The organism is Lysobacter sp. TAB13 (assembly GCF_052113885.1).
Classification (GTDB): Bacteria; Pseudomonadota; Gammaproteobacteria; order Xanthomonadales; family Xanthomonadaceae; genus Lysobacter; species Lysobacter gummosus.
Genome location: NZ_JBFRDR010000004.1, coordinates 169,452 through 227,122, shown reverse-complemented (window position 1 = coordinate 227,122; position 57,671 = coordinate 169,452). Strand labels below are relative to the sequence as shown.

Below are 57,671 nucleotides of genomic sequence, written 5' to 3'. Positions count from 1 at the left end.
AAGCGAGCATTTCAGCGTGCAAAGCGGCAAGGCCAGTTGGAAGAACGACAGCGAACACGGCGAGAAAACCCTGAGCGCGCCGGCGTTCTTCCTGCCGCTCAACGCGACGCCGGAAATGCAGGCCGTGCTGGCGCGCGCTCTGCTCAAGGCGCCGGGCCGCAAGCTGGCGCTGTTGCCGGCCGGCGAAGCGCGGCTGGAAGAAGCCGGCACGTTCGACATCGCAAGCAAGAACGGGCCGCAGCGCTTGTCGCTGTACCGCATCGCCGGCATGAACTACACGCCCGATTCGGTGTGGCTGGACGCGAACGGCGATACCGCGGCGGTGATCTTCTCCTCCGGCTGGGTGTCGGTGATCGCACCGGAGTTGGCCGATTCGCTACCCAAGCTGATCGAATTGCAGGACAACGCCGGCGCGCAGTGGTCGCTGCGCATGGCGCGCGAACTCACCCACGCGCCCAAGGGCCCGCTGCTGATCCGCAACGCGCGCCTGTACGATCCGCGCGACCTCACGGTGACGCCCAACACCAGCGTGCTGGTCGAAGGCGAACGCGTCATCCGCGTCGCCCCGGACGCGGCGATGAAAGCGCCCGCGAACGCGGAAATCTTCGACGCCGGCAACCGTTTCCTGATGCCGGGCCTGTGGGACGTGCACAAGCACTACTCCGATTCCGACGGCGCCATGGACATCGCCAACGGCATCACCAGCAGCCGCGATCTGGCCAACAACACCGACGCGTTCCTGGACAAGATCAAGCGCTTCGACGCCGGCACCGAGATCGGCCCGCGCGTGCTCGCCGCCGGTTTCATCGACGGCCCCGGCCCGTATGCGGGGCCGACCAAGATGCTGGTCGCCACGCCGGAAGAAGCGATCAAGGCGGTGGACTGGTACGCCGACCACGGCTACATGCAGATCAAGAGTTACTCATCGCTAAAACCCGAGCTGGTGCCGGTGATCGCCGACCGCGCCCACGCCCGCGGCCTGCGCTACAGCGGCCACGTGCCGGCGTTCATGTCGGCCAAGCAGTTCATCGAAGGCGGCGCCGACGAGTTGCAGCACATGCTGTTCGTCGAACTCAACTTCATGTACCCGCGCGTGCAGGACACCCACACCATGGCGCGGCTGACCGAAGTCGGCGCGCACGCGTTCGAGTTCCCGCCGGACAAGCCGGAAGTGCGCGAGTTCATCGAGTTCCTCAAGCGCCACCACACCGTGATCGACCCGACCATGGGCATCGAAGAGGACTTGTTCGCCGGCAATCCGCAGGACAAGACGCCGCCGGGCCTGAAGACCGTGGCCTCGCGTTTGCCGCCGCAGGCGCAGCGCAATCTGAGCTGGGGCGCGCTGAAAGCGCCGAAGGGCGAGGAAGAGGCCTACGCGAAATCGTTCCCGGCGATGATGCGCCTGCTCAAGGCGCTGTACGACGCCGGCGTGACCATCATGCCCGGCACCGACGCGCTGGCCGGCTACATGCTGCATTCGGAACTGGTGTCGTATTCGCGCGCCGGCATTCCCAACGCCGAGGTGCTGCGGCTGGCGACCTTGACGCCGTCGCAGGTGCTGGGTGTGGATAAGGATCGCGGCGTGATCGCGCCGGGCAAGTTCGCCGACCTGGTACTGATCGACGGCGACCCGATCAAGAACATGGAAGACATCCGCAAGGTCGAAGCGGTGTTCAAGGGCGGCAAGCGCTTTGATCCGGCGCAGATCGAGAAGGCCCTGGGGATCGTGCCGCGCAAGGCGGTGGCGGTCGGACAGTAACGCCACGCCGCGATGCCTGAAACCAGAACGGCCCGCATATGCGGGCCGTTCTGGTCTTCGCCGATCGCAGGCCGATCAACTCTTGCGGAACACCAGATGCCCCGCCTCGGCCTCGACGCCGATGGTGTCGCCGCTGACGAACTCGCCGCCGAGAATCTTCTGCGCGAGCGGATTCTCCAACTGCTGCTGCACCGCGCGCTTGAGCGGACGCGCACCGTAAACCGGGTCGAAACCGACGTTGCCGATCAGGGTCAGCGCCGCATCCGACAGCGCGAGCTTCAGGCCGCGTTCGCCCAGGCGCTTTTCCAGGCCGTGCAGCTGGATCTTGGCGATCTCGCGGATCTGGCTCTTGTCGAGCGGATGGAACACGACGATATCGTCCAGGCGATTGATGAATTCCGGACGGAAGTGCGCCTGCACCACGCCCATCACCGCCGCCTTCATCTGGGTGTAGCTTTCCGGCGTGTCGTCGTTGTTGAGTTCCTGGATCATCTGCGAGCCCAGGTTCGAGGTCATCACGATCACGGTGTTGCGGAAATCCACCGTACGGCCCTGGCCGTCGGTCAGGCGGCCGTCGTCGAGCACTTGCAGCAGGATGTTGAACACGTCCGGATGCGCCTTCTCGACTTCATCGAGCAAGATCACGCTGTACGGACGGCGGCGCACGGCCTCGGTCAGATAGCCGCCTTCTTCGTAACCGACATAGCCAGGAGGCGCGCCGACCAGGCGGCTGACCGCGTGCTTCTCCATGAACTCGCTCATGTCGATGCGGATCATCGCGTCGGGCGAATCGAACAGGAATTCGGCCAGCGCCTTGCACAGTTCGGTCTTGCCCACGCCGGTCGGGCCCAGGAACAGGAACGAACCGCTGGGGCGATTGGGATCGGACAGGCCCGCGCGCGAACGGCGCACCGCGTCGGACACCACCCGCACCGCTTCGTCCTGACCGACCACGCGCGCGTGCAGCGCCTGCTCCATCTTCAGCAGCTTGTCGCGCTCGCCTTCGAGCATCTTCGACACAGGGATACCGGTCCAGCGCGCGACCACTTCCGCGATTTCCTCCGCGGTGACCTTGTCCTGCAGCAGCGTGAAGCCCTTGGTCTCGACTTCCTGCGCGGCCTTGAGCTGCTTTTCCAGTTCCGGCAGACGGCCGTACTGGATTTCGCTCATGCGGCCGAAGTCCTGCGTGCGCTGCGCCGCTTCGAGTTCGAGCTTGGCCTGCTCGATCTGCTCCTTGATCTTGGTCGCGCCCTGCAAGGTGGCTTTTTCCGCCTTCCAGATTTCTTCCAGGTCGTTGAACTGACGCTCCAGGGTGCCGATCTCGGCTTCCAGGTCGGCCAGGCGCTGCTTGGATTCGGCGTCCTTCTCCTTCTTCAGCGCCTCGCGCTGGATCTTGAGCTGGATCAGCCGGCGCTCCTTGCGATCGAGTTCTTCCGGCTTGGAATCGATCTCCATGCGGATGCGCGAGGCCGCTTCGTCCATCAGGTCGATGGCCTTGTCGGGCAGCTGGCGGTCGGCGATGTAGCGATGCGACAAAGTGGCCGCGGCGACGATCGCCGGATCGGTGATCTCCACGCCGTGGTGCACCGCGTAGCGCTCCTTCAGGCCGCGCAGGATCGCGATGGTGTCCTCGACCGAAGGTTCGCCGACGAACACTTTCTGGAAGCGGCGTTCCAGCGCGGCGTCCTTCTCGACGTACTTGCGGTATTCGTCCAGCGTGGTCGCGCCGATGCAATGCAGCTCGCCGCGCGCCAGCGCCGGCTTGAGCATGTTGCCGGCGTCCATGGAACCTTCGGCCTTGCCCGCGCCGACCATGGTGTGCAGTTCGTCGATGAACAAGATCACCTGGCCTTCGTTCTTGGACAGATCGCTCAGCACCGCTTTCAGGCGCTCTTCGAACTCGCCGCGGAACTTGGCGCCGGCGATCAGCGCGCCCATGTCGAGCGAGAGCACGCGCTTGCCGCGCAGACCTTCGGGCACCTCGTTATTGATGATGCGCTGGGCCAGGCCTTCGACGATGGCGGTCTTGCCCACGCCGGGTTCGCCGATCAGCACCGGGTTGTTCTTGGTGCGGCGTTGCAGCACCTGGATGGTGCGACGGATTTCCTCGTCGCGTCCGACCACCGGATCGAGCTTGCCCGACTCGGCGCGCGCGGTCAGGTCGATGCAGTATTTTTCCAGCGCCTGCCGTTGTTCCTCGGCGTTTTCCGACTGCACGCTTTCGCCGCCGCGCAGCTTGTCGATGGCCGGTTCCAGCTTGGCCTTGGTGGCGCCGGCGGCCTTGAGCGCGCGGCCGACATCGCCGCCGTCGTCGAGCGCGGCGAGCAGGAACAGCTCGCTGGCGATGAAGGCATCGCCGCGTTGCTGGGCCAGCTTGTCGGTGACGTTGAGCAGCCGCGCCAGATCGTTGCCGACCGAGACGTTGCCGGCCTGCCCCGAGACCTTGGGCAGCTTCTCCAGCGCTTCGCCCAGGCGCTCGCGCAGCAGCGGCACGTTGACCCCGGCCTGCGCCAGCAGCGGCTTGGTGCTGCCGCCGCTCTGGTCCAGCAGCGCGGTCAGCAGATGCGCCGGTTCGATGACGCTGTGGTCGCGCCCGACCGCTAGCGACTGCGCATCCGACAGGGACTGCTGGAAGCGCGAGGTGAGCTTGTCCATTCGCATGGAGGTTTCTCCGAAAGGTGTGGCGGCCGGGCGCGAGTGTGGCGCGGGGGCCGCGAATGACCTGTTAATGCGGGTCGGGGCGCTATCTTTCAAGCGAGCGCGGGGGATTGGGGGCGGGTTGCGGTTATGTGGCTTTTGAAGCGACGGCAAAAGCAAATCCCCCCTAGCCCCCCTTTTTCAAAGGGGGGAACGGCGGCGCGGCGGCTTGGAGCACCCGCGCGCGCTAACCGTCGCCCACTTTGAAAAAGGGGGCGAGCGCCCGGCGTGGGTTTGAGGTTTGATCGACTCGATAGCGCGGGGGATTTGCTTTTGAGCGCAAAAGCAAAAGCGAATCCCCCTACCCCCCTTTTTCAAAGGGGGGAACGCTGGCGCAGCGGCGAGGAACACCCGGGCGCGCTAACCATTGCCCACTTTGAAAAAGGGGGCGAGCGCCCGGCGTGGGTTCGAGGTCTGATCGACTCGATAGCGCGGGGGATTTGCTTTTGAGCGAAGAAGCAAAAGCGAATCCCCCCTAGCCCCCCTTTTTCAAAGGGGGGAACGGCGGCGCAGCGGCTTGGAGCACCCGGGCGCGCTGACTGGCGCCCACTTTGAAAAAGGGGGCGAGCGCCCGGCGTGGGTTCGAGGTCTGATCGACTCGTTAGCGCGGGGGATTTGCTTTTGAGCGTAAAGGCAAAAGCGAATCCCCCTCTTTTTCAAAGGGGGAACTGCTGGCAGGGTGAATCAAGCCAGATCGGTTGGCTGCAAAATCTCGACCCAATACCCATCCGGGTCCTTGATGAAAGCGATGTGCTTCATGCGCCCATCGCTGAGCTTCTTCTGAAACTCAACCCCCAACTGCTCGAAACGCGCGCAAGCCGCCTGCACATCCGGCACCGACACGCAGATATGCCCGAAGCCGCGCGGCTCGCTGTTGCCATGGTGATACGCGAACGCCGCATCGCCCTCAGTGCCATGGTTATGCGTAAGTTCCAGCACCCCGCGCTGGCTCAACAACCATTCGCCGCGCGCCGGTTCCTCCGCGGGAATCTGCGCGGGATCGTTCACCAACACCAGGAAGTACAGACTGAACTGGGCCTCGGGAAAATCGCGCTTGCGCACCAGGGTGAAGCCGAGCACGCGGGTGTAGAAATCCAGCGACTTACTCGGATCCTTGACCCGCAGCATGGTGTGGTTGAACACGAAGTCGCGCGTGGCGGCTTCCGGTTGCGCGGTCACGCCGGGCACGGCGTTGAGTTCGTTCTGCAAGGACATGGCGTGGGGCCGTTCGAAAAGGGAACGAAGGATTTGAGGCCGCGGCGGCGAAGTCTCAAGCCTGCGGCGGCGAAGGCACCGGGTCGCGCTGGAAAGACAGCAGAACCAGCAAGACGGCCAGGCCGATGTACGCGCCTATGAACTGCCAGGCTATGGTGCGCGACAACCCTTCCAGCGCCCACGGCAGGTACACGCCGCCGCGCGGATCGACCGAGTGGATGATGCCGAACAAGGCCAATCCCGCGCCCGCGAGCAGGAACGCCGCGGCGCGGCGCAGGCGGCCATCGACCATCGCCGCCACCGCCGAGGTCCAGATCATCGAAGTCATGATGAAACCGTTGCCCAGGGTCACGATCACCGCCAGTTCCGGCAGGCCGTGGCCGTCGAGCGCGCTCATCAGCTGGGCGTGGTGATCCGGCGCGATCCAGCCCGGGTTGCCGGTCTTGATCGCGAGCATGTACGCCACCGACGGCAGGAAGCCGAACACCATCGCGGTGGCGTGCTTGCCCGGCGTGGCCTGGAACGCCTGAGTGGTGATGTCGAGCGCGACGTAGACGATGATCGGCGCCAGCACCGCCAACGGCAGCCACTGCACCAGACCCGAGACGATGCCGAGCATGCCGCCCAGGCCGATGAACAAACCCGTCAGCAGCGTGTAGCCACTGCGCGCGCCCATGTGCTTGTACGCGGGCTGGCCGATGTAGGGCGTGGTCTGAGCAACGCCACCGACCAGACCGGCGACCAAGGTCGAAAACGCCTCGGCCAGCAAGATATCGCGCGTGCGGTAATCGTCGCCGGCCGCGCGCGCGCTCTCGCTGACGTTGATGCCGCCGACCACCATCAGCAGGCCGAACGGCAGCAGCAGCGGCAGATACGGCACGGTGTACGGCAGGCCGTCGATGAAGCCCAGCGTCGGCAGCGGCAGAACGAAGTTCAGCGGCTGCGGCGTGGGGAAGGTGAAGCCGGGCGCGCCAAGGCCCAGCGCGCCGAAGCCGTAGAACAACACGGTGCCGAACACGAAGGCGACGAATACGCCGGGTAATTTGATCGGCAAGCGCCCCTTGGCGATCAACACATACAGCAACAGCCCGAGCGTCATGAACCCGACCATCGGCGAGCGCAGGGTTTCGATCAGCGGCAGAAAGCCCATCAGCACCAGCGCCACGCCGGCGATCGAGCCCAGCAGGCCGGCGCGCGGAATCAGCCGCGTCACCGCGTCGCCGAAGAACGACAGCACGAACTTGAGCAAACCCATCACGATCAGCGAGGCCATGCCGAGCTGCCAGGTCGCGGTGGCGGCGGCGGTTTCGTCCATGCCCGCCTGCTTGAAACCGACGAAGGCCGGGCCGAGCACCAGCAAGGCCATGCCGATGCTGGTCGGCGCGTCCAGGCCCAGCGGCATCGCGGTGACATCGTCGCGGCCGGTCTTGGCGGCCAGGCGCCGCGCCATCCAGGTGTAGATCAGATTGCCCACCAGCACGCCGAAGGCGGTGCCGGGGAACATGCGGGTGTAGATGACTTCGGCCGGAAACCCGAAGATGCCGATCAGCGCGGCCGAGATGAAGCCCAGGATCGACAGGTTATCGACGACCAGGCCGAAGAAGCCGTTGAGGTCGCCGGCGACGAACCACGAGCGCTGTTTGGTTGCGGTCCCGACGTTCACCAGCTGCGTCCCCCGTCCATAGCGCCGCCCGCCGGCTCAGCCTGACGAAGAAACACACGAACCGACAGCGGCGCGGCCGCGAAGTCGGAACACGGCGCTGAGGGAAACGAACTCACGACACTCATGGGCAGCACTCGGAATGCGGGAAGGGCGCCTCCTTGCGGATGGAACCCGCGATCCTTGTGCGGGGACGTGCCGGACGAACGGGAATTCGGGTGTCAGTCGAACGAGATTCGCGACCGTGTGGAATTCGCGGTGGCCACCCAAGTCGCCAAGCCGCCGCGCCCCGGATGAAATCCCCGAAAATCTGCCGATTTCGCCGTTCCCGACACCGTCGCCACGCAGCATAGAACGTCGCGCGCCCGCCGCGCACCCGCGAGGCGGAAACGCTGCGGCCCAAAACCCGCGCCCGAACGCGGGTCCGCCCCGCAGCGCTCAGCCCTCGACGTCCAGCCAGCCCTGGTAATGCACCAGCAGCCCGATGCCCGGCAGCGCCGCGCGCACGTCGAAGCGGTAACGGCCGTCGCGCTCGAACTCGCGCGCACGCACGCCGCCGAACCAGCCCAGCGGCAAGGGCAGGCCGAGCGCGCGTACGCGCACCAGCCGCCAGGTCAGGCCGGGCTCGTTCGCGCCGTCGTCGGCGCCTTCGCTCATCGACAACGGGCCCATGCCGCCCGACATCGGCGAGTGGTTCAGGGCGGACGACACCGTCACCGCCGCGCCGGTCTGCAACGACAGCACGCCCGAGGCCGCCGCTTCCGGCAACTCGCCGCTGAGTTCGAGCGCGAACGCGAAGCGCATCGGCCCCAGGCGTTCGAACACCAGGCCATCGCGTTCGAGCAGGCGCGAGCGCATCGCCGATTTGCCGAAACGCCGCGTCCAGGTTTCGCCGCGCGGGCCGGCGTCGATCTCCACTTCGATCGGCCCCACGTGCGCCTTCGGCAATCCGGCGATACGCGCGAACAAGCGCGAGCACAGGCCCGGGCCGCGTTCGACCTCGGCTTCGCCGCGATAGCGCTGGCGCCCGCCGCGCCCGTGCAACAGGCGCAGGGTTCGCGGCAGCAATACGAAACGCACGCCCAGCACGCGCGGGTACAGTCCTTCGCGCGTTTTCAGCCGCTCCGGCGCGTTCTTCATGATCCGTGCTCCAAAACTTACAGGCCGCGCAGGTCGGCCGGCACCTTGTATTCGCGGCCATCGAAGGCCAAACGCGCGACGCGCTGGCGATTGGATACCGGCAGCTCGGTGCAGTCCTCGCCCTTGGCCACGCTGCGCCGCGCTTCTTCGACGCTGGTGACGCGCAAACCGGCATAGCCGCGATCGCGCTTGGCGTCGATGGCGACGGTGCGCTCGACGGTCTCGAACTCGCCGGCGCAGTTGGTGTCCCATTCGCCGCGATCCAGCGCCACTTCCAGCTTGCGCAACACCGGCCGCAGCGAGTCGCCGTCGGCGACGTACAGGTTCAGCTGGGTGCTGCCGTAAGGATTGGCGCGCGAAGAACCGTTGTAGTCGATGCGCACGCCGAAGGCGGTGGTGGTCTCGTTGAGGCGGTACCGCGCGGTGTCGAGCGCGATCGAACCGATCCGGATCGCGTCGGACTGCAACGCGTCGTCCTCGCGGTAGCGCTGCGCGATGCGCGGCTGCGCCGAGTCGGCGATCAACACTTCCAGGTCGGCGGATTCCACTTCGAGGCCGCTGGCGGCCTGATGGCGCAGGCGCACCGCGAGCAAGGTCTTGTCCGGCGACGCCGGCCATACCTTGCACGCCACTTCGTCGATTTGAATCCAGCGCGGCTGCGCGCCGGCAGTGCGCAACAGGCCTTCTTCGTCGCCGCTGCCCTCGCGTGCGCCGGGATAGGCCGCCTGCAGCAGTTCGGGCAGGCGCGAAGCGCAGTCCGCCGCGACGGCGTCGGCGCTAGTTAGTGCAGCGAGGGATAACGTCAGGGACAGGACCGTCCGATGGGCCGTGGTGCGCATCAATCCATCCATATGAGCGTCGCCATGCGCCCGGTGCGGCGGTCGCGGCGGTGGGAATAAAAGCGGTCGGGTTCGGCGATCGTGCACAGGCCGCCGCCGTGCATATGATCGGCGCGCAGCCCGGCCTGCGCCAGCCGCAATCGCGCCAACGCGTACAAATCCACCAACCAATGCCCTGGCCGCGTCGCGGCGAAGGCCGCATCGGCGCCCGGATCGCGGGCGAGGAAGGCATCGCGTACTTCGGCGCCGATCTCGTAATGCAGTGGCCCCGCCGCCGGCCCGAGCCAGGCGTGCAGGCGCTGCGGCGAGGTGCGCATCGCCGCGACCGTGGCTTCGAGCACGCCGTCGGCCAGACCGCGCCAACCGGCGTGGGCGGCGCCGATCTCGCTGCCGTCTTCGTCCGCGAACAGCACCGGCAGGCAATCGGCGGTAAGGATGGCGAGCACGACGCCGGGCACCGAGGTCGCCGATGCATCGGCTTCGGGTTCGTGCAGCTGCGGCTGGCGGTCGGCGACGCTGTCGTCGAAACGCAGCACGCCGGCGCCATGCACCTGATGCAGCCAGCGCGGCGCCGACGGCAACCCCGCGCGTTGCGCCAGCAATTCGCGATTGCGCATCACCGCGGCCGGATCGTCGCGATCGTTGCCGTAGCGCGTGCCGAGGTTGAAGCTGTCGAACGGCGGCTGCGATACGCCCAGGCCGCCGCGCACGGTGGTGAAGCCGTGCACGCGGGCCGGCAGCGGCCAGTCCGCGGCCAGCCACGGCGCCTGCCCGGCCGCCGCGCTCATCGGCCGGCTTCCACCGCCGCGCGCGTGTCGGCGCGCAGTTCGGCGAGCAGATGCAGCATGTCGGCCGGCACCGCGGCGCTGCAACGCACCGGTTCGCCGCTGACCGGATGCACGAACTCCAGGGTTTCCGCGTGCAGGGCCTGGCGCTTGAACCCGCGCAGCGCCTCGACCAGGCCGTCGGTCGCGCCCTTGGGCAGCTTGAGCGGGCCGCCGTACAGCGGGTCGCCGATGATCGGGTGCTTGAGGTGCTGCATATGCACGCGAATCTGATGGGTGCGCCCGGTTTCCAGCCTGCATTCCAGCAAGGTGTGGGCGCGGAAGCGTTCGCGCAGGCGGTAGTGGGTGACCGCGTCCTTGCCGTCGTCGCGCACGCCCATGCGCAGGCGGTCGCGCGGGTGGCGGTCGATCGGGGCGTTGGCGGTGCCGCCGGAGACCAGCGCGCCGACCACCACCGCCAGGTACTGGCGATGGACTTCGCGTTCGGACAGCTGATCGACCAGCGAGGTGTGCGCCGGCAGGGTGCGGGCCACGACCATGACGCCGGAGGTGTCCTTGTCCAGGCGGTGGACGATGCCGGCGCGCGGCAGCGAGGCCAGCGAGGGGTCGTGGTGCAGCAGCGCATTGACCAGGGTCCCGGCCGGGTTGCCGGCGCCGGGGTGCACGACCAGCCCGGCCGGCTTGTCGATGACGATGACCTCGGCGTCCTCGTAGAGGATGTTCAGGGCGATGTCCTCGGCCTCGGCGTAGGTCTGGGTGTCCAGGACCACGTTCAATTCGACGCTCTCCCCGCCCCGGACCGGGTCGCGCGGGCGGACCTCCTGGCCGTTCAGGCGGGCATCGCCGCTTTTGATCCAGGCCGCGAGCCGCGAGCGCGAATAATCGGGGAACAGCTCGGCGAGCACGGCGTCGAAGCGGCGGCCGGCCGCGCTGTCGGGCACGGTCGCGGTCAGGGTCTGGCGGGGTTCGCTCATCGGGTCGGGTCTACGGAATCTATGAAAAAGGGGCCGCGGCCAGGAGCCGCGGTGGGCCGGTCGGCGCGGGGGCGGCCGGCGAGGAGGTACGGGATCGGTTAAGGGGCTCGACCCGCGGACTGCTATTATCGGCTCTTCGTGCCTCCGGCGCCCGTCGATGCCTGCCATGACTGTACGTTCTGCCCCGTCCCGCATTGTTCGCCTGTTTTGCCTGCTGTTGCTTGTCGCCGTCGCCGCCACCGGCTGCAAGAGCGTCGGCAAGATGTTCAAGAAGGACAAGGACGCGGATGAAGGCCAGCCGGTCGAGGCCATCTACGAGAAGGCCCACAAGTCGATGACCAACGGTAACTGGGCTTCGGCCGAGGTCAGCTTCAAGCGCCTGGTCGCCCAGTACCCGTACGGTCCCTACACCGAGCAGGCGCTGATCGAGACCGCCTACGCCCAGTACAAGTCGGGCAAGCACGACGACGCGATCAGCAGCATCGACCGCTTCATCCGCACCTACCCGACCCATCGCAACATCGCGTATCTGTACTTCCTGCGCGGCCTGGTCAACTCCAGCCGCGACACGGTGTTCCTGCAGAAGGTCTGGCGCCTGGACGTCAGCCGCCGCGACTTGGCCACGCCGATGCAGGCCTACAACGACTTCCTGATCGTGGTCGAGCGCTACCCGAACAGCCGTTACGCCGAGGATTCGCGCAAGCGCATGATGGCGTTGCGCGACACCTTCTCGCGCCATGAGCTGGACGTGTCGCTGTATTACCTGCGTCGTACCGCCTACGTGGCCGCGGCCGATCGCGCCAAGTACCTGCTGGAAACCTACCCGCAGAGCCGTTACCAGAACGACGCGGTGGCGGTGCTGGTGAAGTCCTACGAGGGCCTGGGCAACGACAAGCTCGCCGCCGACGCCAAGCGCGTGCTGCAGCAGAACGACGCCGGCCACCCGGCGCTGTCGGGCGACTGGCCGGACTACCCGAGCAACCTGCGCAAGCTCAACCCGTTCGCGGGCGAGAAGTCGGCAGTGGATAACCGCGACAAGGAAGAAGCCAAGCGCAAGAACTGAGCGCCTGGGTTCGACCCGCCGGATTGAAAACGCCGCCTTCGGGCGGCGTTTTTGTTTGGGGAGGGGGCGTGGAATTAGCAGCGACGATCCAACGCCCGCCCTTCCCCGAACAAGCACGTCAATTCGCCCCCTTTGAAAAAGGGGGCCGGCGCCCGGCGTTTGCACGAAGGCGGGATCGCCCTGCGCTGCGCGGGGGATTTGCTTTGCTCGGGGTACGTGGCGATTGGACGGCAAGAGCAAATCCCCCTAGCCCCCTTTTTCAAAGGGGGAACAGTTGCGTGGGGCCGGAAAGTTGCGCGGGTTGCTGGCGCGTGACGGGCGAAACGAACGATGTTCGCCGCCAGCCCACTAGCGACCGGGCGCGTCAATTCGCCCCCTTTGAAAAAGGGGGCCAGCGCCCGGCGTTTGCATGAAGACGGGATCGACCTGCGCTGCGCGGGGGATTTGCTTTGCTCGGGGTACGTGGTGATTGGACGGCAAAAGCAAATCCCCCCTAGCCCCCTTTTTCAGAGGGGGGAACAGTTACGTAGGGTGCGGGAAGTTGCGCGGGTTGCTTGGGCCTATAGCGGCATCCAGGCGACAGATATTCGCCCGACGCCCCCCCCCTCAGGCCGAGTAACCGTTAGTGATCGGATACCGCCGCTCACGCCCGAATGCGCGGTGCGAAACCTTCGGCCCCGGCGCGGCCTGATGCCGCTTCCATTCGCTGATCCGCACCAGACGCAGCACCCGGTCCACCGTCGCCGGCTCGAAACCGGCGGCGACGATCTCGTCGCGCGACTGCTCCTGATCGACATGACGCAGCAAGATCGCGTCGAGCACGTCGTAGGGCGGCAGCGAATCCTGGTCTTTCTGGTTCTCGCGCAATTCGGCCGAGGGCGGACGGTCGATCACCGCCCACGGGATGATCGGCGCCCCGGCGATCGCGTTGCGCCAGCGCGCGAGCGCGAACACTTCGGTCTTGTACAAGTCCTTGATCGGCGCGTAACCACCGCACATATCGCCGTAGATGGTGGCGTAGCCGACCGCGTATTCGCTCTTGTTGCCGGTGGTCAGCAGCAGGCCGCCGAATTTGTTGCTCATCGCCATCAGCAAGGCGCCGCGGGTGCGCGATTGCAGGTTCTCCTCGGTCACGTCCACCGCCTTGCCGGCGAAGGTTTCCGCCAAGGTGTCCAGATAACCCTGGAACGGTTTTTCGATCGGTAGCGCGAGCAGGCGCACGCCCTGGGTCTGGCATTGCTCGGCGGCCAGATCGTTGGACATGTCGGCGGTGTAGCGCGAAGGCATGCGCACCGCGATCACGTTCTCGGCGCCGAGCGCATCGACCGCGATGGCCATGACCAAGGACGAGTCGATGCCGCCCGACAACCCCAGCCAGACTTTTTCGAAACCGTTCTTGCGGCAGTAATCGCGGGTGCCGCGCACCACGGCCCGCCACGCCAGCGCATCCCGGCCTTCGTCGGCTTCGTTCGGCCACGACACCGGGGTGAAACTGCGGGTTTCATCAAAGTAGTCGGCGATGAGCCAATGATCTTCGAACGCGGTCGCGGCCGGATGCACGGTGCCGTCGCCGTCGGCCAGCACCGAGGCGCCGTCGAATACCAGCGCGTCCTGGCCGCCGACCACGTTGAGATAGGCCAGCGCCACGCCGGTCTCCTGCACGCGCGTTTCCAGCAAGGCGTCGCGCTGGGCGTGCTTGTCGCGCTCGAACGGCGAGGCGTTGGGGACCAGCACCAGACTGGCGCCGGCCTTCGCCGTCGCCGCCAGCGGCTCGGCGAACCACAGGTCTTCGCAGATCACCACGCCGACCTGCACGCTGGCCTGCGACTGGCGGCCCCGGACCTCGAACACGCAGGCCTCGCCGTCGGGATCGACGTCGAAGTAGCGGCGCTCGTCGAACACCGCATAGTTGGGCAGTTCGCGCTTGCGATAGGTGGCTTCGACCTGCCCATCGCGCAGCACGCTGGCGGCGTTGTAGACGACCGCGCCGGCCGCCTGCGGCCAGCCGACCACCGCGACGATGCCGCGCGCCGCGCCGGCGATGCGCAGCAACGCGGCTTCACAATCGGCGAGGAAGCTCGGCCGCAGCAGCAGGTCTTCCGGCGGATAGCCGCTGACCGCCAGCTCCGGGAACAGCACCACGTCGGCACCGTGCTCGTCGCGCGCCTGCACGATCATCGCCGCGATGCGCTCGGCGTTTTTTTCGACCGCACCGACGGGGAAGTCGAATTGGGCCAGGGCGATGCGGAGTGATGCGGACATGCGGCGGTTACTCGTTGAGTGGCGCGGAAAAGGATGGGGCGCGAACGAAGTTTAGGAGCGAACGGTTTCGAAATCAGATGGCGATACGAAAATGCAGCCGAATGGACTAAAGCCGTGTATAGCCGGCTTCCTTCTGAGCGCGGATCGCCAGCACGAACACCGTATCGATCGCTTCGGCATAGCGGTACAGCGCCACATAGCCCTGCGTGTCGCGACCTATGATCAGTTCGCGCAAGTCCGACACCGCGGGCCGGCCGATCAACGGATTGTCGGCGAGCGCATCGAAGGCATTGACGATGCCCTCGATGCGCGCCCCGGCCTGCGCGACCTCGTGCGCGGCCAGATGCTCGATGATCCGGTCGATATCTTCGAGCACTTCCGGGGCGAACTCGACCTTCGCCATCTCAACGACCCGGCTTTCCCGGCTTCGGCGCGGGCGCGGGCCGTCCCGCGGCGCGGGCCTGTAGATAGCTGCGCATGTCGGGCCAGGCGATGACCTGGCCGCTGGCGAGAATCTGCGCATAACGCTGCTCGGCCAGATCGCGCATCTCGTCGCGACGTTCCTGCGCTTCGGTCTTCTCGGCGATGGCTTCGAGTATGAAACCGTGCGGCGTGGTTCCGGCGCGCTCGGCGGCGCGGGCGATGCGGACCTTGAGTTCTTCGGTCAGCCGGATGGTGGTGGTGGACATGGCGTCCTCGGCTATCGGTGCGTTGCCGCGCAATGTAGCACGCCTGTGCTACATGAATGCATGCCGCCGCACAGCGGCGGCGGCAACGAAAAAGCCGCCCGAGGGCGGCTTCTTCGTCAGCTCAATCCAGCGGATCGATCCGTTGGAGGCCTTACTTAGCCAACCGCTTGGCGATCGCCGCGCCCAGATCGCCCGGCGACTTCACCGTGGTGACGCCGGCCTTCTCCATCGCCGCGAACTTGCCTTCGGCCGTGCCCGAGCCGCCCGAGGCGATCGCGCCGGCGTGGCCCATGCGCTTGCCCTTCGGCGCCGAGGCGCCGGCGATGAAGCCGACCACCGGCTTGGTCACGTACTGGCTGATGAACTCGGCCGCTTCTTCCTCGGCCGAACCGCCGATCTCGCCGACCATGATGATGCCTTCGGTCTGCGGGTCGTCCTGGAACCACTTCAGCGCGTCGATGAAGTTGGTGCCGTTGATCGGATCGCCGCCGATGCCGATGCAGGTCGATTGGCCCAGGCCCACGTCGGTGGTCTGCTTGACCGCTTCATAGGTCAGCGTGCCCGAACGCGAGACGATGCCGATCTTGCCCGGCTTATGGATGTGGCCCGGCATGATGCCGATCTTGCACTCGCCCGGGGTGATGACGCCGGGGCAGTTCGGACCGACCAGGACAACATCGTCGTAACCGTTGAGGGTGTTCTTCACGCGCAGCATGTCCAGCACCGGAATGCCTTCGGTGATGCACACGATGACCTTGATGCCGGCAGCGGCGGCTTCCAGGATCGCGTCGGCCGCGAACGGCGGCGGCACGTAGATCACCGACGCGTCGGCGCCGGTTTCATCGACCGCGTCGCGCACGGTGTTGAAGACCGGCAGGCCCAGGTGCTGGGTGCCGCCCTTGCCCGGGGTCACGCCGCCGACGACCTTGGTGCCGTACTCGAGCATCTGTTCGGCGTGGAAGGTGCCCTGCGAGCCGGTGAAGCCCTGCACGATCACCTTGGTGTTCTTATTGATCAAAACGGACATGTCATCAGCCCCTTACTTGCCAGCGACGGCAGCAACCGCCTTCTTAGCGCCGTCGTTGATGTTGTCGGCCGGGGTAATGGCCAGACCCGAATTCTTCAGCAGTTCCTTGCCGGCTTCCACGTTGGTGCCTTCCAGGCGCACGATCACCGGCACCTTGACGTCCACTTCCTTGACCGCGGCGATGATGCCCTCGGCGATCATGTCGCAGCGGACGATGCCGCCGAAGATGTTGACGAAGATCGCCTTGACCTTGTCCGAGCTCAGGATGAGCTTGAACGCCTCGGTCACGCGCTCCTTGGTGGCGCCGCCGCCGACGTCGAGGAAGTTGGCCGGCGAGCCGCCTTCCAGCTGGATGACGTCCATGGTCGCCATCGCCAGGCCGGCGCCGTTGACCATGCAGCCGATGTTGCCGTCCATGGTGACGTAGTTGAGGTCGTGCTGGCTGGCCAGCACCTCGGTCTCGTCTTCCTGGCGGATGTCGCGCATCGCGGCCAGGTCCTTGTGACGGAACGTGGCGTTGTCGTCGCTGTTGACCTTGCCGTCGAGCACGGCCAGGTTGCCGTTGGTGAGGATCGCCAGCGGGTTGAGTTCGACCAGCGCCAGGTCCTTCTCGTTGAACAGCTTGTACAGGCCCAGCATGATCGTGGTCAGCTGGCCGGCCTGCTTGGCGTTGAGGCCCAGGTCGAAAGCGAGCTCGCGGCACTGGTAGGCCTGCAGGCCCTGCACGTAGTTGACGTGCACGGTCTTGATCGCGTCCGGAGTTTCCTCGGCGACCTTCTCGATGTCCACGCCGCCTTCGGCCGAAGCGATGAAGGTGACCGACTGGGTCGAGCGATCGACCAGGATCGACAAGTACAGTTCCTTGTCGATGTCGGTGCCTTCGGAGATCAGCACCGAGTCGATCGGCAGAGCCACGCCGGCCGACTGATAGGTTTCCATCTTGGTGCCGAGCATGGCCTTGGCGTACTGCTTCACTTCGTCGAAGTTCTTCGCCAGCTTGACGCCGCCGGCCTTGCCGCGGCCACCGGCGTGGATCTGGGCCTTGACCACCCAAAGATCGCCCGGAATGGCCTTGGCGGCCGCGACCGCTTCATCGGGAGTGCGCGCAACGCGCCCGGCCGGCACTGCGATGCCGTAGTCGGCAAACAGCTGCTTTGCCTGATATTCGTGGAAATTCATGCGTCACCGAGGGGAGTGAAAGACGTCCCGCGCGTGTACCCGGCCAAGGGCCGGCGGACGCGCGAGGGGGCCGCATTGTCGCCGATCGCGGCGGGCCGAGCAAAACCCGATTGCAGCCGGCCCGGCCGCCGGACCCAGCCTGGACCGGCTTTGTGACCAACCGATGCCAGCGCCGGCCCCTCCGGCCCGGGTCCGGGCGCGCCGCCGCGGCCCGCGGCGACCGTCTGCCGACAGGCCGCGGATGGCCTCAGGCCCGATCCGGCAAGCTCGCGCCGGCCCCTCGGGACGGCCCGGAACCGCGCCGACGCGCCTCGCCCATGCCTCCGGGCACCGGTCACACCGGTTCGCGGCGGTCAGCCGCCCTATACTGATCGATACTCCGCCCGCGCATGGAAACCCGTTTGCCGCCAGGTCTCGCTCCCGTCAGTCCAGCCGATGCGGACCTCGCGCTGCGCCGCGAACTGTATTTCTTCACCCTCTACCGCCTGCTCGAAGCCGCGCTGCTGGTGCTGTTCCTGTTCGGGCCGATCGACAACATGATCGCCGCGCCGCGCCACGACCTGTTCGCGCGCTCGCTGTCGCTGTCTTATCTGTTCATCGCCACCTTATTGTTCGTGTTCGGCCGCCGCGGCGAACTGCGCAGCCAGGTCCTGGCCGGCATCGCCTGCGACCTGTTCTTCGGCATCCTGGCCATCCACGCCCTGCCCGGCGCCGGCACCGGCATCGCGCTGATGCTGATGTTCAACGTCGGCGCCGCGGCCTTGCTGCTGCGCGCGCGCTACGGCATCGGCGCGGCCATCGTGGCCTGCCTGGGGCTGATCGGCGAATGGCTGTGGACCGAGCTGGGCAACGAAAGCACCGGCCGCACCATCGCCGAGCCGATCATGTTCGCGCTGGGCTATCTGTCGATCGCGCTGCTGACCAACATGCTCGGCCGGCAGATGCGCGAGAGCCAGGAGCTGGCCGAACGCCGCGGCGCCGAGGCCGCCAACTACGCCGAAATCAACGAACTGATCATCCGCCGCATGCGCACCGGCGTGCTGCTGGTCGATGGCGAAGGCCGCCTGCGCCTGGCCAACGAGGCGGCGATGCTGCTGCTCGGCGACAGCGGCGAGTACGACGGCACCCGCCACGGCCACCGCATCCTCGCCATCGCCTCGCCCGAGCTCGCGCGCCGCCTGAGCCGCTGGCGGGTCGAAGGCCGCCCCGACGAAAGCCCGCTGCAACTCGCGCCGGACCTGCCCGAAGTGGTGCCGCGCTTCACCCGCCTGCTCGCCGGCAGCGACCAGACCCTGATCTTCCTCGACGACACCTCGCTGGTCTCGCGCCGCGCCGAATCGATCACCCTGGCCGCGCTCGGCCGCTTTTCCGCCAGCCTCGCCCACGAGATCCGCAATCCGCTCGCGGCGATCAACTACGCGGTGCAGTTGCTGGAAGAGTCGCGCGACATCGCCATCTCCGACCGGCGCCTGCTGGAAATCGTGCGCCAGCAGGGCTCGCGCATGAACGGCATCGTCGAGAACGTGCTCGGCATGGCTCGGCGCGAGCCGGCCAAGCCCGAGCACGTGGAACTGATGGGCTTCGTGCGCCAGTTCGTGGACGAATACCGCGTCAGCCACCCGATCGAACAAGACACGCTGCGCTCGACCGGCTCGCACAGCCAGGCCTCGGCGCTGGTCGATCCGCGCCAACTGCACCAGGCCCTGACCGTGCTGGTGCACAACGCGCTGACCTACGGCCGCATCCCCGGCGAGCCGGCGCGCGTGACCGTGCACGTGTACTTCGACGAAGTCGGCCTGCCGGCGATCGATGTGCTCGATCGCGGCCCGGGCATTCCCGACTCCGTCGCCGAACGCCTGTTCCGCCCGTTCTTCACCACCTCCAGCCACGGCACCGGCCTGGGTCTGTATATCGCGCGCGAGCTGTGCCGGGCCAATCAGGCCGCGCTGGATTACGTGCCGGTCCCCGGCGGCGGCGGCTGTTTCCGCATCCGTCTGGCCGGCGCAAGCGCGTTGTCCTCGCCCTGAACGACGGCATCGCAATCGACGTCATAAGCAGAATCTGTGCCACAAGCGTCTTGGCCGCGACAGGTTCGTTAAGCTATCGTGGGCGGTGGAGGGCGTAATGGCTGAAACCCGTAGTGCATTGGTAGTCGATGACGAGCGCGATATTCGCGAGCTGCTGGTCATGACCTTGGGCCGGATGGGCCTGCGTTGCGACACCGCGTCGGGCCTCGGCGAGGCTCGCAGCCAGCTGCTGCGCAACAGTTACGACTTGTGCCTGACCGACATGCGCCTGCCGGACGGCTCGGGCATGGACCTGGTCGCCGAGATCAGCCAGAAGTACCCGAACACCCCGGTGGCGATGATCACCGCCTTCGGCAACGTCGAAGCCGCGGTCGATGCGCTCAAGGCCGGCGCCTTCGATTTCGTCGCCAAGCCGGTCGATCTGGCGGTGTTGCGCGATCTGGTGCGGCACGCGCTGGAACTCAACGACACCCGCCGCAGCGCCAGCGAGGCCGTGGGCTCGCGCCTGTACGGCGAATCGCCGGCGATGATCAAACTGCGCCAGACCATCGGCAAGGTCGCGCGCAGCCAGGCGCCGGTGTACATCGCCGGCGAGTCCGGCGTGGGCAAGGAACTGGTCGCGCGCACCATCCACTCCGAAGGCGGCCGCGCCGACGGCCCGTTCGTGCCGGTCAACTGCGGCGCGATTCCGGCCGAGCTGATGGAAAGCGAATTCTTCGGCCATAAGAAAGGCAGCTTCACCGGCGCCCATGCCGACAAGCCCGGCCTGTTCCAGGCCGCCGACGGCGGCACCTTGTTCCTCGACGAAGTCGCCGAGCTGCCGTTGCCGATGCAGGTCAAGCTGCTGCGCGCGATCCAGGAAAAATCGATCCGCCCGGTCGGCGCGCAAGCCGAACTGGTGGTCGACGTGCGCATTCTGTCGGCGACCCACAAGGACCTGGCCGCGCTGGTGGCCGACGGCCGCTTCCGCCAGGACCTCTATTACCGCATCAACGTCATCGAGCTGCGCGTGCCGCCGCTGCGCGAGCGCCTCGACGACCTGCCCGGCCTGGCCGGCAAGATCCTGCACCGCCTCGCCGGCAACCAGGGCCGCCCGGTCCCGCGCCTGGGCGACGACGCCCTCGACGCGCTGCGCGCGTACGGCTTCCCCGGCAACGTGCGTGAGCTGGAAAATATCCTGGAACGCGCCCTGGCCCTGGCCGAAGGCGAAGTGCTCAGCGCCACCGACCTGCGCCTGCCGCGCCTGTCCACGCAGCCACCGCCGCTGCCGGCCAACGTCGCCCAGAACGGCAACAACACCCCGCAGCAATCCGGCGCCGTCGATCCGCGCACGCTCAACCCGCGCGACACCGCGACCAGCGCCCTGCCCTCGTACATCGAGGAAATCGAGCGCGCCGCGATCCAGCAGGCGCTGCAGGAGAATCGCTACAACAAGACCCGCACCGCGGCGGCGCTGGGGATTACGTTTCGTGCGCTGCGATATAAGCTCAAGAAGCTTGGGATTGATTGATCGCGGCGGCTGCCTCACCCTACTGACTGATTGATAACGACGCCGGCTCGCCAGAGCCGGCGTTTTCGTTTACGCGGGAGGAAACGCAAAACCTCCCCGCACAACCGCGTCGTAACCGACCTTGGCGGTAAGCGCGCATCACATTGACGCCGACTGCCGCGCGTTCTGGCGGTCCGGGTCGCTCGCCTACCGAACTCTGCCGGAGCGACTCAGTCGCGATGGTCAACACCGCACCGGACACCGTCCGCGCTTAGGTACGAGGTAAGCGGTGCTTAGTCATCACCGTCGAATGCGATTTATCGCCGCATCGTTTCGTGGCGGGTCGCAACGATGACTCTTCAAATGTTTCATGGATCCGCATTTGCCTGAGCGGCTATAGCGCAGGACAAGGCGGGCGAGCGCTTTCGGGCAGAAATTCGATGCAGACACCGTATCGCACTAAAAAGTTACTTTATGTGCGCCTTTACACCAGAATTTAAACGCCACCAATCAGTATTTTTGGCACGCATCTTTCCTGAACCAACCCAAGAACAGGCCCGCCATAATCGCCAACACATTTAATACTCACATATTCAATTATTTTTCCACGCAAAAACCACCGATTATCATATTGGCACGGGTCATGCGTGATTCCGGGAGCGTCTGCGACTCGCACGCTCGCCGAACGTTTCGGCGATCGCTGCCTGCCAGCGCGCGAAACAATCGACTCTCCTAGGGGAACACCATGAAAAAGCAGCAAGGCTTCACCCTCATCGAACTAATGATCGTCATCGCGATCCTGGGCATCTTGATCGCCATCGCTCTGCCGGCGTATCAGGACTACACCATCCGCACCAAGAACGCCGAGTGCCTGAATGTCGCCGCTGCCGCCAAGCTGGCCGTGTCTGAAACGGCGCAGGATCGTGGCAGCCTGGGGGCGATCAAAACGAAGACGGATGCTGGTTACGACTTTGTGCAAAGCGATTACTGCTTGAAAATCGATATCGGCCTGAAAGGTGTGATTACTACCGAATCGCGGCAAACCGGCGCTACCAAGCCCGCCAAGTTCAAGCTTGAACCGACCGCTGAGGAAGGTCGCATCGAGTGGGTTTGCACCGAAACCAATGGCGCCAAGAAGTCGCAATTGCCGGCCGAATGCCGCGGTTAACAGATCGTCGTCGGGGCTAGCTTCGCTCCTAGCACCTGATTGAGCCCGCTCGCCTAAACTGGCTCGGGCGATCAAGTTAAATGAAAACGCCGGCTCGCGAGAGCCGGCGTTTTCATTTTTAGATTTAGGTAAACAACCGCGCTTCCGGCCTGCTGACCCCAGGATAATTCCGTCGCCCGGCCCCGAGTGCCTTCTCTCGAAGATAGCCTTCTCGTGCGAACAGTACAGCAGAGCGCAAACTCGAGGCGATCAGCGCACGCGCGACATAGCACCGCTCACCTGTGAGCCGGCACAAGGCGACATAAGCGGCTTGCAACCAGTGTTCAGCCATCAACTCCCGAAGGCACGCACGGTCGAGCTGCGCGCACTGAAGCCTCAAGACTATCGATAAGCAGGCACCGACTTCCGCCATGCACCAAGCAAGGCACGGAGTTGTCCTGCTGACTGCGCAGCCTTCGCAACCCGCAGCATCTTCGTAACCAGTCCATCTTCAACGGCAACTATCACTGCCTGCGACCCACTGACACTGGCCGATCGATCGTCGGCGCGCCCAGCCGCCAAGTTCAGGCAATCCCATCGTGACAAGCATCGCGAAAGCGCCTCGCAGGCGTTTTCCGGTCGAATCTCACAGTTTCTAGCCGGCCCCATCCAACCTGACATTTTTTGTCACTACCACGGCCCGGGGACTGCCCTTCAGCGTCACTCCGCCAAGCCCCCAGAGCCCCCGATGCGTGACTGGATTGGCAGTTTCGCTCTACGCTCCTGCGCGGCGCGGACTTGGCACGTGTTATGCGTACTCGTTACATGCACGTGCAGCTCGCACGGCATGCCGAAGGATCGAATTCCGATGCCTGTTGGCACGTGAAGCAACTCAATCACTCCTAGGGGATACATCATGAAGAAGCAGCAAGGTTTTACCCTCATCGAACTGATGATCGTCATCGCGATCCTGGGCATCCTGATCGCCATCGCTCTGCCGGCTTACCAGGACTACACGATCCGCACCAAGAACGTTGAGTGCCTCAACGTCGCCGCCGCCGCCAAGCTGGCCGTGTCGGAAACCGCTCAGGACCGCGGCACTTTGTCCGTTGTCACCCAGACGCTCGCCGGATACAGCTTCGCTGCCAGCAGCTACTGCGCCAATGTTGAAATTGCCAATGGTGGCACGATCACCGCCACCACCCAGCGCACTGGCGCCGCCACCCCGGCCGTGTTCACTCTGACCCCGGCCTCGGGTAATGGTCGTCTCGATTGGACGTGCCGTGGCACCGGCAAGGCTTCTCAGCTGCCGGCCGAATGCCGCACCCCGTAATGCTTTAGCAGTATCAGATGCGCAAAAAACCCCGGCATATTGCCGGGGTTTTTTTTGAGCAAGTTCATCAGCTCCGCATCTCCTACCAGCAATGCCTAAGCGCTTGAGTACCGCTCCAGAAAAAGACTGCACAGGTACCGCTCAAGGCTGCGTCCGCCACGCCGTGGTTATTAACGTCATTAGCCACCAATTTCGGCTCCCAGCCGAAAAGTTGGCATGACTCATGCTTGGGACTTTAAGTGCAGCGTAGCTCATCAACGGATTGGACACCGACTCGCTGACAAGTGTTACAGACTTCGACTATGCGCCTAGCGGCGCTGCTTCAAAGCTGACCGGATCACCCCCCTAACGATCCGTCCTTCCAATCCGCACGATCCAGGGGCACCCATGAAACGGCAACTCGGCTTTACGCTTATTGAGCTGATGATCGTCATCGCGATCATCGGAATCCTGGTCTCGATAGCACTTCCAGCTTATCTCGACTATGTAACGCGAACAAAGAACGCCGAATGCCTCAATGTAGCGGCCGGGGCCAAGCTTTCGGTGTCTGAAACCGCGCAAGACCGCGGCTCTCTAAGCTTGGTTACTTCATTGAACACCGGCTATAGCTTCAGCGCTTCTAGCTATTGCGGCAGCATCACGATTGGTGAAGACGGGGTAATAACCGCAGTTTCCACTCCTGGCGGCGCCGCACCGGTTACATTCACCCTACGTCCAACAGCATCCGCGGGACGCTTAGCGTGGGAGTGCAGTGTTCCTGCCGGTACTAACCTGACTTTGGTACCTGCAGAGTGCCGTTGAGAAGCTCATAGCGTGTGTACATAGCGCTTATCGCAGTAAGTTCTCGCTCTTATCAGCAGCACTCGGCAGAAAGCTCCCCTGTCCGTATAGTCTGCACCAGCTTTTTTTCGGATCAGACTCATGCTCGCTCGTGCCGTACTTCTTGTTGCGATGGCATTAACCGTTATCGTTTATTGGGCTGGCCTGTCAGGTCCATTCATATTTGATGACTTACCCAATCTGAGTCCGGTGCAAAGTTGGCTCAACGGCGAGGCTAGCTGGCAATCGGTGATATTCGGCAATCAGTCCGGGCTCCTGGGACGGCCAGTCTCGATGGCCAGCTTCCTGCTCAGCGCAGAGTTCGGCGGGCATAACCCGTACGCGTACAAGCTCGGCAACCTGATCGTCCACTTGCTTTGCGGCTTCGTCGGTTGGCAGGTCATTCGTCGCTTTCTCGCCGAAGACCCTCGTCTGTCCATGCGCGCCGACATGCTTGCCAGCGTAGTGGTCGCTTTGTGGCTACTGCACCCGATCAACGCGAGCACCGTGCTCTACTCGGTGCAGCGCATGGCGCAGTTGAGCACGTTGTTCGTCCTGCTTTCACTGTGGACTTATCTCGCGGCGCGGCAACAACTCATCAAGGGCAAGTTGACTACGGCGCTTCCTGCCCTGTTCGTACTGTTCCCCCTGTTCGTGCTGGCCGGACTGATGAGCAAAGAGAACGCCGCCGTCGCTCCGGCGCTGTGCCTGGTGGTGGAACTGGGGTATTTTCTCGCGCGCACCGAACATAAACGGATCAGGCACGCGTTCTTCGCGGTTTTTCTTATATTGCCCGCGCTGGCCGTGCTGGGAGTGCTCCTGCTCGCCCCGAGCAAACTGTTGGTCAGTTATTCCGAACGCGACTTCACCCTGATCGAAAGGTTGATGACTCAGTCGCGGGTGCTGATGGACTACATCGTCACGGTCATCATTCCGCGCACGCCGTTGATGGGGCTGTATACCGATGACTTCGTCCCGTCGCGAGGCCTGTTCGCCCCCATCACGACCGCCGTATCGATCCTTGCGCTTGCGCTGATCAGCGCCCTGGCCATCAAGCTACGCAAGCGCGCGCCTAGCGTCTTCGTCGGCTGGTTCTTCTTCCTCGCCGCTCACGGCGTCGAGTCGAGCATCATTCCCTTAGAGCTGTATTTCGAACATCGCAACTATCTGCCGGCTCTCGGCCTGATCTTGGGACTGGTGGGCCTCACCGCGCTGCTGCCCGAAGATCTTCCGCTCAATATCTTCAGCCCCAAACAGCTGGGCGCACTGATCGTCGGCGGCTTCACTCTTTCGTTCGCGTTCGCCACCGCCGGCCGCGCCAACGTCTGGGCTGCGCCGGATACGATGCTCACACAAGGCCTCAAGCATCATCCGGGCTCGATGCGAGCGCAGTTAGAACGCGCGACCATGTCGCTACAGCAGCAGGCCAATCCCCAGGGGGCCTATGACGCCTTCGCCGATCTACTCGGAGGAAGCAATCTGCGCAATCAAGTGGTCGGTCGCATCAGCTGGGTAACACTGGATTGCATGACTGGCAAACCGGTAACACCGACGGACTTCCAGAAAGCGGTGGCCAAAGCCCGCCCGAGCCTGAGCATGGCTGAAGTCCCCGCCTTGCGATTGCTTACGCGATTCAGCAGGGAACACGGCTGCAGCCAATTGACCGACTCCGCAATAGCGGATGGCATCATCACCATGCTCGACCGCGCGTCTGCCCAACCCGACAAATCACGCGCAAAATGGCTGACCCGCTTCCTGGCGACGGAGACATTGCTCCGTGCCGGCCGAACCGTTGAAGCACAGACGCAAGCGGAACTGGCCTGGAAAGCCAGCGGAGATCTTCCGGTAGGCACGCTGCTCTCGCAGATCTACGCAGGCCGCAAAATGAAGGTCGAAGCGCAGCAACTGCTTGCAGTGCTGGAAAAAAGGATGAAGCCCTACGACAAGCAGGGCCAGGCCGAACTCGCCAAGACCCGGGCACTGCTCGAACAACAGTGAGCGATTTTTCGGCGACACTCGTTCGCAGGCATCGTGGCGGATACCGACGGGATGCTGCCGTGCCGTGCACGCTCGCAAGGGGCGAGCCCCGATGAAGGCCAGATGGATAGTATCCGCCGCGATCCTCGCGGCGATGCTGATTTACTCGGTCGGCCTGGACGGGCCGTACCTATTTGACGACACGTTCAATCTGATGCCAGTAAGGCTCTGGGCGGCCGGACGGCTCGATTGGAGCGAGGTGATGTTCGGCAACGTCTCGGGAATACTCGGACGCCCGGTGTCGATGGCGAGTTTCATGCTCAGCGCGGCCATCGGTGGCGCCACGCCTTTAGACTACAAAGTCGGCAATCTGGCTATCCACCTGGTCTGTTCCGTCGTAATCTTTCGCCTTCTCCAAAGGCTGATGGCTGCCAACCATCGTTCGCCCGACACTGTCACAGTGTCCGCGGGCTTGCTGACAGCGCTGTGGTTATTGCACCCACTGCATGTCAGCACCGTGCTTTACGCCGTGCAACGCATGGCCCAACTGAGCACGTTATTCGTGCTGCTCGCACTGCTGGCCTATCTCAAGGGCCGATCGGCACTGACATCCTCACAGCCACTCAAGGCCCGCATCTGGTTGTTCGCGGCGTTCCCCGCATTGTGGCTGCTGGGCCTGCTTAGCAAGGAAAATGCAGCCGTCGCTTCAGCGCTGTGCCTGGTGCTGGAGCTGGCGTACTTCCGGCGCGATGAAGCGTCGACGCGAATACTGGCTTGGTTCTATACGACGACACTGATCCTGCCGGTTCTGTTGGCCGGATTGGTCGCCGTCATCCGACCCTCCATTTTGCTGGGTGGCTACCGGATTCTTGAATTCGATATGCCCCAGCGGCTGTTGTCGCAAGCACGCGCGCTGTTTTCGTACCTGGGAATGCTGGTATTTCCTAGAGGCGAAAACATGAGCGTCTTTAACGACGATTTCGCCATTTCCACCGGCTTGTTGTCGCCACCCAGCACATTGGCGGCACTGTTGGCCCTTGTGGCGATCAGCGTAGCTGTCATCGCCCTGCGGCGTCGCTCGCCGCATTTGTTCGCCGGATGGTTCTTCTTCCTGGTGGCTCATGGGGTGGAATCAACGATCCTGCCGTTGGAACTGTATTTCGAACACCGTAACTATCTGCCATCGGTCGGACTTCTGCTGATGATTGCAGGATTGATTTCCCTGCTTCCCGACAAGCTCCGAAATGACTCGCGCCTTCGATACGGCGCGCTGACTGCGTTCGCACTGTGCGCCGCGGCATTAGCCTTGATCACCTGGCAACAGACAAATATTTGGCGCAACAAGGAAGCCATCGTCGATCAGGCGGTGCGCAACCATCCGCGCTCGCTTCGTGCCGTGCAAGCCAAGATGATCGAAGCGATCAATCGCAAGCGCTATGAACAGGCATTTGCGCTGATTTCGCCGATGGCCAACTCGAACAACCCGCGCACCCGTCTCCTTGCGCATCTGGATATGACTTCGATCCGGTGCCTATCCGGCAACCCTCCGGATCCCGCTTGGTTGGATCAAGCAATTCGCGATGCAAGAGATAGACTGACCCTCGCCGAAATCCAGACCGTCGGCCTGTTGATGCAGGTCAGTCGCGACAATCGCTGCGGAAAACAGTCCGAACAGCGCATCGCCGCGACCATCGCCGCCATCGCCGGCAAGGCCATCGGCCAGGCGGACGATGTCGGCCCAAAATGGCAACTGCACTATGCTGCGGCGATCATTTATGGACGTATAGATCATTGGTCCGAGGCACTGACCGAGCTGCGGCATGCCTGGCAACCTGGCGTGCCATCCGAGGTGGGCGCACTGCTCGTTCAAGCCCTCGCGCATAACGGATTACGCGATGAAGCAGCACGCCTGTTGTGGCGGTTGAACCAAGAAACCGCCGTTAAAGACAAAGCCGGCCAGGCTGCATTGGAGCCGGCTCGCAAGATGATTTCTGCGCATCCATAGACCACCTTGTCTAATCCTGAACCTCATGAATTTGACCCGCGGCGAATCTGGGCTGCCGCTGCTTGTCATCGCAGACACTCGACGCATCACTACCATCGAAATCATCAATGTCGCTTACTAAGATATAAGCACCCTTCGACGCAGGCAGCTCACGAACCAAGCGCCTACCATTCAAGGTAACTTGGTCCGGCTTGGCGCTATTTGTGAGTATGTTGCTGGTGTTCCTGCTTGGGTTCCATCACAGCAGAGGTGCCGCAGGTTACGACATAGACCCATCCCGTTGACGACCCAGGCATTGCGCGCCCGCGCCCACACCGGCAGATCGATGGCGGCGTTGCCCATGTAGTCGAAGCCGCGCTCACCGAAACGCTCGGCCAGCGCCTGCGCTTTGTTCACGCCCGACAGATTGACACCATCGTCGCTGGCCAGCACCAGATCGAACACGCCCAGATGGGTCGCGACTTGTTGCGCGAATTTCGTATGGCTCGCGGTACACAGCACGCGCGGCCGTGCCTGGGTCTGGCGCAATGCGTCCACCACGCGTTCGTCGTACGGCAAGGTGGCGACGTCCAGCTCGACTCGCGAGGCGATTTCATGCTTCAGCGCGGCTTTGCCCCGCAGCAGCCAGAACGGCAGCAGGAGCAGCAACAGCGGACGCTTGCTGAGCAAGGCCAGCACCGACTCGTACAGCAGATCGGATTTCAGCAAGGTGCCGTCGAGATCGACACACAGGGCGACGGTGCTGCACTCGGTTTGAGGCGTATGTTCCGTCACCGCTCGCGATCCTGGGTGGTTGAGGTGAGTCGAACGCGAACAAGTGCGATCGCCGCGGCCTTGCCCGTCGAAATAGGATCAAAGCCAGATCGGCGGCCGGACATGGGTTACTCCCGCTGCAGGATCGAACGCCATGCGGAAACCACCTGCGCTCCCGCCAGATGCTCGGTAAAATAACCACGCGCCTGTCTGGCAAGAGAATACCTGCCACGGGAATCCTCGGCGAGCGACACCAAAGCCCGCGCCAGGTCGCTCGCCTCGGCGGTCTCGACCGCCAACAGCGGCGGAGCCGGAACCGCGTACGGCAAGGACATCTTGCCCTGGCTGACGATGGCCCGTCCGGCGGCCAGATACATGTAGAGCTTGAACGGCAACACCCGTGCGGCCTTGCCTTCGCCGCCGAATACGCCCAGGCAGATATCGGCATCGGCGATCTCCGACGCCAGCGTCTCCAGCGATTGCCATTGGCGCACCCAGCTCACTTGAGCGGCGTCGTGTCCGGCGATGAACTCGCTCAACGCAGGCCCCAGCTGTCCGTCACCGATGAACCTGAAGTGGAAACGGCCGGCGTGCCGCTCATCGCTCAACAACTGGTGTATCGCCGACAGGATCGTCGGCACGCCGTGCAACGGAATCAGCGTACCCACGAACAGGACACGCAGGGGCTCATGCGAGTCTTCCGCGCCGGGTGGCGAGGCCAGAAACGGCGCTTCGTCGATCGCCAGGGGCAAGGATCGCACTTGCTGCGGCTGCAGGTCGAAGTCGTCGATCATACTGAGCCGGTTGGCCTCGGTATCGACCAGAACCATGGACGCGGCGCGCAAGGCGCGGGCTTCGAAACGCTTGATCCATCGCGAGGCCACGGAGCCGCCGCCGCTGCGATCGCGATCGCGGAACATCGAGTCCCATATCGAGATGTAGGCATCGACGATGCAGTAAGGACGGCTGCCGCGCGGCAGCCACGAGGCCAGCCACATGAAGAAGACGCTGGGATAAGGCACGTAGACCGGAACGCTCTCGCCGCCGCGCGCTGCCCACAGCACTCGCAACAAGCTGCGCAGATTGCCGAAACCCAGGCCTGCCAGCGCACGCAATTGCTTCAAGGGCGAAAGATGCCGCAGCGTCCACAAATGCAGATGCGGCGGCAATTCCTGGCCGAGATCGCGAATGCTCACAACCTCGTGCGCCTGCAGCAGTTTCAAAGTCTGCTCGGCGTTGGGATAACCCGACCCGGATGCGCGCAGCCCGGCGACGACCAGGGTCTGCGCGATCATCGCCCTGCTCCGTTACCACGCAGCCAGGCGTGTCCGGCCAAGGTGCCGACGCATTCGCTGGCCAGGATCAGAGCCCGCGCGGCGACTACACCGGCCAATACGCTGCTCGCCTGGGCCGCGCCGGACATCGAGGCGATCACCGATTCGCGCACGCCCAGGCCGCCCGGCACCAGAATCGCAAGCACGCCGGCAACCGTGCCGGCGAACAGCGCCTGGATGAAACCCAGGGTATCGGCGGGCTCGACCAGCAACACATAGGCGCCCGCATAAGGCAGCATCGCCAAGGCATAACCGAATAACGACGACGCCAGCGGTACGACCTTCACGGTGCTGCGCTTACCGATCAGCAAGGCCGCCGCGATCAGAACGAAGACGGTCAAAAGCGCGGCCGCGCCAATCCACAAGGCGCCGTCCGGCCGGCAGATCAACGCGGACGCGGCCAGTGCGATCGCGGCGCAGATCGACAGCGAGAACCCCTGCTCCAACACGCCGACGATCACCGTCGTTCGCGACGAAACGCCGAACCCCGACAGCATCAATCCGCGGCCGAGAACATGGCCGATACCGACCGGCACATACTTGGCGAGCAAGGTCGCCAGCCATACCGCGCTCAACCGCGGGCCGGTCACGCCGACGCCGAAGGCTCGGTTGGCCGACGCGAACGCGGCCGCGTTGAAAACCAGCGACAACGCGAACAGCACGAACGCCAGCAACAAGCGACCTGGGTCGATGGCGGCGATCGCTTGCAGAAACTGCGGCCCCTGCACGCCCAGATAGCGGGCCGCGAACACCAGCGCCGCTATCGCCAGCGCATATCCCAGGCCCAGGCGCCAGAACTTGCCCGAGTCAGTCGCCACGATCGTGGTCGGCCCGCACCCAGCGGTGCAAATACTGGAACGTCACGAATCCGCGGAACGGCCAGAAATCCAGGCACTTGGCCGGCACCAGACTCCAGGCCTTGGATTCGATCAAGCGAACGTTGCGGCGTTCGCCGCGCGGCTCCAGCCCGGCCGCGCGGCCGAGGCGGATGATGTCGCCGCGCGCGAAAAACCGCAGGTGGGTCCGATCGTGGATGCCGCGATCGCGCGCCGGCCACGTGCCCAGCAATCCCAGCGCGAGGAAGGTCGAAAGATGACGGACATTGGGAATGCTCGTGATCACGCATCCACCGACGGCCAGGCGCTCGGTCAGCGCCTGCAGCACGGGCAACGGCTCGGCCAAGTGCTCAAGCACATCGGCGCAGATGATCGCGTCGAAGGGCTCCTGCGCGGCCAGGGCGCGAATCGTTTCGGGATCGTCGATCCGCCCTTGCAGTATTTCGTCAAGATTCTCGCGCGCATGCGCGGCCAGTTCCGGCGAGGGCTCGACGCCGATCACGCGTACCTGCGGGCAACGCTCACGGATCAGCGCCGCGCTCATGCCGGCGCCGCAGCCCACGTCCAGCACCCTCTTGCTCTGCGGCGGAAGCAGTCGCACGACGTCGGGACGAGCGCCTGAGTAGCCGCGAAAACGGCTACGCAGTCCGCCGCCGGTCCCTGCTAACGCCATTCGGGCTTCTCGTCGGGATCGACTCCCGCGTCTCGTCCGTGCAGATAGGTCAGGCCGGTAATCTGCTCGGACACCAGTCCGATCAGGAAAACGATGACCGAGGCGCTGAGCATCAACGCGCTCATATTGGTAAACCGGCCCTGGGTCGCGAAGGTCCAGGCGTAGTGGCCCAGGCCCAGCAAGGCGAAGGCGATCGCCGTCGGCGCGAACAACTTCAAGGGCGAATAAAGTGTGGCGATCTTGAAGATGATCAGCAGAAAACGAACGCCGTCTCGCAGCGGGCGGATGTGGCTTTGCGTGCCAACCCGCCGCGCAACCTCGATCGGCACATAGGTAACCGGATAGGCGCTGCGAAAGAACGCCATCGTGCTGGTCGTCGGATAACTGAACCCGTTCGGCAGCAGATGCAGGAACTCGCGGAACTTGCTCGCCCGCACCGCCCGGAAGCCGGAGGTGAGGTCGAGTACCTTGTGCCCGGTCATCCAGCTGGCGAGGCGGTTGTAAAGCGCGTTGGCCAGGCCGCGGCCGACGCTGGCCTGGCCGTCGGAGCTGCGGGCGCCCACGACCATGTCGTAGCCCTGCTGGAGGCGCTCCAACAGCAGCGAAATGTGGTTCGGATCATGTTGGCCGTCGGCGTCCATGAATACGATGACCTCGCCGCTGGCCGCGCGGGCGCCGCGCTTGATAGCCGCGCCGTTGCCCATCGAGTACGGCGAGGACAGCACCCTGGCCCCCAGTTGGGCGGCGACGGCGGCGGTGTCGTCGGTGGAACCGTCGTCCACCACGATGACCTCGGCGGCCGGAAACGCCTGACGTAGTGCCGGCAGCGTGCGCTGCAGCCCCTCCGACTCGTTCTTGGCCGGTAAAACGATAGATATATGCATGCCACCTCCCCGTGGCGCAGGATACCGTGTCCAAGTTGGACTCGATACCGCCGGGCTGCAGAATAGCGACACCGGTCAGCTCGCCGGGAACTGAGATTGAGGTAAAGTCAGGGTGGGGAAAACTGAGGGCTGAAATGTCCACCGTCGCTACTGCCAATTTGGTGGGGATCACCGGCATCGCCCGGCGTTTAGTCATGGACGGCGCCTTGGACGAGGTCAAGGCGCGCGAAGCCATGACCGCGGCCAGCGCCGAGCGCAAGCCACTGGCGTCCTATCTGGCCGAACACCGGCTGGCCACGTCGGCGCAGTTGGCCGCGGCCAACTCGATCGAGTTCGGCGTACCGCTGTTCGACCCCGCCGCGATGGATCCGGGCCAGTCCGCGATCCGTTCGATCAGCGAAGAGCTGATCCGCAAACACAACGCGCTGCCGCTGTTCAAGCGCGGCAACAAGCTGTTCATCGGCCTGTCCGACCCGACCAACACCGCCGCGCTGGACGACATCAAGTTCCAGACCAACGCCGCGGTCGAGGCGATCCTGGTCGATGACGAGCTGATCCGCCGCACCCTGGACCGCTGGCTGGAGAACTCCGACCAGCTCGCCGCCGCGGTCGGCGACGGCGAAGGCCTGGACACGCTGGAGATCGGCCGCGACGACGACCTGGCCAATGTCGGCGCCGATACCGGCATCGACGCCAAGGGCGACGACACTCCGGTCGTGAAGTTCATCAATAAGGTGTTGGTCGATGCGATCCGTCGCGGCGCCTCCGACATCCATTTCGAACCCTACGAAACCGAATACCGCGTGCGCCTGCGCATCGACGGCCTGCTCAAGCAGGTCGCCAAGGTGCCCAACAAGCTGCATGCGCGCATCGCCGCGCGCCTGAAGGTCATGGCGCAGCTCGACATCGCCGAGAAGCGCGTGCCGCAGGACGGACGCATCAAGCTCAATCTGTCCAAGACCAAGCAGATCGACTTCCGCATGAGCACCTTGCCGACTCTGTTCGGCGAGAAAATCGTGCTGCGTATCCTCGACGGCAGCGCGGCGCGGCTGGGCATCGAGAAACTCGGCTACGAGGACCATCAGCGCGACCTGTTCGTCGGCGCGGTGCAAAAGCCTTACGGCATGGTGCTGGTGACCGGCCCGACCGGCTCGGGCAAGACGGTGTCGCTGTACACCGCGCTCAACATCCTCAACGACGACCAGCGCAACATCTCCACGGTCGAAGACCCGGTCGAAATCCGCGTGCCCGGCATCAACCAGGTACAGATGAACGTCAAGCGCGGCATGACCTTCGCCGCGGCCCTGCGCAGCTTCCTGCGTCAGGATCCGGACGTGATCATGGTCGGCGAAATCCGCGACCTGGAAACCGCCGAGATCGCCATCAAGGCCGCGCAGACCGGCCACATGGTGCTGTCCACCCTGCACACCAACGACGCCCCGCAGACCATCGCGCGCCTGATGAACATGGGCGTGGCGCCGTACAACATCACCTCCTCGGTCACCCTGGTGATCGCCCAACGTCTGGCCCGCCGCCTGCACGACTGCAAGCGCGAGGTGCATCTGCCCGAGCACGCCCTGCTCGCCGAAGGCTTCACCCCCGAAGAAATTGCCGCCGGCGTCAAGCTCTATGAGCCGGTCGGGTGCCCGGATTGCACCGAAGGCTACAAAGGACGTACCGGCATCTATCAGGTCATGCCCATGACCGACGAAATCCAGGCCATCGTGCTCGAAGGCGGCAATGCGATGCAGATCGCCGCCGCCGCCACCCGGTCGGGCGTGCGCGATCTGCGCCGCTCGGCCTTGGACAAGGCGATGAACGGTGTCACCAGCCTGGCCGAAATCAACCGCGTAACCAAGGACTAAGCCCATGTCCGCGACCCGAACCGCCACCAAGCAAGCCACCCAGACCGCAGTACGCCGGGCCAACCCGCTCGACATGTTCGTCTGGCAGGGCACCGATAAGCGCGGCATCAAGATGAAGGGCGAGCAGGCGGCCAAGAACGCCAACCTGCTGCGCGCCGAACTGCGCCGGCAAGGCATCACCCCGACCGTGGTCAAGCCCAAGGGCAAGCCGCTGTTCGGCGCCTCCGGCAGCCGCATCACCCCGGGCGAAATCGCGATCTTCAGCCGCCAGATCGCCACCATGATGAAGTCGGGCGTGCCGATCGTGACCTCGCTGGAAATCATCGGCGAGGGCCACAAGAACCCGCGCATGAAGAAGCTGTTGAACTCGGTGCGCGCCGACCTGGAAAGCGGCTCGTCGCTGCACGAGGCCATGAGCAAGCACCCGGTCCAGTTCGATGAGCTCTACCGCAACCTGGTCAAGGCCGGCGAATCGGCGGGCGTGCTCGAAACCGTGCTCGACACGGTCGCCAACTACAAAGAAAACATCGAAACCCTCAAGGGCAAGATCAAGAAGGCCTTGTTCTATCCGGCCACCGTGGTCGCAGTCGCGATCCTGGTCAGCGCGGTCCTGCTGATCTTCGTGGTGCCGCAGTTCCAGGCCACGTTCAGGAGCTTCGGCGCCGACCTGCCGGCCTTCACCTTGATGGTGATCGGGCTCAGCGACTTCATGATTTCCTGGTGGTGGGCGATCCTTCTGCTGTGCATCGGCGCGGTGGTCGCTTTCATCATGGCCAAGAACCGCTCGCCCGCCTTCGCCCACTTCCTGGACCGGGCCATGCTCAAGATCCCGGTCGTCGGACAAATCCTGCACAACGCCGCCATCGCCCGCTTCGCCCGCACCCTGGCGGTGACCTTCCGCGCCGGCGTGCCACTGGTCGAGGCGCTGGACACCGTGGCCGGCGCGACCGGCAACGTGGTCTACGAAAAGGCGGTCCTGCGCATCCGCGACGACGTCTCGGTCGGCTACCAGGTCAACATGGCGATGAAGCAGGTCAACCTGTTCCCGCACATGGTGATCCAGATGACCGCGATCGGCGAAGAGGCCGGCGCGCTCGACACCATGCTGGTCAAGGTCGCCGAGTTCTACGAGCAGGAAGTCAACAACGCCGTGGACGCGCTGTCGAGCCTGCTGGAACCGCTGATCATGATCATCCTCGGCGTGATCGTCGGCGGCATGGTCATCGCCATGTATCTGCCGATCTTCAAACTGGCTGCGACGATCTGATCGGCAAAGTATCCTTCGCACATGGCATTTCTAGATCAGAACCCCGGCCTCGGGTATCCGCTCGCGGCCGGACTCGGACTGCTGCTGGGCAGCTTTTACAACGTGGTGATCCTGCGCCTGCCCAAGCGATTGGAGTGGGAGTGGAAGAAGGACGCGCGCGAAGCCCTGGAGCTGCCGGAGATCTACGATCCGCCGCCGCCGGGCATCGCGGTCGAGCGTTCGCACTGCCCGCACTGCAAGCACCAGTTGTCCTGGTACGAAAACATCCCGGTATTCAGCTACTTGGCGCTGCGCGGCAAGTGCCGGCACTGCAAGACGCCGATCTCGATCCAGTACCCGGCGGTCGAACTGCTGACCATGTTGCTGATGGTCGCCTGCGTGGCCCGCTTCGGCTTCGGCTGGCAGGGCTTCGGGGCGATGGTGTTCACCAGCTTCCTGATCATCCTGTCGGGCATCGACCTGCGCACGCAGTACCTGCCCGACAGCCTGACCTTGCCGCTGATGTGGCTGGGCATCATCGCCGCCAGCGATAACCTGTATTTCCCGGTCAAGCCGGCGGTGCTCGGCGCGATCGCGGGTTTCACCAGCCTGTGGCTGGTGAACTGGGTCTACAAGCAGTACCAGGTCGTGGTCAAACGGGTCAAAGACCCGCGCGAAGGCATGGGCGGCGGCGACTTCAAGCTGCTGGCGGCCATCGGCGCCTGGGTCGGCCTCAAGGGCGTGCTGCCGACGATTCTGATGTCGTCCCTGGTCGGCGCGGTGATCGGCTCGATCTGGCTCGCGCTCAAGGGCCGCGACATGGGCATTCCGATTCCGTTCGGCCCCTACCTGGCGATCGCCGGCTGGATCGTGTTCTTCTGGGGCGAGGCGCTGCTCCAAGCCTACCTGCGGTTCTCCGGGCTCGGCTGAGCATGGCCGCGTTCTGCGTCGGCGTGACCGGCGGCGTGGCCTCGGGCAAGAGCGAGGTGACCCGGCGCTTCCAGGCGTTGGGCGTGGTCGTCGCCGATGCCGATGTGGCCGCGCGCGCCGCGGTCGAAACCGGCAGCGAAGGATTGGCCCAGGTCGTCGCGGCCTTCGGTCGCGACATTCTCGATGCCCAGGGCGCGCTCGATCGCGCGGCGATGCGCCGGCTGGTGTTCGGCGATGAAACCGTGCGGCGCCGGCTGGAAGCCATCGTCCATCCGCTGGTGCGGGCCATGCTGCGGTCGCAATGCGAAGGCGCGGCAGGCGCCTACGCGATCGCGGCGATTCCGCTGCTGGCCGAAGGCGGCGGGCGCGAGGCTTACCCGTGGCTGGACCGTTGCTTGGTCGTGGACGTGCCGGTGGCGGTGCAGCAGGCCCGGGTGATGCGACGCGACGGCATCGAGGCAGAGCTGGCCCAGCGCATGATGGCGGCCCAGGCGACGCGCGAGGCGCGGCTGGCGATCGCCGACGACATCGTCGTCAACGACGGGCCGATCGAGGCGCTGCAGGTACAAGTCGAGGCACTGGACCGGCGCTATCGGGCGATGGCGGAGAGCCTGCGGGGCTGAAGGTGCGTGGTAGGCTGAGCCAGAAGTCTCAGATTTGAGAGCCTGTGGCGAATTGAGCCGAAGGCGTCGGGCCTGAAGGCCCTCCCACAAAAACCCTGCCGCAGTCGCGGAGATCTTGTGGGAGGGCCTTCAGGCCCGATGCCTTTCGATCCGATAGCACCGCCCCTACCCGCTTGCCCCTTTGCAGGCAACTCGAAGCAGACCCGCCTACGGCGCCTTGAACAAGCTAGGCGCACCACCTCAAGCAGCCGCCCACAAACTCCGTATCGCAGCGATGCCCTGGGCACCATGCCGTCGGGCTTCATCAAGATCGCCCGGGCCCAACCCGCCGATCGCATAGATCGGCAGCGACACCGATTCGCGCATGGCCGCGAACGCTTCCCAGCCGATACCGAGCACGCTCGGGTGGCTCGGGGTCGGCCTGATCGAGCCGACGACGGCGAAATCGCAGCCCAGCGCCTGCGCCGCGCGCAGTTCGTCGGCGTCGTGGCACGAAGCGGCCAGCACGGCACCAGTCGCGATCGGCCGCTCGCCCAGCTCCCGCAGCTGCGTCGCGCGCAGATGCAGGCCGGCGCCTAGCGCGTTGGCCAGGGCGATGTCGCCGTTGATCAAGACCTCGGCCTTGGCCGCGCGGCAACGCTTGACCGCGGCCGCCGCCAGACGCGGCCAGCGCTGCCCGTCGCCGGCGCCCAGCTCGGGCGCGCGCAGCTGCACCCGGCGCACGCCCGCGGCCAGGGCGGCGGAGAGCGCGGCCAGCCATTCGTCGTCGTTGTCGCCGGGTTCGGGCGTGACCAGGTAGCGATCGGCCTGCTCCAGCGCCGCCACCACCGGCCGGTCGGCCGGCGGCATCGCGTAGCTGGCGAGTTTGTGCGGCGGCACCCACACCAGGGCCTGGCCCTCGCGGCCACGCGCGCTGCCGCGCCAGGCGCGGATCTCGCGCACGTCCAGGACCAGTCGTTTGTCGGGATACGCCTGCGGCACCCGGATCAGCGCGGCGCCGACCTCGGTCTCGATGCCGAGTTCTTCCTGCAGTTCGCGGCTCAGCGCCGCCTCGGCGGTTTCGCCCGGCTCGCGCTTGCCGCCGGGGAACTCCCACAGCCCGGCCAGATCGCGGCCTTCGGTGCGGCGGCTCAACAGGATGCGGCCGCGCGCGTCGCGGATGACTCCGGCGACGACTTCCACTACCCGCGAATGGGAAACAGGGAACGAAGAATCGGAACTGGAGCCGTCGGATTCCGCCTTACGACTCCCCATCATCGATTCCCGATTCCCGCCGGCTTCAGCCCAACTGCCCATGACAGTGCTTGTACTTCTTGCCGCTGCCGCAGGGGCAAGGATCGTTGCGGCCGACGTTGGCGAACGCGTCCTCGGACACCTGCGCGGCTTCCTCGTCGGCGCCGAAACCGCCGGCGCTGGCGTGCTGGAACTGCAACTGGCGCGACTGCGCTTCGGCCTGGGCGCGCTCCTGCGCTTCCATCTGCGCGATTTCGTCTTCGCTCTGGATGCGCACGCGCGCCAGGATCGTCACCACTTCGCGCTTGACCTTGTCGAGCATCTCGGAGAACAGCTCGAAGGCTTCCTTCTTGTATTCCTGCTTGGGCTGCTTCTGCGCATAACCGCGCAGATGGATGCCCTGGCGCAGATAGTCCATGCGCGCGAGGTGTTCCTTCCAGTTCTGGTCGAGCACGTTGAGCATGATGTGCTTTTCGAGCATGCGCATGGTTTCGCTGCCCAGCTGCTCTTCGCGCGTACTGAAATGCCCGGCGACCGCTTCCTGGACCTTCTGGCCGACCGCGTCGGAGTCGAGCTCGTCGGCCTGGTTGGCGATTTCCACCAGCGGCACATCGACGTTGAAATCCTGCGCGATCGTCGCCTGCAGACCCGGCAGGTCCCACTGCTCATCGACCGAATTGGCCGGCACGTAACGCTGGACGATGTCGGCGACCACGTCGGCGCGGATGCCTTCCACGTTGTCCTGCACGCTTTCGGCTTCCAGCAACTCGTCGCGCTGGCCGTAGATCACCTTGCGCTGGTCGTTGTTGACGTCGTCGAAGTCGAGCAGGTTCTTGCGGATGTCGAAGTTGTGCGCCTCGACCTTGCGCTGCGCGTTGGCGATCTGCTTGGTCACCAGCGGGCTTTCGATGATGTCGTCTTCCTTCAGGCCCATGCGCGCCATCACGCGCTGCACCCAGTCGGCGGCGAAGATGCGCATCAGGTTGTCTTCGAGCGACAGATAGAAGCGCGAGGAACCCGGATCGCCCTGACGGCCGGCGCGGCCGCGCAGCTGATTGTCGATACGGCGCGATTCGTGGCGCTCGGTGCCGACGATGTGCAGGCCGCCGGCGGCCTTGACCGCGTCGTGACGTTCCTGCCACGCCGCCTTCAGGCGCTTGTGGGTGACTTCATCGACCGGCTCGCCGTTGTTCTGCGCGGACAGATCGGCCAGCTCGGCTTCCAGCGAACCGCCGAGCACGATGTCGGTGCCGCGGCCGGCCATGTTGGTGGCGATGGTGATCGCGCCCGGACGGCCGGCCTGGGCGATGATGTTGGCCTCGCGCTCGTGCTGCTTGGCGTTGAGCACTTCGTGCGCGACGCCGGCAGCGGTAAGCTGCTGGCTGAGCATTTCCGATACTTCGATCGAAGTCGTGCCGACCAGTACCGGCTGCTTGCGCTCGTAGGAGGCCTTGATCTCGCCGAGCACCGCGCGGTACTTGCCGGCGCGGTTGAGGAACACCTGATCGGAATGGTCCTTGCGCTGCATCGGGCGGTTGGTCGGAATCACGATCACTTCCAGGCCGTAGATGCTCTGGAATTCGTAGGCTTCCGTATCCGCCGTACCGGTCATGCCGGACAGCTTCTTGTACATGCGGAACAGGTTCTGGAAGGTGATCGAAGCCAGCGTCTGGTTCTCGCGCTGGACCGGCACGCCTTCCTTCGCTTCGACTGCCTGATGCAGGCCATCGGACCAGCGGCGACCCTGCAGGGTGCGGCCGGTGAATTCGTCCACGATCACCACTTCGCCGTCGCGGACGATGTAATCGACATCGCGCTGGTAGATGGCGTGCGCGCGCAACGCGGCGTTGAGGTGATGGACGACCGAGATGTTGTGGCCGGCGTACAGCGAATCGTCTTCTTCCGACAGGATTCCGGCCTTGCGCAGCAGCTCCTCGGCGTGTTCCTGGCCGGCTTCGGACAGGTACACCTGCTTGCCCTTTTCATCGACCCAGTAATCGCCGTCGCCGTCTTCCTTCTCCTGGCGGGTCAGCGAGGGAACGATGCGATTGACCTTGATGTACAGCTCCGGCGATTCGTCGGCCGGGCCGGAGATGATCAGCGGAGTGCGCGCTTCGTCGATGAGGATCGAGTCGACTTCGTCCACGATCGCGTAATGCAGGCTGCGCTGGAAACGGTCGTCCTTCGACAGCGCCATGTTGTCGCGCAGGTAGTCGAAGCCGAATTCGTTGTTGGTGCCGTAGGTGATGTCGCTGGCGTAGGCGGCATGCTTGTCGCTGTGCTGCATGCCCGGGTAGACCACGCCGACGCTCAGGCCCAGCCAGTTGTAGAGCTTGCCCATCCACGCCGAGTCGCGGCGTGCGAGGTAGTCGTTGACGGTGACCACGTGCACGCCCTTGCCTTCGAGCGCGTTGAGGTACACCGGCAGCGTGCCGACCAGGGTCTTGCCTTCGCCGGTGCGCATCTCGGCGATCTTGCCCAGATGCAGGACCATGCCGCCGATCAGCTGGACGTCGTAATGACGCATGCCCAGCACGCGGCGGGACGCTTCGCGGCAGACCGCGAAGGCCTCCGGCAGCAGCTTGTCCAGCGCCTCGCCGTCGGCGATGCGCTGCTGGAACTCCGGTGTCTTGGCCTGCAACTGGGCGTCGGAGAGTTTTTCCATCTCCGGCTCGAGCGCATTGATCTTGACGACCGATCGTTGCAGTTGGCGCAGCAGGCGATCGTTGCGGCTGCCGAAAACGCGGGTAAGCAAGCTGTTGAGCATGAACGGGTCCGTGTAAAGCGAACGGGGTTGCACAGGCGGGACGTGTTAAGAACGCGTTGCCGCCGGCAAGTTCCCCAGGAATCCAGTCGACCGGCCGATCCGTCGCGTCAGGGCTCCCCTTGCGGTTCGCCGAAACGAAATCGGGGGCGCCATGCGCCCCCGATCGGATCGAGCCTGGTCTTTGGCCACACGCATTCTAGCGTGGGGGGCGACCTGAACGGTATCAAGGGGGATGTGCGCCGATCGAATGTGGGACTTTGCCCAATTCCACGGTTTCGCTGTTTGACTGGATCTGAGATCGGCTTGGTTTGAGGCTGGCGCAGTTCGTGCTTTGGCGACTCCGGCCCGCCGCAGTGCGGCGGTCGTTCAACGGGCCGCGAGCCAGTGGCTCGCAAGCAGGCCCGTCTCACCCTCTGAGCGGCGACTGCTGATTGAGGAACTTGACCGGATTCACTACCCGGCCGCTTTCCCATACCTCGAAGTGCACGTGGGCGCCGGTGGAACGGCCGCTGGAGCCGGCCTTGGCGATCTCCTGCCCGGCGCGGACCAGCTCGCCGACCTTCATCAGCAGGCGCGAGTTGTGCGCGTAGCGGGTCACGTAGCCGTTGCCGTGATCGATCTCGACCACGTTGCCGTAGCCCGAACGCACGCCGGAGTAGCTGACCACGCCGTCGGCCACGGCCAGGACCGGGTCGCCGACGTCGGCTTCGAAATCGATGCCCTTGTGGAACGCGGCGCCGCCGTTGAACGGATCGGCGCGGCCGCCGAAGCCGGAGGTGATGTAGCTGTTGGCGATCGGCGCGCGCGAGGGCACCGCGTTCATGTCGATCTGGCGATTGAACAGCAGCGCTTCGAGCACCGACAACTGCTCGCCGGAGGCCTTGAACTGGCTCGCCAGTTGGTCCATGCCGGCGTTGAGCTCGGGCTTGGCCATGTCGCGCACGGGACCGGCGCCACCGACGCCGACCGGCTTGTTGAAATCGAACTCGCCGTCCTGCAGCTGGCCGATGCGGGTCAGGCGCTCGCCCAGGGCGTTGAGGCGGTTGGCCTCGGCCTGCAGCTCGCCCATGCGCGCGGCCAGGGCGTTGATCTCGCGCTGCGCGTCGCGGCGGGTGGCGGCGATCTGGCCCTGCTGCTGGGCCAGTTCGGCGCGTAGCATGCGGTTGTCGGCGATGCCGGCGCCGGCACCGATGGTGACTCCGGTGCCGAGCAGCAGCGCCATGACGAGCGCGGGGCGGCGAGCGCCGATCCGGCCGCACTGCTGGAAGAAACCATCCAGCCTGGCGCGCGTGTTGTTTACGATGGATTGATAGGTCATGTGTCCGATGTCTGATTACAAGCCCAAAAGGCCGCCATCGCGCGGCCCATCCTCGCCGCGCATCGCTATGGATGCGCTGGCGGGAGCAGACCCCGCTACCGGCAACCCGGGCGGTTCCATCGTCCGGCGAGCGCTGTGGCTCGACGAACTGGACCGTCGGTTACGCCCCTACCTGCCGCCTTCGATCGCCGCGCATGCGCGGCTGGCCAACTTCGAACGCGGCAGGCTCGTGTACGTCGTCGATGCCCCGGTGTGGCGCGCCAAGCTTCGGCTCGCGGCTCCGGAACTGCTCGACGCAGCCCGATCCATCGGACTGGATACGGCCGAACTCGTCGTCAAGACGACGGTTCCCAACCCGGCGGCAGCACCGGTTCGGAAGGCCAAACCCATGTCGGCCGCGACGCAAGCTGCGCTGCAGGCCGCACTGGCGTCGTTGAACAAGCCCGATCCGTCGGGTTCCAACGATGCCAGCTGACGCTCGGTAGGCTCGCGCTTCAGGGGGCGAGCCGGCGGGGGTCCGAGTGCCGGGTCGGGGAATCCTACTGGCCGGGACCCCGGGGTTTGTTAAGCGTTCGGAAGGGTTCCAGAAAAGTTTCGTTAGAAAAACGTTAAGGCGTCACGCTACGTTCACGAGTGTGACCGAGTTAACGTTCCTGACTTTTTGCGGCCGGCGTCACGGGGCCGGCGGGCTTCGCATAAAGCCGGAGGAGTCCGGCGCGAAGCGGGCATCGCGGCGCGGCCGGATGCCCTTGGGTCGATCGAGCGCCGTGGCGGGCGCGTTGCGGACCTCGGCGAGGCGCGGGTCCGGCGTTGTCCGGGCGACCTATCGGGGCGACCCGGCGCTATTTCAGGCGGCGTATCCGGCCGTCAGCGGTTCGCCGTAGGCGACCGGAACCGGCTCGGCGTCGCTGTAGCTCACCAACTCCCAGGCCGAACGCTCGGCCAGCAGCGCGCGCACCAGCTTGTTGTTGAGCGCGTGGCCGGACTTGTGGCCTTCGTAGGCGCCGATGATGGGATGGCCGGCGAGATACAGGTCGCCGACCGCATCGAGGATCTTGTGACGCACGAACTCATCGGCGTAGCGCAGGCCGTCGTCGTTGAGCACGCGGAATTCGTCGAGCACGATCGCGTTGTCCATCGAGCCGCCCAGGCCGAGGTTGCGCTCGCGCATGTATTCCAGATCGCGCATGAAGCCGAAGGTACGCGCGCGGCTGACTTCGCGGATGTAGTTCTCGGTGGAGAACTGCACTTCCGCGCGCGACTGCGAGGCCGGAATCGCCGGATGGTCGAAGACCACGGTGAAGCCCAGGCGGAAACCTTCGAACGGCTCGAAACGCGCGACCTTGTCGCCTTCGCGCACTTCCACCGGATGCTTGATGCGGATGAAACGCTTGGGCGCGTCCTGCTCGGCGATGCCGGCGGACTGCAGCAGGAACACGAACGGACCGGCCGAGCCGTCCATGATCGGTACTTCCGGCGCCGACAGTTCGACATAGCAGTTGTCGATGCCCAGCCCGGCCATGGCCGAGAGCAGGTGCTCGACCGTCATGACCTTGCCGACGCCGTAGGTGAGGCCGGTGCACAACGTGGTCTCGGTGACCAGATCGGCGCGCGCGGGCATCTCCACCACCGGGTCGAGATCGACGCGGCGGAACACGATGCCGGTGTCCACCGGGGCCGGACGCAGGGTGAGAAAAACCTTCTCGCCGCTGTGCAGGCCCACGCCGGTGGCGCGGATCACATTCTTGAGGGTGCGCTGACGCAGCATGGTCGTGGGGACTTCCGCGAAGTTCTTGTTCTGGGATTTTGCTGGCTGTCCGTCCGCAAGGCGCGAGGGCCGCGAGGACGGAATAGCTAATGGGGACGGACACGAAACTGCGCAAGATTAGCACGCAGGTCGCTGAACCTGAACGAAAAGGACGCACTGTCCCGCCGTTGTCAACAGCAAGCGTCAAACTGACCGGTCGGCCCGCCCTTGCGGGGTCGGGCCGACCGGCCCAAAGCCCCGCGCGATAACGCCGGGGCAAGATGCCTCGGGCCGGGGACGAGTCCGGCCCTTGGGTGGTTCTTGAAGCAGGAACGAGCTAAGAGGAGTGAGCAGTGAGTAAAAGCCGGGCTTCTACTCGTTTCTCACTCCTGCGCACTCATTCCTGGCTTCAACGCCTCAATCCGCCTGGCGGCGCAGGAACGCCGGGATGTCCAGGTAGCTGTTGTCGCTGCCGAAATCGGCCACGGCCGGACCGGTCGGTTCCTGGCGGGTGTTGCCGCGCAGGCTGCCGCCGAAGCTCGGCATCGGCGCATGGCCGACGTCGTCCATGGCGCCGAACTCGGGCTGGCCGGTGGTCGCGTTGCGCACCAGCTGGATCGGCGTGCGCTGCGATTCGCGGTCATAGCCCTGGCCGCGCACCGACTGCTTGGCGGCGACGCGGTTGAGGCCGGTGGCGACCACGGTGACGCGGACCTCGTCCTGCATGTCCGGATCGAGCACGGTGCCGATGACCACGGTGGCGTCTTCGGAAGCGAAGCCTTCGATAGTGCGGCCCACTTCGTCGAACTCGGCCATGGTGAAGTCCGGACCGGCGGTGATGTTGACCAGGATGCCGTTGGCGCCGGCCAGGTTGACGTCGTCGAGCAGCGGGTTCTGGATCGCCGACTCGGCCGCGGCCTGAGCGCGGTCGTCGCCGCGCGCGGCGCCGGTGCCCATCATCGCCAGGCCCATCTCGCTCATCACGGTGCGCACGTCGGCGAAGTCGACGTTGATCAGGCCCGGACGCACGATCAGATCTGCGATGCCCTGCACGGCGCCGAGCAGCACGTCGTTGGCGGCGCGGAAGGCCTGGATCATCGTCGCGTTGCGGCCGAGCACGGTGATCAGCTTCTCATTGGGGATCGTGATCAGCGAATCGCAGTGGTGCGACAGCTCCTCGATGCCCTTGAGCGCGACCTGCATACGGCGGCGGCCTTCGAACGGGAACGGCTTGGTCACGACCGCCACGGTCAGGATGCCCATCTCTTTCGCGAGCTGAGCCACGACCGGCGCGGCGCCCGTGCCGGTGCCGCCGCCCATGCCGGCGGTGATGAAGACCATGTCGGCGCCGGTCAGCGCGTCCATGATGCGTTCGCGATCTTCCAGCGCCGCCTGACGGCCGACTTCCGGATTCGCGCCGGCGCCCAGGCCCTTGGTGACGTTGCTGCCCAGCTGCAGCTGCAGCTTGGCGCCGCAGTTCTTGATCGCCTGGGCGTCGGTGTTGGCGGTGATGAATTCCACGCCGTCGACGTTGCCGCTGACCATGTGCGCCACGGCGTTGCCGCCGCCGCCGCCCACGCCGACGACCTTGATGACCGCGTTCGGGGCCATTTTTTCAACCAATTCGAAATGTGCCATGTCCTCGTCCTCTAGTTTTATGTACTGCTAGTTATTGGGTGGGGGATGTATGCCAGTACGCTCGCCACGCTGCCCGCTTGTCGGCCATGGCGCCCTCGCCTCGGCCGTGAGACTCCGATACCGCCGCGTCAGAACTCGCCGCGATACCAGTTCTTGATCTTGTTGAAGAAGCTGCCGGCGCGGCCGGTGGAGATCACCGGACGGCGCGGGTTTTCGATCTGGCTGCCCATCAGCAGCAGGCCCACGCCGGTGGCGTGCACCGGATTGCCGACCACTTCGCCCAGACCGGTGACGTGCTGCGGAATGCCCACGCGCACCGGCATCTGCAGCATTTCCTCGGCCAGCTCGACCACGCCTTCCATCTTGGCCGCGCCGCCGGTCAGGACCATGCCGGCGCGGACGTGATGCTCGAAACCGGAGCGGCGCAGCTCGGCCTGGATCATTTCGAAGATTTCCTCGTAGCGCGCCTGCACCGCCTGCGCCAGCGAGTGGCGCGGCATGCGCCGCGGCGGACGGTCGCCGACGCTGGGCACCTGGATCGATTCCTCGGCGGTTGCCATCTGCGCCAGCGCGCAGGCGTAGCGCACCTTGATCTGCTCGGCTTCCGGCGTCGGCGTGCGCAGCATGTGCGCGATGTCCTCGGTGACCTTGTCGCCGGCGATCGGCAGCGACGCGCTGTGCGCGATCGCGCCCTGCACGAACACCGCGATGTCGGTGGTGCCCGCGCCGATATCGACCAGCACCACGCCGAGCTCGCGCTCGTCGCTGGTCAGCACCGCGTTGCTGGAAGCCAGCACGCCCAGGATCAGATCGTCCACCTGCAGGCCGCAGCGCTGCACGCACTTGCTGATGTTGGCCGCGGCCGACTGCGCGCACACCACCAGGTGCGCATGCACCTCCAGGCGCACGCCGGTCATGCCGACCGGATTGCGGATGCCTTCCTGCGAATCGTCGAGCACGTAGTCGCGCGGGATCGCATGCAGGATCTTCTGGTCGGCCGGGATCGCCACCGCCTTGGCCGCGTCCAGCACCCGGTCCAGATCGCCGTAGGTGACCTCGCCGTCGCGGATCGGGGCGATGCCCTGCGAGTTGCGGCACTGGATGTGGTTGCCGGAAATCGAGGCGTACACCGAGCGGATCTCGCAGCCGGCCATCAGCTCGGCTTCCTCGATCGCGCGCTGGATCGACTGCACGGTGGATTCGATATCGACGACCACGCCGCGCTTGAGCCCGCGCGATTCGTGCGAGCCGATGCCGATCACCTCGATGGGATTGCCGGGCGAATACTCGCCCACCAGCGCCACCACTTTCGAGGTGCCGACGTCCAGGCCTACGATCAGCGACTTGTCGCCTTTGCGATTCATGACTGTCCTTGCTGCTGCTTCGGTGCCGCCGCCGGCGCCTGTACCGGCGCCCACGACAGCGAAAAACCATTGGTGTAACGAAGATCCGCGCGCGCCAGCACCTGCACCCGCTGCGCCATCAACTGCGGCAACAACTTGACGAAGCGGCTCAACCGCGCCCGCGCCTGGCTGCGGCCGACCACGATCTGCGCGCCGTTGGCCAGGCCCAGGGTCCAGCTGCCGCGCTGATCGACTTCGATCTGCTTCACGTCCAGGCCGATCGGCGCGAACAACTCGCGCGACTCGTTGTACAGCGCGACCACATCGGCCACGCGCGTGTCCGGACCGCCGAACTGCGGCAGGTTGGCCGGCACCTGGATGTTGCTGATCGGGAACAGGCGGCCCTGCTCGGACAACAACTGATCCTTGCCCCAGCGCGCGAACGGCTTGTGCTCGATCACGCTGACTTCCAGCACGTCGGGCCAGCGCTTGCGCACTTCGGCGTGCTCGACCCACGGCAGCTTCGCCACCGCGTCCTGCGCGCGCGGCAGATCGACCGCGAAGAAACCGCGCTGCGCATACGGCAGCAGGGTCTTGCGCAGCGCCGCCGCGTCGACCCGCTCGAACTCGCCGGTCACGCGCAGGCGCTTGAGCGGCCACTGGTTCGCGCCGATCCAGCCGTTGAGCACGGCCACGACCGGCAGCGCGACCAAGGCCAGCGCCAGCACCCATCCGACGAGTCGCAGCAGGGCGTTCACGCCACCGCACCTCCTTGCACGGTCGCTTCGAGCACGCGCCAGCACAGTTCGTCGTACTCGATGCCGAGCTGACGCGCGGCCTTGGGCACCAGCGAATGACTGGTCATGCCCGGCGCGGTGTTGACCTCGATCAGGTACAGCTGTCCGCTGGTGCGGTCGCGCATGAAGTCCACGCGGCCCCATCCCTTGCAGCCGGCGGCGACGAAGGCCTCCATCGCCAGGCGGCGGATTTCCTCTTCGATCTCGCCTTCCAGGCCCGGACACAGGTATTGCGTGTCGTCGGCGATGTACTTGGCGTGATAGTCGTACCACTCGCCCTTGGGGACGATGCGGATCGACGGCAGCGCGGTGTAGCCCTCGCCGTTGATCAGCACGGCCACGGTGAGTTCCTCGCCGATCACCATCTGCTCCATCAGCATCTCGCCGGGATAGCGCGCGGCCAATGCGACGGCATCGTCGATATCGGCGTCCTTGAGCACGCGCGACACGCCGACGCTAGAGCCTTCGCTGGACGGCTTGATGATCACCGGCAGGCCGATCTCTTGCGCCGCCGCGTGCACGTCGTCGCCCTTGGCGATGCGCTTGTACTTCGGGGTCGGCAGGCCGGCGCCGATCCACACCTGCTTGGTGCGGATCTTGTCCATCGCCAGCGCCGAGCCCAGCACGTCCGAACCGGTGTAGGGCACGCCGAGCGCTTCGAGCACGCCTTGCAGCACGCCGTCTTCGCCGCCGCCCTTGTTGCCGTGCAGGATGTTGAAGACACGGTCCACGCTGCCGGCGCGAATGGCGTCGATCAAGGCCGGAATGCCGTCGACCGCGAATGCGTCCACGCCGCGCGAGCGCAGCGCTTCGAGCACGCCGCGGCCGGAATCCAACGACACCTCGCGCTCGGAACTGGTGCCGCCCATCAGCACGGCGACGCGGCCGAATACCGCCGGATCGGTGACGCGAAGCGGAGCGAACTGCGAACTCACTTGGATTCTCCTTGGAAACCGTTGCTCGACAACTGCTGCGCGGCCGCGCCGATATCGCCGGCGCCCATCAGCAACAGCAGGTCGCCGTCGTTCAATACGTCCGGCAGCACACCGGCCAGATCGGCGGCGGTGTTGACCACCACCGGGTCGATGCGGCCGCGCGCACGGATCGCGCGCGCCAGCGACTTGGCGTCGGCGCCGGCGATCGGCGCTTCGCCGGCCGGATAGACCTCGGTCAGCACCAGCGCGTCCACCGACGACAGCACCGCGGCGAAGTCGTCGAACAGATCGCGGGTGCGGCTGTAACGATGCGGTTGGAACGCCACCACCAGACGCTTGTCCGGCCAGCCGCCGCGCGCGGCGGCGAACACCGCTTCGAGCTCTTTCGGGTGATGGCCGTAGTCGTCCACCAACTGCACCGTCGCGCCCTTGTCGGTCTTGATCTGGGCGAGCAGGTTGAAGCGGCGGCCGATGCCGGCGAATTTCTCCAGCGCGCGCGCGATCGCATCGGGCTGCACGCCCAACTGCCACGCCACCGACGCGGCGGCCAGCGCGTTGAGCACGTTGTGCCGGCCCGGCAACGCCAGCGTCACCGCGGTGCGGGTCGCGTCGGGCAGGCACAGGGTGAAATGCATCGCGCCGGCGTTCTGGCTGACGTCTTCGGCGCGCACGTCGGCGGTTTCGTCGAAGCCGTAGGTCATCACGTGGCGCGGCGTTTCGGCGGCGAGCTTGGCGACGTTGGCGTCGTCGATGCACAGCACGGCCAGGCCGTAGAACGGCAGGCGGTGCAGGAATTCCTCGAACGCGGCCTGGACCTTGGCGAAATCGCCGCCGTAGTTTTCCAGGTGATCGGCGTCGATGTTGGTGACGATGGCGATCTGCGGATTCAGGCGCAGGAAGCTGCCGTCGCTTTCGTCGGCCTCGGCGACCAGCCACTGGCCGCCGCCCAGGCCGGCGTTGGCGCCGGCGGCGAGCAGCTTGCCGCCGATCACGAAGGTCGGGTCGATGCCGCCCTCGGCCAGCACGCTGGCGGTCAGCGAGGTGGTGGTGGTCTTGCCGTGGGTGCCGGCCACGGCGATGCCGCGGCGGAAGCGCATCAGCTCGGCCAGCATTTCCGCGCGCGGCACCACCGGAATGCGCTGCGAGCGCGCTTCCATCAGTTCCGGGTTGTCGCGCTTGATCGCGCTGGACACGACCACGCAATCGGCGCCGAGCACGTTGGCGGCGGAATGGCCGCGGTGCACGGTGACGCCCATCGAGGCCAGGCGGCGGGTCACGGCGTTGTCGGCCATGTCCGAGCCGGACACCTGATAACCCAGCGTGCACATGACTTCGGCGATGCCGCTCATGCCGGTGCCGCCGATGCCGACGAAATGCACGCGCGGAAACGCCTTGGCCAGATCGCCGGTGTGCTGCAGGCGGCGGCGGAGTGCGGTGCTCATGCTTTGAAATCCGGGAGTCGGGAATGGGGAATCGGGAATCGGGTGAAGCGGGTTTCGTCGCGATTTGAAACTTTGTCGGTGATACCAGGCGCGAATGGCCGGGCACCCGGCTTTTGCCGATTCCCGATTCCCCATTCCCGATTCCCGTCAGCGAAGCGGCTCATCGCGCCACCTCCAGCACAATCTCCGCGACGCGATCGGCCGCGTCGGGTTTGGCGATGCTTCGCGCCGCTTGCGCCATCTGCAGCAGCACGCCGCGCTCGGCCAGGATTTCGATCGTCGCCGACAGGCGCGCGCCCAAGTCTTCGCCGGCCTGCGGCAGCAACTGCGCCGCGCCGCGATCGACCAGGAAGCGCGCGTTCTTGGTCTGGTGGTCGTCCACCGCCTGCGGGAACGGCACCAGCACGCTGCCGACGCCGGCCGCGCACAGCTCGGCCAGGGTCAGCGCGCCGGCGCGGCAGACCACCAGGTCGGCCCAACCGTAAGCGGCCGACATGTCGGCGATGAAAGGTTCCAACGAAGCGATGATTCCGGCCTTGGCATAGGCTTGCTGCGCATCGGCCAGCAACTTCTCGCCGCATTGATGGCGCACTTCGCACGGCACGCGCCCGCGCAAACCGGCGATCGCCTGCGGCACCGCGCTGTTGAGCGCGCGCGCGCCCTGGCTGCCGCCGAGCACCAGCAGGCGCAGCGGACCGCTGCGATCGGCGAAACGCTGCGCCGGCGGCTCGATGCCGGCGATTTCCGCGCGCACCGGATTGCCGACGACTTCTTCGCTGACATTGGCGAAAGTGTCCGGAAACCCGGTCAGCACGCGCCGGGCGAAACGCGACAGCACGCGATTGGTCAGGCCCGGGGCGCGATTTTGTTCGTGCACGATCAGCGGCAGACCGGCCAGCCGCGCGGCGATGCCGCCGGGGCCGGCGGCGTAACCGCCGAAGCTGATCACCGCGCGCGGCTGGCGCTGGCGCAGCACGCGCTGCGCCGCGCGCACCGACGCCGCCAGCCGGAACGGCGCGCGCAACAGCGTCGCCAGTCCCTTGCCGCGCACGCCGCCGATGGCGAGGGTGTCGATGTCGATGCCGTGCTGCGGCACCAGACGGGTTTCCATGCCGCCGTCGGCGCCCAGCCAGCACACCGGGACGTTACGGCCGCGCAAAGCCTTGGCCACCGCCAATCCCGGGAAGATATGTCCACCGGTGCCGCCGGCCAGGATCATCACCGGGCGCTCGCTCGAGGGAAGCTCGCTCATGCGGACCTCCCGAGCGTCGGCTCGACCCGCTCGCGCAGGCGGCTGGTGCCGCGCGCGGCGTCGTTGCCGCGCGCGCTGTTGGCGGCGGCGGACGGAATCGGATTCGCCGTGGCCGGCGCGCCGGCCGCGGGCTGGGTCGCTTCGCCGCGCAGGCGCGCGACCTGGCGCTGGGCGCGGTCGAGTTCGTAGGACACGCGCAGCAACACCGCCAGCGCCGCGCAGCTCATCACCACGCTGGAGCCGCCGTAGGAAATCATCGGCAGGGTCAGGCCCTTGGTCGGCAGCAGGCCCAGGTTCACGCCGATCGAGACGAAGCTCTGCAGCCCCATCCACAGCGCGATGCCGAAGGCGACGTAGCCGGAGAAGTGGCGGCGCATTTCCACGCACTTCAATCCGATCCACAGCGCGCGCCCGGACAGCAGCATGTACAGGCCGACCACGGCGCACACGCCGACGAAGCCGAACTCTTCCGCGATCACCGCCATGATGAAGTCGGTATGCGCCTCGGGCAGGTACGACAGCTTCTGCACCGACGCGCCCAGGCCGACGCCGGTCCATTCGCCGCGGCCGACCGCCATCAGCGCATTGGTCAGCTGATAACCGGTGCCGAACGGATCGACCCAGGGATTGAGGAACGAGGTCAGGCGCACCACGCGGTAGGGCTCGGCGATGGCGATCACCGCCAGCACCGGCAGGCCGATCAGTACCGGGCCGAACATGCGCGGCATGTTGACGCCGCCCAGCACCAGCATGCCGGCGGTGATCGCCAGCAGCAGCGAGGACGAGCCGAAGTCCGGCTGCATCAGCAACAGGCCGACCAGCACGATGGCCACGCCGATCGGCTTGAGCATCGCGCCCCAGGTCGCGGAAATGTCTTCGCTGAAGCGCTTGAGGTAACTGGCCAGCCAGACGATGTACATCAGCTTGACCGCCTCGACCGCTTGGAAGCTGGCCGGCCCCAGGTTGATCCAGCGCTTGGCGCCGTTGACCTGCTTGCCGATCACCGGCACGAACACCGCCAGCAACAGCACCACGCACACCAGCAGCAGCCACTGGTTGTGCTGTTCGATGGTCTTGAGCTCGGTGCGCATCAGCCAGAACGCCAGACCCAGGCCGATGCCGAGGAAGATCAGATGGCGGGTGAGGAAGTAGAACGGGTCCACCGCGTGGGTCGCGGCGACGCCGAGCGAGGCCGAGCCGACCATCACCACGCCGACGCAGGCCAGCGCCGCGGACACGAAAAGCAGCCACGGGTCGTAGCGACCGTGGATGGCGTCGAGCCGGGTTGCCTGGCGTGCGGAATTTTCCATCAGCGGACCTTGAGCGTGGCCAGACCGACCAGGACCAGCACCACCGAGATGATCCAGAAGCGCACGATCACGCGCGGCTCGGGCCAGCCCTTGAGTTCGAAGTGGTGATGGATCGGCGCCATGCGGAACACGCGCTTGCCGGTGAGCTTGAACGAGGCGACCTGGATCATCACCGACAGGGTTTCGATCACGAACACGCCGCCCATGATCACCAGCACCAGTTCCTGGCGCACGATGATGGCGATGGTGCCGAGCACCGCGCCCAGCGCCAGCGCGCCGATGTCGCCCATGAACACCATGGCCGGATAGGTGTTGAACCACAAAAATCCAAGACCCGCGCCGGCGATCGCCGCGCAGATGATCACCAACTCGCCGGCGCCGGGCACTTGCGGAATCTGCAGGTACTTGGAGAACTCGGCGTGGCCCGAAGCGTAGGCGAACACGCCCAGCGCGCAGGCCACCAGCACGGTCGGCATGATCGCCAGCCCGTCCAGGCCGTCGGTGAGGTTGACCGCGTTGGAGAAGCCGACGATCCAGAAATACGCCACCACGATCAGGCCGGCGCCGAGCGGAATCGCCACCGCCTTGATCAGCGGAACATAGAACGTGGTGCTCGCGACCACCGCCGGATCGGCGGTGAAGTACAGGAAGGCGCCGGCGGCCAGGCCGAAGATCGACTGCAGCAGATACTTCCAGCGCGACTTCAGGCCGTTGGGATCGCGGCGCACGATCTTGATCCAGTCGTCGTACCAGCCGATCGCGCCGAAGCACAGCATCACCGCCAGCACCAGCCACACATACCTGTTGCGCAGGTCGCCCCAAAGCAGCACCGAGGCCAGCACCGTCATCAGGATCAGCGCGCCGCCCATGGTCGGCGTGCCGGCCTTGGAGAAGTGGCTCTGCGGGCCGTCCTGGCGGATCGGCTGGCCGCCCTTGTACTGGGCGAGCTTGCGGATCACCGCCGGGCCCCACCACAGCGACAGGGCGAGCGCGGTCAACGCGCTGAGAATGCCGCGGAAGGTCAGATAGCCGAACAGACCGAACAGGCTCTGCAGTTGTTCAAGCCAGCGAGTGAGTTCAAGCAACATGCGTCGTCCCCTTCCCCGTTGCGGGTGTGTGCGCGGACAGCAACGCCGTCACGATCTTGTCCATCGCACTGCTGTGCGAACCTTTCACCAACACGCGCACGCCCTCGCGCAGCTCGGTGTCGAGCGCGCGCGCCAGCGAGTCGTGGCTGTCGAACACTTGCGCGCCTTCGCCGAAGGCCTGCGCGGCGGCGCTCGGCAGTTCGCCCAGCGCGAACAGGCGGCGCAGGCCGGCGGCCTTGGCGCGGCGGCCGATCTCGGCGTGCATGGCGACTTCCTCGTTGCCGATCTCGCGCATCGCGCCGAGCACCAGCCAGTTCTCGCCGGCCATCTCGGCCAGAGTGTCGATGGCGGCCGCGGTCGAACCCGGGTTGGCGTTGTAGCTGTCGTCGATCAGCACCGCGCCGTTGTCGAGGCGATGGGTGATCAGGCGGCCATCGACCGGCTGCGCGGCATCGAGGCCGGCGGCGATGGTGTCCAGCGACACGCCCGCGCCCAAGGCCAGCGCGGTCGCGGCGAGCGCGTTGCGCACGTTGTGGCGGCCAATCGCCTTCAGCGCAATCTTGGCCTCGCCCAGCGGGGTTACAAGCGCGAACGTAGAACCCTCAGGCCCGACGTGAACATCCCGAGCTGTAACCTCCGCGCTGGCGTCGATCCCATAGCGGATGATCGTGCGGCCGGAAGCGCGATTCTCGAAATACGGCGCGAACGCATCGTCGGCATTGATCGCAGCCACGCCGTAGGACGGCAGCGCGTCGTAGATCGCCGCCTTGGTGTCGGCGATGCCGAGCAGACTGCCCATGCGCTCCAGATGCGCCGGCGCGACGTTGTTGACCAGCGCCACCTGCGGGCGCGCGATGCGCACCAGGTAATCGATGTCGCCGGGCTTGCCCGCGCCCATTTCATAGATGGCGAACTGCGCGTCTTCCGGCGCGTCCAGCACCGCCAGCGGCAGGCCGATTTCGTTGTTGCGGTTGCCCGGCGTCGAATAGGTGCGGCCCGGCGCGGCCTGTTCCAGGATCGCCGTGGTCAGCGCCTTGACGCTGGTCTTGCCGTTGCTGCCGGTGATCGCGACCACGCGGGTGTCGCGGGTGGACTGCACGGTGGTCGCCAGATCGGCCAGCGCGCGCTCGGTGTCGGCGACGATCACCTGCGCGATCGGCGCATCGACCTCACGCGACACCAGCGCGCCGGCCACGGCGTTGCCGGCCAACTTGGCGACATGATCGTGGCCGTCGAAACGCTCGCCCTTGAGCGCGACGAACAAGGCCGCGCCGCTCGCCGGCAGCGCGCGGGTATCGGTGGCGACCACGTCGATCGCGGCGTCTTCGCCGTGCAGGCGGCCGCCGGTCATGCGCGCGATTTCGGACAGCAGCAGGCGCCTCATGGCCGCTCCTCCCCGCCCAGGGCCGGCGACACATGCGCGTCCTTGCGCGGCTCGCGGCTTTCCAGCGCGGCCTGGGCGATCAAGGTGTCGTCGAAAGGATGGCGCACGCCGTGGATTTCCTGATAAGGCTCGTGCCCCTTGCCGGCCACCAGCACGATGTCGTCGGGGCCGGCCTCACCGATCGCGTACTCGATCGCGGCGCGGCGATCGCGCAGCACGACCGCGCGCTGCGGATCGCGGAAGCCTTCGAGAATGTCCGCGACGATGGCGTCGCCGTCTTCGCCGCGCGGGTTGTCGTCGGTGACGATGGCCAGGTCGGCGTCGTGTTCGGCGATCGCCGCCATCTGCGGGCGCTTGCCGCGGTCGCGCTCGCCGCCGCAGCCGAACACGCAGATCAGGCGCGCGTTGGCGTGCGCGCGCAGCGAGGCCAATGCCTGCTCCAGCGCGTCGGGCGTGTGCGCGTAGTCGATCACCACCAGCGGCAGCACGCCATCGCCGCCGAGGCGGTTCATGCGGCCGTGGATGGGTTCCAGCTGCGACAGGGTCTGCGCGATCTGCGCCGGCGCTTCGTCCAGCGCGTACAGCGCGCCGGCCACCGCCAGCAGATTGTCGACGTTGAAGCGGCCGAGCAGCTTGGAGGCGACCGGATGCGATTTGCCGGCGACCACCAGATCGAAACCGATGCCGCGGCCGTCGAAGCTCAACGCCTCGGCGCGCACCGTGGCGCCGTCGCGGCCGCGCGAGCTCAGGCCGATCGCGCGCACGCTCTTGGGCAGCTGCGCGATCAGTTCGCGGCCGAACTCGTCGTCCAGGTTGATCGCCGCCGCCTTCAGCCCCGACCACGCGAACAAACGCGCCTTGGCCGCGCCGTAGCTGGCCATGTCGCCGTGGTAGTCGAGATGATCGCGGGTGAGATTGGTGAACACGCCGACATCGAAATGCACGCCGGCCACGCGGCCCTGATCGAGCGCGTGCGAGCTGACTTCCATCGCCACCGCCTGCGCGCCGGCGTCGTGCATGTCGGCCAGCAGTTCGTGCAACTGCAGCACCAGCGGCGTGGTGAAACCGGTCGGGACGATCTCGCCGTACAAGCCGGCGCCGAGCGTGCCGACGGTGCCGCAGCGGATGCCGCGCAAGGCCCAGGCCTGCGCGATCAACTGCACGGTCGAGGTCTTGCCGTTGGTGCCGGTCACGCCGACCACGGTCATCGCTTCGGTGGCGCGGCCGTGGAACTCATCGCCCATCTCGCCCAGGCGCGAACGCAGCCCGGGCACCGCGATCGCATCGGCGGGCGCGGGAATATCCTCGGGCGCGGGCGGCTCGAACAAAATCGCGACCGCGCCCTGCGCGCGCGCCTGTTCGACGAACTTGAGCCCGTGCGCGCCGAAGCCGGCGATGGCCACGAAGGCATTGCCCGGACGCACCGCTCGGCTGTCCATCACCAGACCCGTGATGCGCAGATCGCCGGGGATGCCGGCGATGTCGGGCAACAGTTCGGCCAGGGCCATGAGGCGGCTCATCGAGCGCCTCCGTGGGCCGCGGCCTGCGCGACGCTGCTGGCGGCGATGGGCGGCGGCGATGCGACCGCGTGGGTCGCGGTCGCCGCGGCCGGAACCACCGGGCCGGTCGGCTTGCCGCCGTTTTGCTTGAGCCGCTTGGCCTCGGCCGCGGCCTGCACCGCCAGCCAGGTTTCGATGTCGTCCGGCGCCACGTCCATCAGGCGCAGCGCGCCGTCCATGACGTTGCGGAACACCGGGCCGGACACCGAACCGCCGTAGTAACCGCGCTTGGTCGGATCGGGCTCGCTGACCACCACCACCATCGAAAAGCGCGGCTTCTCCACCGGCACTACGCCGGCGAACAGCGACACGTACTTCTTCGAATAACCGCCGGTGGCGCTGAACTTGCGCGTGGTGCCGGTCTTGCCGGCGACGTGATAGCCCAGGATCGCGGCCTGCTTGGCGGTGCCGCCCGGCTCGGTCACGGTCTGCATCATGCGCATGATTTCGCCGGCCACGACCGGGTCGAGCACCTGATGCGCTTCGTTGGGCTGGCCCTTGACGAAGGTCGGCTGGATCAGCTTGCCGCCGTTGGCCATCGCCGCGTAGGCGATCGCGATCTGCATCGGCGTGGCCGACAGGCCATAGCCGTAGGCCATGGTCGCCTTGGTTGTGCCGCTCCAGCGCT

The 57,671-nt window shown here is 65.8% G+C and carries 44 protein-coding genes and 2 pseudogenes (2 of these 46 cut by a window edge); 14 read left to right on the top strand and 32 right to left on the bottom strand.

What is annotated here, in order from left to right:
• Positions 1-1,759 carry the 3' portion of an amidohydrolase family protein gene (locus AB4Y92_RS07105; RefSeq protein ID WP_441818980.1) on the top strand. It extends 287 nt beyond the left edge of the window, so the window shows 1,759 of its 2,046 coding nt (coding positions 288-2,046); its start codon lies off the left edge, out of view; its stop codon occupies positions 1,757-1,759.
• Positions 1,760-1,834: 75 nt separating this feature from the next.
• Here the strand turns inward: AB4Y92_RS07105 and clpB are convergent, their stop codons facing one another.
• From clpB to rluD, 7 genes are all read right to left on the bottom strand, one after another.
• Complete coding sequence (clpB, locus tag AB4Y92_RS07100; RefSeq protein ID WP_441818979.1) at positions 1,835-4,420, bottom strand: ATP-dependent chaperone ClpB; 2,586 nt, start codon at positions 4,418-4,420, stop codon at positions 1,835-1,837.
• Positions 4,421-5,140: 720 nt separating this feature from the next.
• The gene (gene gloA / locus AB4Y92_RS07095; RefSeq protein ID WP_441818978.1) at positions 5,141-5,671 is read right to left on the bottom strand and encodes a lactoylglutathione lyase; all 531 of its coding nucleotides are present in this window, start codon (positions 5,669-5,671) and stop codon (positions 5,141-5,143) included.
• 55 nt (positions 5,672-5,726) lie between these two features.
• On the bottom strand, positions 5,727-7,334 hold the full coding sequence (locus AB4Y92_RS07090) for a hypothetical protein (protein ID WP_441818977.1): 1,608 nt from the start codon (positions 7,332-7,334) through the stop codon (positions 5,727-5,729).
• Between the two features lie 435 nt (positions 7,335-7,769).
• On the bottom strand, positions 7,770-8,471 hold the full coding sequence (locus AB4Y92_RS07085) for a DUF4166 domain-containing protein (RefSeq protein ID WP_441818976.1): 702 nt from the start codon (positions 8,469-8,471) through the stop codon (positions 7,770-7,772).
• Between the two features lie 17 nt (positions 8,472-8,488).
• Entirely contained in the window at positions 8,489-9,310 is an 822-nt protein-coding gene (locus tag AB4Y92_RS07080; RefSeq protein ID WP_441818975.1) for a hypothetical protein, read from the bottom strand.
• Entirely contained in the window at positions 9,310-10,098 is a 789-nt protein-coding gene (gene pgeF / locus AB4Y92_RS07075) for a peptidoglycan editing factor PgeF (RefSeq protein WP_441818974.1), read from the bottom strand. The genes AB4Y92_RS07080 and pgeF overlap by 1 nt, the downstream gene beginning before the upstream one ends.
• Positions 10,095-11,069 carry a 23S rRNA pseudouridine(1911/1915/1917) synthase RluD gene (gene rluD / locus AB4Y92_RS07070; RefSeq protein WP_441818973.1) on the bottom strand — a complete coding sequence of 325 codons (975 nt, stop codon included), beginning with the start codon at positions 11,067-11,069 and terminating at the stop codon, positions 10,095-10,097. The genes pgeF and rluD overlap by 4 nt, the downstream gene beginning before the upstream one ends.
• A 166-nt stretch (positions 11,070-11,235) precedes the next feature.
• Between rluD and AB4Y92_RS07065 the strand changes: the two genes are divergently transcribed.
• Positions 11,236-12,132: an outer membrane protein assembly factor BamD gene (locus AB4Y92_RS07065; protein ID WP_215059714.1), complete on the top strand. Its 897-nt coding sequence runs from the start codon at positions 11,236-11,238 to the stop codon at positions 12,130-12,132.
• 606 nt (positions 12,133-12,738) lie between these two features.
• On the opposite strand, the gene AB4Y92_RS07060 is transcribed toward AB4Y92_RS07065, so the two are convergent.
• From AB4Y92_RS07060 to sucC, 5 genes are all read right to left on the bottom strand, one after another.
• Positions 12,739-14,394, bottom strand: coding sequence for an NAD+ synthase (locus AB4Y92_RS07060; protein WP_441818972.1), 1,656 nt, complete (start codon positions 14,392-14,394; stop codon positions 12,739-12,741).
• Between the two features lie 106 nt (positions 14,395-14,500).
• A complete protein-coding gene (locus AB4Y92_RS07055) occupies positions 14,501-14,797 on the bottom strand; it encodes a type II toxin-antitoxin system RelE/ParE family toxin (protein WP_441818971.1) in 297 nt (98 codons plus the stop codon).
• 1 nt (position 14,798) lies between these two features.
• Positions 14,799-15,083, bottom strand: coding sequence for a CopG family ribbon-helix-helix protein (locus tag AB4Y92_RS07050; protein ID WP_441818970.1), 285 nt, complete (start codon positions 15,081-15,083; stop codon positions 14,799-14,801).
• 151 nt (positions 15,084-15,234) lie between these two features.
• Positions 15,235-16,110 (bottom strand): succinate--CoA ligase subunit alpha, encoded by an 876-nt coding sequence (gene sucD, locus AB4Y92_RS07045; protein WP_215059721.1) that lies wholly within the window; start codon positions 16,108-16,110, stop codon positions 15,235-15,237.
• Positions 16,111-16,122: 12 nt separating this feature from the next.
• Positions 16,123-17,289, bottom strand: coding sequence for an ADP-forming succinate--CoA ligase subunit beta (gene sucC / locus AB4Y92_RS07040; protein WP_441328797.1), 1,167 nt, complete (start codon positions 17,287-17,289; stop codon positions 16,123-16,125).
• A gap of 401 nt (positions 17,290-17,690) precedes the next feature.
• Between sucC and AB4Y92_RS07035 the strand changes: the two genes are divergently transcribed.
• The 7 genes from AB4Y92_RS07035 to AB4Y92_RS07005 all read left to right on the top strand — a co-directional run bounded on the left by AB4Y92_RS07035 (position 17,691) and on the right by AB4Y92_RS07005 (position 28,086).
• On the top strand, positions 17,691-19,316 hold the full coding sequence (locus AB4Y92_RS07035; protein ID WP_441818969.1) for a sensor histidine kinase: 1,626 nt from the start codon (positions 17,691-17,693) through the stop codon (positions 19,314-19,316).
• Between the two features lie 97 nt (positions 19,317-19,413).
• The gene (locus AB4Y92_RS07030; RefSeq protein WP_441818968.1) at positions 19,414-20,826 is read left to right on the top strand and encodes a sigma-54-dependent transcriptional regulator; all 1,413 of its coding nucleotides are present in this window, start codon (positions 19,414-19,416) and stop codon (positions 20,824-20,826) included.
• A gap of 724 nt (positions 20,827-21,550) precedes the next feature.
• Positions 21,551-21,973, top strand: coding sequence for a pilin (locus AB4Y92_RS07025; RefSeq protein ID WP_441818967.1), 423 nt, complete (start codon positions 21,551-21,553; stop codon positions 21,971-21,973).
• A gap of 895 nt (positions 21,974-22,868) precedes the next feature.
• Positions 22,869-23,285, top strand: coding sequence for a pilin (locus AB4Y92_RS07020; protein ID WP_441818966.1), 417 nt, complete (start codon positions 22,869-22,871; stop codon positions 23,283-23,285).
• Between the two features lie 387 nt (positions 23,286-23,672).
• Positions 23,673-24,086 carry a pilin gene (locus AB4Y92_RS07015; RefSeq protein WP_441818965.1) on the top strand — a complete coding sequence of 138 codons (414 nt, stop codon included), beginning with the start codon at positions 23,673-23,675 and terminating at the stop codon, positions 24,084-24,086.
• 120 nt (positions 24,087-24,206) lie between these two features.
• Positions 24,207-26,102 carry a hypothetical protein gene (locus tag AB4Y92_RS07010; RefSeq protein ID WP_441818964.1) on the top strand — a complete coding sequence of 632 codons (1,896 nt, stop codon included), beginning with the start codon at positions 24,207-24,209 and terminating at the stop codon, positions 26,100-26,102.
• A gap of 91 nt (positions 26,103-26,193) precedes the next feature.
• Positions 26,194-28,086, top strand: a complete 1,893-nt coding sequence (locus AB4Y92_RS07005; RefSeq protein WP_441818963.1) for a hypothetical protein — start codon at positions 26,194-26,196, stop codon at positions 28,084-28,086.
• A 261-nt stretch (positions 28,087-28,347) separates the two neighbouring features.
• On the opposite strand, the pseudogene AB4Y92_RS07000 reads toward AB4Y92_RS07005, so the two are convergent.
• The 5 genes and pseudogenes from AB4Y92_RS07000 to AB4Y92_RS06980 all read right to left on the bottom strand — a co-directional run.
• Positions 28,348-28,818: pseudogene (locus AB4Y92_RS07000) on the bottom strand (UbiA family prenyltransferase); the annotation flags it as partial.
• Positions 28,819-28,967: 149 nt separating this feature from the next.
• Positions 28,968-30,134 carry a glycosyltransferase gene (locus AB4Y92_RS06995; RefSeq protein ID WP_441818962.1) on the bottom strand — a complete coding sequence of 389 codons (1,167 nt, stop codon included), beginning with the start codon at positions 30,132-30,134 and terminating at the stop codon, positions 28,968-28,970.
• Positions 30,131-30,991 (bottom strand): hypothetical protein, encoded by an 861-nt coding sequence (locus AB4Y92_RS06990; RefSeq protein WP_441818961.1) that lies wholly within the window; start codon positions 30,989-30,991, stop codon positions 30,131-30,133. The genes AB4Y92_RS06995 and AB4Y92_RS06990 overlap by 4 nt, the downstream gene beginning before the upstream one ends.
• Positions 30,981-31,610: a class I SAM-dependent methyltransferase gene (locus AB4Y92_RS06985; protein WP_441818960.1), complete on the bottom strand. Its 630-nt coding sequence runs from the start codon at positions 31,608-31,610 to the stop codon at positions 30,981-30,983. The genes AB4Y92_RS06990 and AB4Y92_RS06985 overlap by 11 nt, the downstream gene beginning before the upstream one ends.
• A 62-nt stretch (positions 31,611-31,672) precedes the next feature.
• Positions 31,673-32,566, bottom strand: coding sequence for a glycosyltransferase family 2 protein (locus AB4Y92_RS06980; RefSeq protein WP_215059771.1), 894 nt, complete (start codon positions 32,564-32,566; stop codon positions 31,673-31,675).
• A 134-nt stretch (positions 32,567-32,700) separates the two neighbouring features.
• Here AB4Y92_RS06980 and pilB point away from each other — a divergent pair, with 134 nt between their 5' ends.
• From pilB to coaE, 4 genes are read left to right on the top strand one after another with little or no spacing between them, the layout of a single operon-like run.
• Positions 32,701-34,431, top strand: a complete 1,731-nt coding sequence (pilB, locus tag AB4Y92_RS06975) for a type IV-A pilus assembly ATPase PilB (protein ID WP_441818959.1) — start codon at positions 32,701-32,703, stop codon at positions 34,429-34,431.
• 4 nt (positions 34,432-34,435) lie between these two features.
• A complete protein-coding gene (locus AB4Y92_RS06970; protein WP_441818958.1) occupies positions 34,436-35,698 on the top strand; it encodes a type II secretion system F family protein in 1,263 nt (420 codons plus the stop codon).
• Between the two features lie 21 nt (positions 35,699-35,719).
• A complete protein-coding gene (locus tag AB4Y92_RS06965; RefSeq protein WP_441818957.1) occupies positions 35,720-36,607 on the top strand; it encodes a prepilin peptidase in 888 nt (295 codons plus the stop codon).
• Positions 36,608-36,609: 2 nt separating this feature from the next.
• Entirely contained in the window at positions 36,610-37,230 is a 621-nt protein-coding gene (coaE, locus tag AB4Y92_RS06960) for a dephospho-CoA kinase (RefSeq protein ID WP_441818956.1), read from the top strand.
• A gap of 240 nt (positions 37,231-37,470) precedes the next feature.
• Here the strand turns inward: coaE and AB4Y92_RS06955 are convergent, their stop codons facing one another.
• The 3 genes from AB4Y92_RS06955 to AB4Y92_RS06945 all read right to left on the bottom strand — a co-directional run bounded on the left by AB4Y92_RS06955 (position 37,471) and on the right by AB4Y92_RS06945 (position 42,548).
• Positions 37,471-38,484, bottom strand: coding sequence for a Nudix family hydrolase (locus tag AB4Y92_RS06955; protein WP_441818955.1), 1,014 nt, complete (start codon positions 38,482-38,484; stop codon positions 37,471-37,473).
• A 25-nt stretch (positions 38,485-38,509) separates the two neighbouring features.
• Positions 38,510-41,230, bottom strand: a complete 2,721-nt coding sequence (gene secA, locus AB4Y92_RS06950; RefSeq protein WP_441818954.1) for a preprotein translocase subunit SecA — start codon at positions 41,228-41,230, stop codon at positions 38,510-38,512.
• A 406-nt stretch (positions 41,231-41,636) separates the two neighbouring features.
• A complete protein-coding gene (locus AB4Y92_RS06945; protein ID WP_215059372.1) occupies positions 41,637-42,548 on the bottom strand; it encodes a M23 family metallopeptidase in 912 nt (303 codons plus the stop codon).
• Positions 42,549-42,555: 7 nt separating this feature from the next.
• Here AB4Y92_RS06945 and AB4Y92_RS06940 point away from each other — a divergent pair, with 7 nt between their 5' ends.
• On the top strand, positions 42,556-43,023 hold the full coding sequence (locus tag AB4Y92_RS06940; RefSeq protein WP_083512651.1) for a DUF721 domain-containing protein: 468 nt from the start codon (positions 42,556-42,558) through the stop codon (positions 43,021-43,023).
• A gap of 372 nt (positions 43,024-43,395) precedes the next feature.
• Here AB4Y92_RS06940 and lpxC read toward each other — a convergent pair whose 3' ends face one another.
• The 12 genes and pseudogenes from lpxC to AB4Y92_RS06880 all read right to left on the bottom strand — a co-directional run.
• Entirely contained in the window at positions 43,396-44,316 is a 921-nt protein-coding gene (gene lpxC / locus AB4Y92_RS06935) for a UDP-3-O-acyl-N-acetylglucosamine deacetylase (RefSeq protein ID WP_057944109.1), read from the bottom strand.
• A gap of 396 nt (positions 44,317-44,712) precedes the next feature.
• A complete protein-coding gene (gene ftsZ, locus AB4Y92_RS06930; RefSeq protein WP_235113830.1) occupies positions 44,713-45,933 on the bottom strand; it encodes a cell division protein FtsZ in 1,221 nt (406 codons plus the stop codon).
• Positions 45,934-46,061: 128 nt separating this feature from the next.
• Positions 46,062-47,297, bottom strand: coding sequence for a cell division protein FtsA (ftsA, locus tag AB4Y92_RS06925; RefSeq protein WP_057944111.1), 1,236 nt, complete (start codon positions 47,295-47,297; stop codon positions 46,062-46,064).
• Positions 47,298-47,353: 56 nt separating this feature from the next.
• Positions 47,354-48,034, bottom strand: a pseudogene (locus AB4Y92_RS06920) (cell division protein FtsQ/DivIB); the annotation flags it as partial.
• Complete coding sequence (locus tag AB4Y92_RS06915; protein WP_441818953.1) at positions 48,031-49,008, bottom strand: D-alanine--D-alanine ligase; 978 nt, start codon at positions 49,006-49,008, stop codon at positions 48,031-48,033. The gene AB4Y92_RS06915 and the pseudogene AB4Y92_RS06920, both read right to left, overlap by 4 nt.
• On the bottom strand, positions 49,005-50,450 hold the full coding sequence (gene murC, locus AB4Y92_RS06910; RefSeq protein ID WP_441818952.1) for a UDP-N-acetylmuramate--L-alanine ligase: 1,446 nt from the start codon (positions 50,448-50,450) through the stop codon (positions 49,005-49,007). The genes AB4Y92_RS06915 and murC overlap by 4 nt, the downstream gene beginning before the upstream one ends.
• Positions 50,451-50,610: 160 nt before the next feature.
• Positions 50,611-51,702: an undecaprenyldiphospho-muramoylpentapeptide beta-N-acetylglucosaminyltransferase gene (murG, locus tag AB4Y92_RS06905; RefSeq protein ID WP_441818951.1), complete on the bottom strand. Its 1,092-nt coding sequence runs from the start codon at positions 51,700-51,702 to the stop codon at positions 50,611-50,613.
• Entirely contained in the window at positions 51,699-53,012 is a 1,314-nt protein-coding gene (ftsW, locus tag AB4Y92_RS06900; RefSeq protein WP_441818950.1) for a putative lipid II flippase FtsW, read from the bottom strand. Before ftsW ends, murG begins: the two co-directional genes overlap by 4 nt.
• Complete coding sequence (mraY, locus tag AB4Y92_RS06895) at positions 53,012-54,100, bottom strand: phospho-N-acetylmuramoyl-pentapeptide-transferase (RefSeq protein WP_057944117.1); 1,089 nt, start codon at positions 54,098-54,100, stop codon at positions 53,012-53,014. Before mraY ends, ftsW begins: the two co-directional genes overlap by 1 nt.
• Positions 54,090-55,484 (bottom strand): UDP-N-acetylmuramoyl-tripeptide--D-alanyl-D-alanine ligase, encoded by a 1,395-nt coding sequence (locus tag AB4Y92_RS06890; RefSeq protein WP_441818949.1) that lies wholly within the window; start codon positions 55,482-55,484, stop codon positions 54,090-54,092. Before AB4Y92_RS06890 ends, mraY begins: the two co-directional genes overlap by 11 nt.
• Positions 55,481-56,992, bottom strand: coding sequence for a UDP-N-acetylmuramoyl-L-alanyl-D-glutamate--2,6-diaminopimelate ligase (locus AB4Y92_RS06885; RefSeq protein ID WP_441819060.1), 1,512 nt, complete (start codon positions 56,990-56,992; stop codon positions 55,481-55,483). Before AB4Y92_RS06885 ends, AB4Y92_RS06890 begins: the two co-directional genes overlap by 4 nt.
• 8 nt (positions 56,993-57,000) lie before the next feature.
• A protein-coding gene (locus AB4Y92_RS06880; protein ID WP_441818948.1) for a peptidoglycan D,D-transpeptidase FtsI family protein crosses the window boundary here: on the bottom strand, positions 57,001-57,671 show its final stretch. 1,342 nt of this gene lie beyond the right edge of the window; only the last 671 of its 2,013 coding nucleotides appear in the window; its start codon lies off the right edge, out of view; the stop codon is at positions 57,001-57,003.

What these genes read in the sequence shown, in the direction of transcription:
- AB4Y92_RS06955 (WP_441818955.1), bottom strand. Translation starts at nt 38,484, where the DNA reads ATGGGGAGTCGTAAGGCGGAATCCGACGGCTCCAGTTCCGATTCTTCG.
- AB4Y92_RS07015 (WP_441818965.1), top strand. Translation starts at nt 23,673, where the DNA reads ATGAAACGGCAACTCGGCTTTACGCTTATTGAGCTGATGATCGTCATC.
- murG (WP_441818951.1), bottom strand. Translation starts at nt 51,702, where the DNA reads ATGAGCGAGCTTCCCTCGAGCGAGCGCCCGGTGATGATCCTGGCCGGC.
- gloA (WP_441818978.1), bottom strand. Translation starts at nt 5,671, where the DNA reads ATGTCCTTGCAGAACGAACTCAACGCCGTGCCCGGCGTGACCGCGCAA.
- AB4Y92_RS06940 (WP_083512651.1), top strand. Translation starts at nt 42,556, where the DNA reads ATGTCTGATTACAAGCCCAAAAGGCCGCCATCGCGCGGCCCATCCTCG.
- AB4Y92_RS06890 (WP_441818949.1), bottom strand. Translation starts at nt 55,484, where the DNA reads ATGAGGCGCCTGCTGCTGTCCGAAATCGCGCGCATGACCGGCGGCCGC.
- AB4Y92_RS07050 (WP_441818970.1), bottom strand. Translation starts at nt 15,083, where the DNA reads ATGTCCACCACCACCATCCGGCTGACCGAAGAACTCAAGGTCCGCATC.
- AB4Y92_RS07085 (WP_441818976.1), bottom strand. Translation starts at nt 8,471, where the DNA reads ATGAAGAACGCGCCGGAGCGGCTGAAAACGCGCGAAGGACTGTACCCG.
- AB4Y92_RS07060 (WP_441818972.1), bottom strand. Translation starts at nt 14,394, where the DNA reads ATGTCCGCATCACTCCGCATCGCCCTGGCCCAATTCGACTTCCCCGTC.
- coaE (WP_441818956.1), top strand. Translation starts at nt 36,610, where the DNA reads ATGGCCGCGTTCTGCGTCGGCGTGACCGGCGGCGTGGCCTCGGGCAAG.
- ftsW (WP_441818950.1), bottom strand. Translation starts at nt 53,012, where the DNA reads ATGGAAAATTCCGCACGCCAGGCAACCCGGCTCGACGCCATCCACGGT.
- ftsZ (WP_235113830.1), bottom strand. Translation starts at nt 45,933, where the DNA reads ATGGCACATTTCGAATTGGTTGAAAAAATGGCCCCGAACGCGGTCATC.
- AB4Y92_RS07010 (WP_441818964.1), top strand. Translation starts at nt 24,207, where the DNA reads ATGCTCGCTCGTGCCGTACTTCTTGTTGCGATGGCATTAACCGTTATC.
- AB4Y92_RS07025 (WP_441818967.1), top strand. Translation starts at nt 21,551, where the DNA reads ATGAAAAAGCAGCAAGGCTTCACCCTCATCGAACTAATGATCGTCATC.
- secA (WP_441818954.1), bottom strand. Translation starts at nt 41,230, where the DNA reads ATGCTCAACAGCTTGCTTACCCGCGTTTTCGGCAGCCGCAACGATCGC.
- lpxC (WP_057944109.1), bottom strand. Translation starts at nt 44,316, where the DNA reads ATGCTGCGTCAGCGCACCCTCAAGAATGTGATCCGCGCCACCGGCGTG.
- rluD (WP_441818973.1), bottom strand. Translation starts at nt 11,069, where the DNA reads ATGAGCGAACCCCGCCAGACCCTGACCGCGACCGTGCCCGACAGCGCG.
- AB4Y92_RS07080 (WP_441818975.1), bottom strand. Translation starts at nt 9,310, where the DNA reads ATGCGCACCACGGCCCATCGGACGGTCCTGTCCCTGACGTTATCCCTC.
- ftsA (WP_057944111.1), bottom strand. Translation starts at nt 47,297, where the DNA reads ATGAATCGCAAAGGCGACAAGTCGCTGATCGTAGGCCTGGACGTCGGC.
- AB4Y92_RS06995 (WP_441818962.1), bottom strand. Translation starts at nt 30,134, where the DNA reads ATGATCGCGCAGACCCTGGTCGTCGCCGGGCTGCGCGCATCCGGGTCG.
- AB4Y92_RS07055 (WP_441818971.1), bottom strand. Translation starts at nt 14,797, where the DNA reads ATGGCGAAGGTCGAGTTCGCCCCGGAAGTGCTCGAAGATATCGACCGG.
- clpB (WP_441818979.1), bottom strand. Translation starts at nt 4,420, where the DNA reads ATGCGAATGGACAAGCTCACCTCGCGCTTCCAGCAGTCCCTGTCGGAT.
- pgeF (WP_441818974.1), bottom strand. Translation starts at nt 10,098, where the DNA reads ATGAGCGCGGCGGCCGGGCAGGCGCCGTGGCTGGCCGCGGACTGGCCG.
- AB4Y92_RS06970 (WP_441818958.1), top strand. Translation starts at nt 34,436, where the DNA reads ATGTCCGCGACCCGAACCGCCACCAAGCAAGCCACCCAGACCGCAGTA.
- AB4Y92_RS07030 (WP_441818968.1), top strand. Translation starts at nt 19,414, where the DNA reads ATGGCTGAAACCCGTAGTGCATTGGTAGTCGATGACGAGCGCGATATT.
- sucC (WP_441328797.1), bottom strand. Translation starts at nt 17,289, where the DNA reads ATGAATTTCCACGAATATCAGGCAAAGCAGCTGTTTGCCGACTACGGC.
- AB4Y92_RS06885 (WP_441819060.1), bottom strand. Translation starts at nt 56,992, where the DNA reads ATGGCCCTGGCCGAACTGTTGCCCGACATCGCCGGCATCCCCGGCGAT.
- pilB (WP_441818959.1), top strand. Translation starts at nt 32,701, where the DNA reads ATGTCCACCGTCGCTACTGCCAATTTGGTGGGGATCACCGGCATCGCC.
- AB4Y92_RS07065 (WP_215059714.1), top strand. Translation starts at nt 11,236, where the DNA reads ATGACTGTACGTTCTGCCCCGTCCCGCATTGTTCGCCTGTTTTGCCTG.
- AB4Y92_RS06945 (WP_215059372.1), bottom strand. Translation starts at nt 42,548, where the DNA reads ATGACCTATCAATCCATCGTAAACAACACGCGCGCCAGGCTGGATGGT.
- AB4Y92_RS07020 (WP_441818966.1), top strand. Translation starts at nt 22,869, where the DNA reads ATGAAGAAGCAGCAAGGTTTTACCCTCATCGAACTGATGATCGTCATC.
- AB4Y92_RS06980 (WP_215059771.1), bottom strand. Translation starts at nt 32,566, where the DNA reads ATGCATATATCTATCGTTTTACCGGCCAAGAACGAGTCGGAGGGGCTG.
- AB4Y92_RS07005 (WP_441818963.1), top strand. Translation starts at nt 26,194, where the DNA reads ATGAAGGCCAGATGGATAGTATCCGCCGCGATCCTCGCGGCGATGCTG.
- murC (WP_441818952.1), bottom strand. Translation starts at nt 50,450, where the DNA reads ATGAGCACCGCACTCCGCCGCCGCCTGCAGCACACCGGCGATCTGGCC.
- sucD (WP_215059721.1), bottom strand. Translation starts at nt 16,110, where the DNA reads ATGTCCGTTTTGATCAATAAGAACACCAAGGTGATCGTGCAGGGCTTC.
- AB4Y92_RS06965 (WP_441818957.1), top strand. Translation starts at nt 35,720, where the DNA reads ATGGCATTTCTAGATCAGAACCCCGGCCTCGGGTATCCGCTCGCGGCC.
- mraY (WP_057944117.1), bottom strand. Translation starts at nt 54,100, where the DNA reads ATGTTGCTTGAACTCACTCGCTGGCTTGAACAACTGCAGAGCCTGTTC.